Raw genomic sequence first — 51,611 nt, forward strand, 5'->3', positions numbered from 1 at the left:
CGCCGCGCTCGCGCCGTAGCCCGCGCCCGCCACGCCCGTCTGGGGGGCCATGATCGGCGTGCCCTCGTCGGCGTATTCGTTCAGCTTGTTCCGCAGTGTCCGGATCGAGATGCCCAGGATGTTGGCCGCGTGCGTCCGGTTGCCGAAGCAGTGGCTGAGGGTATCCAGGATCAGCGACTTCTCCATCTGGGCCACGGTCTGACCGACATAGGCCCGGCTCACCGCGTCCGCCGTCTGAGCCGCCCGCGCCGCCGGACCCGTGTCCGACAACCCGCCGATGGCGCCGCTGAGCGGCTGACCATCCGGCAGGCGAATGGCCTCGACGTCGATCTCGGGCCCGACCGCCAGCAGGACGGCCCGGTGCATGGCGTTCTCCAGCTCGCGCACATTGCCCGGCCAGCGGTGAGCCGCCAGCGCGCGGCGAGCATCGGCGGAGATCGCCCGAACCGGCACGCCGTTGGCGGCGGCGTATTTCCTGACGAAGTGATCGGCCAGCACCGCGATGTCGCCCGGCCGCTCGCGCAGGCTGGGCAGGCGCAGGTTCACGACGTTCAGCCGATACAGCAGGTCCTCGCGGAACGTCCCCTCGCTGACCGCACGGGCCAGGTCGCGGTTGGAGGTGGCGATGATGCGGATGTTGACCGGCACCGGCTTGGTCCCGCCCACACGGTCGATGATCCGCTCCTGGATGGCGCGCAGCAGCTTGGCCTGCAGCCGGGCGTCCATCTCCGAGATTTCGTCCAGCAGCAGGGTGCCGCCGTCGGCCTCCTCGAACTTGCCGATGCGGCGGGCCACGGCGCCGGTGAAGGCCCCCTTCTCGTGACCGAACAGTTCGGATTCCAGCAGGTTGTCCGGGATGGCGGCGCAGTTGACGCTGATGAACGGCCGCTCCGCGCGCTTGGAGTTGGCGTGGAGGTAGCGGGCCATCACCTCCTTGCCGACGCCGCTCTCGCCGGTGATCAGGATGGAGGCTTCGGACCGTGCGACCTGGTCGGCCAGCTGCGTCACCGCCTTCATCGCCGGATCGGCCGAGATCATCGGCCGCTCGTCGTCGGCCACCGCCGCCAGCACCGCCGCGATCAGATCGGCCTCGGGCGGCAGGGGGATGAACTCCTTGGCCCCGGCCCGGATGGCGGCGGCGGCCTTGTCCGCGTCGTTGTCGACGCCGCAGGCGACCACCGGCACGAAAATCCGCTCCAGCTCGTTGGCCGCGATCAGCCCGGCGATGTCCAGGTTATAATCGACCATAAGAAGGTCGGCCCCCTGCCCGCGACGCAGTTGCTCCGTCGCCTGGTCTGTGCGCTCGACGTGATTGACCTTGGCGCCGTGCGCCATGGCCATCTTCACCGCCGCCGCGAGCTGGCCCGAAAGCCGTCCCACCACCAGAAGCCGCATGGGTCTTCTCCTCTAACCTACTGGAGCACCGGGCCTTAGGCGGCCTGGTCCTCGGTCTTGATGATTTCCGTCATGGTCACGCCCAGGCGGTCCTCGACGACGACGACCTCCCCGCGCGCGACCAGGCGGTTGTTGACGAAGATGTCGATGGCCTCGCCGACCTTTCGGTCCAGTTCCAGCACCGATCCGCGATTGAGCTTCAGCAGCTGGGCCACCGTCATGTGGGCCTTGCCCAGGACGGCGGAGATGTTGACCGGCACGTCGAAAACGGGGGCCAGGTCGAGCGCCGACTTGTCCCCGGCCTCGTCGATCGTGGCCAGGGCGGTGGACTCCGGAAACTCTTCCAGGGCGAGGTCGTCGGCCATCAGAAATCACTCCCAGGGGAAACGGATTCGGCATGACCCGCCTCGGACGCGAGGGCCGAGGTCAGGACGGTGGAGATGCGATCGGCGGCGGCGGCGGGGTCGAAATCCGCGCGCCCGTCGGCCCATTCCAGGGCGAAGGCCGCGACCGCCATGGCGGGATCGTCGCGGAACGACACCAGGCCCGAAAACCCGGCGTCGGTCGCCACGGCCTCGATCGCGGCGCGCGTCGCCTCGTCCAGGCCCGAGGCCCGCACGACCAGGCGCGGCGAGGCGTCGATCTCCTGGCCCAGGGTCTCAAGCGCCGACTGCAGCGGCCCCAGCGGCAGCCGGTCCAGGGCGGCGGCGGCGATCACGCGCGCGGCCGTCAGGGCCAGTTCGGCGGCATGCTCGCGATGCGTCTGGGCGACCTGGTTCAGGGCAGGCACGGCCGTCGTCATGGCCTGGCCGAGAGCGGCGATCGCCATGGCCTGGATGCTGGCGGTCTCGGCCAGGGCCGCCTCGCGCGCCTCCAGCCGGGCCTGGGCCACCAGAGCCTCGACCTCGGCCGGCATATAGGCGCGCTTGGTCGGTCGGAAGCTCGAGGCCCGCACGACCGTGCCCGCGTCGTCGAACTCGGTGTCGAAGGCGAAGGGACGGCTGGCGATGGGGGCGGACTGGGTCATGTCAGTAGATCAGCTCGTCGTCGCCGGACGCGCCGGCCAGCATGATCTCGCCGCGCGCCGCCAGGTCCTTGGCCACGGTGACCATGGCCATCTGGGCGGTGTCGACGTCCTTCAGCCGGACGGGCCCCATCGATTCCATGTCCTCGCGCATGATCTTGGACGCACGCTCGGACATGTTGGTGAAGAACATCTCGCGCAGCGGCTCCGACGCCCCCTTCAGCGCCAGCGCCAGGGAGTCCTTCTCGACCGCCCGCAACAGGGTCTGGACCCCGCCCGGATCCAGCTTGTTCAGGTCCTCGAAGACGAACATCAGTGCCCGGATGCGTTCGGCGCTCTCGCGGTTGCGCTCTTCCAGGGCGCCGATGAACCGCGCCTCGGTCTGGCGGTCGAAGCTGTTGAAGATGTCGGCCATCATCTCGTGGCTGTCGCGCTTGGACGTGCGCGCCAGGTTCGACATGAACTCGGTCCTCAGCGTTTGTTCGATCTTGTCCAGGATCTCTCGCTGCACCGGCTCCATGCGCAGCATCCGCTGGACGCACTCCAGGGCGAAGTCCTCGGGCAGGCTGGTCAGCACCCGCGCCGCGTGGTCCGGCTTCACCTTCGACAGGACCACCGCGACGGTCTGGGGGTATTCGTTCTTCAGATAGTTGGCGAGAACCGCCTCGTTCACATTGCCCAGCTTGTCCCACATGGTGCGACCGGCGGGGCCGCGGATCTCCTCCATCAGGCCTTCGACCCGCTCGGCCGGCATGAAGGACGCCAGGAGGCGCTGCGTCTGCTCGAAGCTGCCCATCACCGAGCCCGAGCCGGACATGCCCGAGACGAACTCGACCATCAGTTCCTCGACCACGGTCGCGCTGACAGTCCCCAAGGCGGCCATGGCCTGGGAGATTTCCTTGACCTCGTCGTCGTCCAGGCTCTGCCACAGGCGCGTGTGGTCCTCGCCCAGCGCCAGCAGGATGACGGCGGCCTTCTCGGGCCCCGACAGCTTCCTGGCGTCGTCGACGGAGGCTTTCTTGCTGACCATCCGGGCCGCCATCAGCCCTCGTGGACCCAACTGCGGATGATCGAGGCCGATTCATCCGGGTGCTTTTCCACGAAGTCCGCGACCTTCTTCACCGACGACGCCTTCACCTGTCCTTCGATGCGGGCGATGTCGAGCCGCTGCTCCATCTCCGACGGGCCACCCAGCTGGCCCATCGGGCCGCCGACCACCGTGGTCTGCAGCGACGTCACAGGCACCTGGCCGCCGCCGGCTCCGGCCAGGGCGGGAACGCCCGCGCCTCCGCCCGCGGCCGACTTCATCAGCGGCCGCAGCACGAAGAAGATCAGCAACAGCCCCGTGATCAACAGCACCGCCAGCTCGACGCCGCGCATGATGTCGTTCTTGGTGAAGTTGAACAGCGGATCGCCCCCGTCGGTCCCGCCCGCCGACACCAGGGCGTCGCGGTTGAACCGGACATTGGTCACCCGCACCTGGTCACCCCGGCTCTCGTCGAAGCCCATGGCGGCCTTCACCAGGTCCTCGATCTGGGTGATCTCCTCGGCCGAGCGCGGCTCATAGGTCGGCTCACCGCCCGGTTCGGCGGCCGGGGTCAGCTTGCCGTCCACGGCGACGGCGACCGACAGCTTCTTGACCTCGCCCGGCTCCTTGACCGTGGTGGTGGTGGTGTTCGAAATCTCGTAGTTGGTGGTCTCGCCGTTGACGGTCTCGGTCGAGCCCAGCGGTGTCTCCGCCGGAGCCTCGCCCCCGGGGATGTTGTTCGCCGCCGTCGCCCCGCCGTCGTTGACCCCCGTGGTGTCCTGCGACTGACTGCCGTTGGTCGAGGTCGAGCGCACCACCTGACCGTCCGGATCGAACCGCTGCTCCTGGGTCGTGGACCGGCTCATCTCGATGTCGGCGGTGACCTGCACCCGCGCCGCGCCAGGCCCCACGACCCCTTCGACCAGGTCCTTGATCCGTGACTGCAACTGCGCCTCGGTGCTGGTCTTGGCGGCCTCCGCGGTGGCGGAGTTGAAGCCCTCCTCGTCGTCGGCGGCGGCCAGGGTCTGGTTGGTCTCGTCGACGACCGTCACCTTGCCCGGCTTCAGGTTCGGCACCGACGAGGCGACGACGTTGCGGATGGCCCGGACCTGGTCGACCGACAGCGCCCGGCCGTTCAGCCCCACCACCACAGCGGCGGTGGGATCGGCCGCGTCCGCCTGGAACAGCTCGCGGCGCGGCAAGGCGATCTGGACGCGGGCGGACGAGATGCCGCGCATGGACATGATGGTGCGGGCCAGCTCTCCCTGGAGGGCGCGCTGCTCGCTGATCTGCTGCTGGAACTCGGTCTGGCCCATGACCGACTGGTTGTCGAAGATCTCGTAGCCGACCGAACCCGAGGTCACGAGACCCCGTCCCGCCAGCATCAACCGCGCCTCGCCGACCTGATCGCGGTTGACCATGATGGTGGAGCCGTCGCCGCGCGTCGAATAGGCGATGCCCGCCTGTTCCAGCGAGGAGGTGATCTCGCCGGCCTCGCGCAGGTCCAGATTGGAATACAGCAGGGCGTCCGGAGCCTGACCCAGCCGCATCATCAAGACGACCAGGGCCGCGGCCACGCCCGCGCCGACGCCCAGCACCATGGCCAGGCGACCGATCCCAAATCTCTGCAACGCCGCCGTAAAGCCGCCCACGCGCCCCACCCGAGTACTGGCGGGGATCCAGACACGCCCGCTAGGCAGAAACTGCCGCCCGCGTGGTTAACGGCGGTTTAAGCGGGGTCGGTCGGGGCGCGATTGTGAGGGGACGACCCGACTCTCAGGTTCCAAGGGCGCGCGCCACGGCCTCAGGCTCGCGTTCTATGACACGAAGCAGAAGTCGACTGCCGGTGTCCGGCTGACGTCGGTTCTGCTCCCATTCCTCGATGGTGGCCTTGGGCAGGCCGTAGCGGGCGGCGAAACCGGCTTGCGACAGCCCTTGCGCCGTCCGGATCGCCTTAACGTCCACCTTCTCCGGGGCATGGACGCGATAGGTCCCGGGGTCGGCCCGGCCCTCCTTGATCTCGACCGCCTCCTCCAAGCCTTCTGCGATCTTGTCAAATGCGCTCTTCATCGTCTTCTTCCTCGCCTCACCTTTTCAAGGCCGTGGTCAGCCGCGCCAGGGCGTTCTTTTCGGCACCCGTCAGACTGGCCTTCTCTCCCTTGCCGAAGACGGTCAGCAGATAGACGCCTTCCGGACAGGTATAGAAGGTGATCACCCGGTAGCCGCCTGATTTTCCGTGGCCGCGACCTGCGATCCGAACCTTCCGGCATCCGCCCGTTCCAACGATCAAATCTCCGGCCTCGGGGTCGGCGGCGATTGTCAGAATGGCCGAGGTCCGCTCGGCGTCCGTCATCCCGGCGTCCCTGGCGGCCCGATCGAAGGCACGGGTCTCGATGACCGTTTCCACAGCCCGGTTATCCGTCAATGACGGACAAACGTCAAGCGACCGTCAGAGATGCCGGATGAGACTCTCTAGGCCGCCGCGAACAGCAGCCGGCCGTGGCCCATGCGCTCGCGTAGCATCGGCAGATCGGTGTGGGCGGTCGAGAAACAGCCATAGGACCGTCCCAGCTTGCCCTCGCGCGCCAGGAACTCGGGGTCGGCATAGTCCGCGCCGTGGATGATGATCGCCCGGTCGCGCGCCAGGTTGTTGGAATACTCCAGCCCGTCGAGCAGGACGTTGGGCCCCTGTTGCGAGCCCCAGCTCGGCCCGGCCGTGGCATAGGCCCCGACCGAGGACATGTGGCTTTCGGGCTCGTTGGAGAAGCGCCGGGCGAAGCCGGAATGCTCGGGATCGGAACCCCGTCCGTGGCTGGTCCGCAGCGCCGTCACCCGTCCACCGATCAGGTCGACTTCGTAGAGGCGCTGCTCGCCGGAGAATTTCTGGAAATCGACCAGATACATCCGGTCGCGCAGCGGCAGGCGCTCGTGATGGATGTCCAGCGCCGCCATGGCACGGCTCATCAGCTCGGGGCGGACCAGGCGTTGCGGATCGAGGGGCGGCGGAACGATCTGGACGGCGGCGGTATAGGTCGGCGGAGGAGGCGGGGTCACCGCGGCCACTGTGATCGGCGGCGGCGGCGGGCTCGCGGTAGCGCAACCGGCCAGCATGGCCGAGCCGCCCAGGATGATGCCTCGTCTCGATAGCCGCATGCGACGCCCTCGTTGCGGTTATGCCGAAGCCGCTAGGTGTTTCACAAACCAGCCCGGCTCTTCAAGCGAAGGCTTGGCGACAGTCCGATGCGGAGTATGGTGCCGCCCCTTATCGGGAGGTTGTTCATGAAGTCCTTTGCCCTCGCCCTCGTCGCGAGTCTCGCCGTCGCCGGCGCTTCGCAGGCGCAACAGAGCCCGCCCTCGCAGGCGATTCCCCAGGCCGGGGAAACCGTGTTCGTCCAGGCGGGGCGGCTGTTGGCGGACCCCGAGACCGGCGTTGTGCTGCGCGATAAAACTCTCGTGATCGTCGGCGGCAGGGTGACGGAAATCCGCGACGGGTTCGTTTCAGGAGATGGGGGCGAAGGCAATGTCGTCGATCTACGCCAGCATTTCGTCCTGCCGGGCCTGATCGACAGCCACGTCCACCTGACCAGCCAGCAAAATCCCAACGCCCGCCTGATGGGCGTGACCGAGAGCGAGGCCGACCGGGCCATCCTGGGGGCCCAGTACGCTCGCCGCACCCTGATGGCCGGCTTCACCACCGTCGCCGACCTGGGCGGATCGAACAACGCCGTCTTCGCTCTGCGCGACGGCATCGCCGCCGGCCAGGTGCCCGGCCCCCGCGTCATCGCCTCGGGCAGCTCGGTCTCGATCCACGGCGGCCACGGCGACGTGAACGGCTACAGCGAAGAGATCATGCATCTGTTCTCGGGCGAGAGCATCTGCTCGGGCCCCGAGGACTGCATGCGCGCGGTCCGTACCCAGGTCCGCGCCGGGGCCGACGTCATCAAGATCACCGCGACCGGCGGGGTGCTGTCCAACACCGCGGCGGGCCTGGCCCAGCAGTTCACCGACGCCGAACTGGCCGCCATCGTCGAGGTCGGCCACCGCATGGGCCGTCGCGTCACCGCCCACGCCCACGGCGTGGACGGCATCAACGCCTTCCTGCGCGCAGGGGGCGACTCGATCGAGCACGGCACCTATCTGGACGACGCCTCGATCCGCCTGTTCCGCGACAACGACGCCTATCTGGTGCCAACGCTTCTGGCCGGCGACTTCGTGGCCCGCATCGCCTCCAGCCCGGGCAACTTCTTCACCCCGGCCCAGACCGCCAAGGCCCTGGAGGTCGGTCCCAAGATGGTGGACATGGCCGCGCGCGCCCACGCCGGCGGCGTCCGCATCGCCTTCGGCACCGATTCCGGCGTCTCGGCCCACGGCGACAACGCCCAGGAGTTCGCGCTCCTGGTCCGCGCCGGCATGACCCCGCTGGAGGCCGTCCAGTCCGCCACCGTCGTCGCCGCCGAACACCTCGGCCTGTCGAACGAGGCGGGCCGGATCGCGCCCGGCATGCCCGCCGACATCATCGCCGTCGACGGCGACCCCCTGGCCGACGTGACGGTGCTGGAAGACATGGACTTCGTCATGCGCGGCGGCGTGGTTCATCGCAACGACTAGACTTTGATCGGGGGCGGGGTCGGGCTAGTCAGCGCGCCATGACCCTGCCCCATCCGCTCCCCGCCCTGTCCGCCGTCGCCGCCGACTATGATGTCCTGCTCTGCGACGTCTGGGGCGTGATCCACAACGGGCGCGAAAGCTGGCCCGAGGCCTGCGACGCCCTGATCCGGTTCCGCGAGCAGGGCGGGCAGGTCGTGCTGATCTCCAACTCGCCGCGCCCGGCCCATGACGTGGTGGATCAACTGGATCGTCTCGGCGTGCCGCGCGCCGCGTGGCAGGCATTCGTCACCTCGGGCGACGCCACCCGGGCGGAGCTGGCCAGGCGCGCGCCGGGCCCGGTCTGGATCATCGGTCCGGAGCGCGACTGGCCCCTCTATGACGGACTGCCTCTGGACCGCGCGGAAGGCGCCGCCGACGCCGCCTTCCTCTCGGTGACGGGCCCCATCGACGACGAGACGGAGACCCCCGAGGACTACCGCGAACGCCTGACCCCCGCCGCCGCCCGGGACCTGGAGATGATCTGCGCCAACCCCGACCGCATCGTCCAGCGCGGCGATCGGATCATCTACTGCGGCGGATCGCTGGCCGATCTCTATGAACAACTCGGCGGTCGGGTGACCATGGCCGGAAAGCCGTTCGGCCCGATCTACGCCCTGGCCCTGACCGAGGCCGAGCGGCTGCTGGGACGCCCGGTCGATCGGTCGCGCGTCCTGTGCATCGGCGACGGGGTGGTGACGGACGTCATGGGGGCCAACGCCCAGGCCCTGGACTGTCTGTTCATCGCCCAGGGCATCCATGGCGACGCCGCGCGCGGCCCCGACGGTGCCCTCGACCCTGAACGCGCCGCCGCCCTGCTCACCGCTGAGACCACCTACGCCCGCTACGTCGCGCTGGAGCTCATGTGGTAGTCCTCGCCAAATCAGAAGCGCCCCGCTAACACCGGCCCATGAACACCGGACCTCACCCCTCGGGCGGCTATATCCTCGAAGAACTGTCGCCCGGCATGATGGCGATCAAGGACGTGATCATCACCGAGGAGCGCATCCAGCAGTTCGCCGAGGCGTCGGACGACTTCAATCCCGTGCACATGGACGAGGCCTTCGCCTCCAGGACCGCCTATCGCGGCCGGATCGCCCACGGCCTGCTCAGCGCGTCATTCGGCTCGGCCGTGGTCGGCACAATCCTCCCCGGCGCGGGGGCCATCTACCTCAGCCAGAGCCTGGCCTTCCACAAGCCGGTCCGCATCGGCGACGTGGTCCAGGCCCGCATCACGGTCGCCGCCGTCGACGCCGAATCCGCCCGCGTCACCCTGCACACCGAAGGCTATGTCGGCGGCGAGCTCATCATGGGCGGCGAGGCCATCGTCCGCGTGCCCCGCCGGCGTCGCCCGGCCAGGGACTGACCGGGGGTCGTGCCGATCCAGATCGTCCACGGCTGGCGCGACCTGCCGCTCGACCGGCGCGGAGCCGCCGCCGCCGTCGGGGCCTTCGACGGCGTTCACCGGGGCCATCAGGCGGTGATCGGCGCGGCGCGCGAGGCGGCCCAGCGCCTGTCCGCCCCCCTCGCCGTCGTCAGCTTCGAGCCCCATCCCCGCCGCTGGTTCCAGCCCGAGGCCGCGCCGTTCCGGCTGATGACCACCGCCCAGATGGCGCGCGCCCTCGAAGACCAGGGCGTCGACCGCCTGCACCTCCTGCCCTTCGACGCCGGGATGGCGGCCATGACCGACGCGGCCTTCGCCCGTGATGTCCTTTCATCCGGCCTCGGACTGCGCCATGCCGCCGTCGGCTTCGACTTCACCTATGGCAAGGGCCGGACCGGCTCGCCCGAGGCCCTGACCCGCATAGGACGCGACCTCGACTTCTCCGTCTCGGTGACCCAGCGTGTCGACGACCGGGGCGGGCTGAAGCTGTCGTCCAGCGCGGTGCGAGAGGCGCTCGCCGCCGGCGACATGACCCGCGCCGCGCGCATCCTGGGCCGCCCCTTCGCCATCGAGGGCGAGGTGGTTCACGGCGACAAGCGCGGCCGCACCATCGGCGTGCCGACCGCCAACGTCCGCATGGGCGACTATATGCGCCCCGCCTACGGCGTCTTCGCCACCCGAACCCGCCTGCCCGACGGCCGCGTCATCGACGGTGTCGCCAACCTGGGCGTCCGCCCCATGTTCGAGACCCCCGAACCCCTGCTGGAGGTCTGGCTGTTCGATTTCTCGGGCGACCTCTATGGCCAGGTCGTCGAAACCCGGCTGATCGAGCGGCTGCGGGGCGAAATGACCTTCGACGGCCTCGACGCCCTCAAGGTCCAGATCGACGCGGACGCCTCGGCGGCGCGCGCGGCGCTGGCCGCCCACGCCTGAGGCGTCAGCCCCGCGCCTCGGCCTCGGCCATCAGGGTGTCTTTCAGCGAGGTCATGCCCATCTCGATGTCGTCGACCTTCCAGTTCGGCCCCTCCCGGACGAGGAACAGGGTCGCCGTCTTCTGCTCGCCCAAGTTTGTGAAGACGACCGAGGCCTGGGCGGTATTGGCGTCGCCCTGGGCTGTGGCCATGGAGTTGACCACGAAGCCCTCCTGATCCTGGCACTGGCAGAAGGGGTCATAGTTCAGGGTCGGGACCTCGCCGTTGGCGGCGCGGAAGTCGTCGCCGATCAGGGCGTTCATCGTGCGCGAGAAGATCGGGTCCTGGCCGGGCGCGGGCGGATCGCCCTGGGGACCTCCGGCGACGTACTGAGCGAAGATGGCGCGGACGAAGGGCTCCGGCCCCTCGGCGGCGGCGGCGTAGATCTGGTCGCGCGTGACCGGGCCGTTGTCGATCGGCGGCACGCCGGCGGACGCCGACGCGACGGCCTCTGCACCCTCGGCGGGCGCGGCCTCTTCAGCGGGCGAACAGGCGGCCATGGTCACGCAGGCGGCCACGGCGGTCAGCGACATCAGCACACGCATGGACAGTTTCCCCCATCGGCGTCCCCCTCGAACGCCAGTCGAAGCGGAGGTTAGCCGAACGCGCCGCTTTTCCCAGCCCCCCGGCCCTGATAGGACCGCCCCTATGCAAGGGCGCTCGGTCATCACGATCCGGATTAGCGGCCCGGCGGCGTAAGGCGGGGCGCTCAGCCCCCACGCCGACCGGGTCCGTTCCCACGCCGACCGTCCAACGATTTTCCGAGACAGACCATGTCCGACGCCCCGTCCGATTCCGCTCCTGCCGGCCGCGATTATCGCGAGACCGTCTTCCTGCCCGAGACGCCGTTTCCGATGCGCGGCGGCCTGCCGCAGAAGGAGCCGCTGATCCTCGAGCAGTGGGGCGACCTGTATGGCCGCCTGCGCGCCGAGCGGCAGAAGCAGGACGCGCCGCTCTATGTGCTGCACGATGGCCCGCCCTACGCCAACGGCGACATCCACATAGGCCATGCCCTGAACAAGACGCTGAAGGACTTCGTGGTCCGGTCGCGGTTCCTGCTGGGCTACGACGTCGACTACGTCCCCGGCTGGGACTGTCACGGCCTGCCGATCGAGTGGAAGATCGAGGAACAGTACCGCGCCAAGGGCCGTCGCAAGGACGAGGTCTCCAAGGCCGAGTTCCGCGCCGCCTGCCGCGACTACGCCGCCGGCTGGATCGACGTCCAGGCGGCCCAGTTCAAGCGCCTGGGCATCACCGGCGACTTCGGCAATCGCTACGCCACCATGGACTTCGGCACCGAGGCGGCGATCGTCCGCGAGTTCCATAAGTTCAAGAACTCCGGCCAGCTGTATCGCGGCTCCAAGCCCGTCATGTGGTCCCCGGTCGAGCGCACGGCGCTCGCCGACGCCGAGATCGAATACCACGACCACGTCAGCCCCACGATCTGGGTCAAGTTCCCGGTCATCGCCGCCACCGACGACCATCCGGATGACCTTCTGGCCTTCCGCCATTCGACGCCCAGCGTGGTGATCTGGACCACCACCCCCTGGACCATCCCGGCCAACCGGGCGATCAGCTTCGGCCCCGAGATCGCCTATGGCCTTTATGAGGTTCAGTCGATCGAACAGGACCTGGAGTTCCAGCCCTGGGCCAGAGCCGGCGACCGCCTGATCCTGGCCGACAAGCTGGCCGAGGACGTGATGAAGGCGGCCAAGGTCGCCACCTTCACCCGCCTCGACGACATTGATCCGGCAGGCCTGGTCTGCGCCCACCCCCTGGCCGAGCTGGACGACGGCTACCGCTTCAACGTGCCGCTTCTGGACGGGGACCACGTCACCGACGACGCGGGCACCGGCTTCGTCCACACCGCCCCCGGTCACGGGGCCGACGACTATGAGGTCTGGCGCGCCCACGGACATCACGAGGTGCCCGACACCGTCGACCAGGACGGGGCCTACTATCCCGGCGTGCCCCTGTTCGCGGGCCTCAAGATCCTGGAGACCGAGGGCAAGAAGACCGGCAAGTTCGGCCCGGCCAACGGCGCGGTCACCGAAAAGCTGATCGAGGCCGGCACCTTGCTGGCGCGCGGCCGGCTGGAGCACTCCTATCCGATGAGCTGGCGCTCGCGGGCCCCGGTGATCTTCAGGAACACCCCCCAGTGGTTCATCCGCATGGATACGGCGCTGGACCACGGTTCGGGCGAGACCCTGCGCGAGATCGCGCTCAAGTCCATCGACCAGACCGCCTTCCACCCGGCGGCGGGCAAGAACCGCATCCGGTCCATGGTCGAGGGTCGCCCCGACTGGCTGGTCAGCCGCCAGCGGGCCTGGGGCACGCCCCTGGCCATGTTCGTCGACAAGCACACCGGCCACCCCCTGCACGACCCCGAGGTCGACGCCCGGATCGTCGCCGCTGTCGAGGCGGGCGGAGCCGACGCCTGGTTCGAGACGCCCGACGCGGAGTTCCTGGGCCTGCACGACCCGGCCAACTACGAAAAGGTCCAGGACATCCTGGACGTCTGGTTCGACTCGGGCTGCACCCACGCCTTCGCGCTGGAGCCCCGGACGCCCGAGCACGGCTACACCGGCGATCGCCCGTCGCACTGGCCGGCGGACCTATATCTGGAAGGCTCGGACCAGCATCGCGGCTGGTTCCAGTCCAACCTGCTGGAGGGCTCCGGCACGCGCGGCCGGGCCCCCTACAAGGCCGTCCTCACCCACGGGTTCACCCAGGACGAGAACGGCGAGAAGATGTCCAAGTCCAGGGGCAACACCGTCGATCCGGCCACGGTCATCAAGGAGAGCGGCGCCGACATCCTGCGCCTCTGGGTCGCCCTGGTGGACTATGCCGAGGACCAGCGGATCGGAAAGCAGATCCTGCAGACCACGGTCGATGCCTATCGCAAGCTTCGGAACACCGTCCGCTACCTGTTGGGCGCCCTCAGCGACTTCGACGAGGCCGAGCGCGTCGACTATGCCGACATGGCACCGCTGGAGCGGTTCATCCTGCACCGGCTATGGGAACTGGATGGCCAGGTCCGCACGGCCTACGACACCTACCGCTTCCAGGATGTCGTCCGCCCGGTGCTGGAGTTCTGCTCGGGCGATCTGTCGGCGCTGTATTTTGATATCCGCAAGGACAGCCTCTACTGCGACCGCCCCGATGCGATCCGCCGCCGCGCCGCCCGCACAGTGATGCACGAGGTCTTCCTGCGCCTCACCGCCTGGCTGGCTCCCCTGACGCCCTTCACGATGGAAGAGGCCTGGACGACGCGGTATCCGGACGGCGGCACGAACTGCGCGCGGGTGATCCCGGAGACGCCGGCGGAGTGGTGTGACGGCCAAGGAGCGACGAAGTGGAGGGCCATCAACGATGCGCTCCGCGTTGTAAACCACGGGCTTGAGATCGAACGCGCCCACAAGAACATCGGGGGGGCACTCGATGCTGCGCCAGTCGTCGTTTTGGACCACCCCTACTATTTCGCGTTCAATGTGCTCGCGGAACAGGCTGGAATGCCGGTCAATGAGTTTGCTGCTGAGGTGTTTCGAACCAGCACTGCCGTTCTTCACGAGGGCCTGAGTCCGAGCATGCAGGATCAGCACGCCTTCGCTGAGTTCAAAGAGGGTGCGAACACCGTGACCCTTGCGAACGTCCCTGGGGTCTGGGCCCGGATAGACAAGGCGTCGTTCGCCAAGTGCGCCCGATCATGGCGTCGCGACGGGACCGTAGGCGACGATAAGGAATACCCCGACCTCAGCGCCCGCGACGCCGACGCCGTGCGGTGGTGGGACACGCACCGCTGATCCAACGCTCCGCGCGGAAGCCGAACCCTCACGCGATCCGGCGGCCGTCCAGCGACGCCAGGGTCAGGGCCGGGCGGTTGGGCACGCCCACCCCGACGGACAGCCGCGCGGTCAGCGGCCCCACGGCCTCGCGCCGCCGCTCCTGGTCCGCCACGGGCTGATACAGCCCCAGCAACCGGTCCGGCCGCCCCTCTGCGTCGCGCAGGGGGGCCACCACGATCTCCAGCACGCCCCTCAGGCGCGCCGCCTCGGCCACCATCACCACCGGCCGGGCCTCGCGCACCGTCTGGACGATGGCGGCGGCGACCAGGGGCCGGCTGTCGGGCGCCCACAGCTCCAGCCACGGCACGCTCCGCATCGATCGCCCGTGCAGGGTCTCGATCCAGGCGCCCGCCAGACGGAACGTCGCGCCCTCGGCCGTGCGGTCCGCGCTGAACAGCTGGGGCACCAGCCGGCCGAAGGTCATCGGCTCCAGCTCGGCGCGCAGGGGAACGCCCCCGGCCCTCGGCAGGGCCGCCCAGCGGTCGATCAGGCTCTGCGTGCCGGAATGAAACATGGGGCGAAACTCCGCCCCGTCCCGCGCAAGGCCCGAGCCGCCGCCCCGACGGACCTCGGCAACGGAAACGCAAGACCTTTCCTGCCAGATGTCAGGCTGTATCGGTCCGCGTGGGCCGCAAGCGACGTTTTCAGGAGCCCAGCCCATGCGGGTGCGGATCAAGATCTGGCTGCCGGCCGCCGTGGGGGCCTTCGCCTTCTTCGGCCTGGCCAACACCGGCGCGGCCCAGTGCAGCTCGGGCTGCCAGCCGCCGCCGCCGCCCTGCTGCGAGCCGCCGCCCCCGCCGCCACCGCCTCCCCCGCCGCCGCCGGACTGTTGCGAGCATCCCGGCCCGCCGGACTATCCGCCCCCGGGCGGCGACATCAACGTGAACGTCAACGTCAATGCGAACGCCAACGCCAACGCCTCGGCGGCCGCGCGCGCCGGCATCAACGCCCGCGTCGGCGGCTATGGCAATCTGCGCGGCGGCGGGGGCGGCTCGGCCTATGTCAGCGTCGAACAGCCCTATCCCACGGTCATCCAGGGCCTGACGGTCGAGGCCGGGGCCGTGGCCCAGGTCATCCGCGTGCCCTATGAGGCGCGTCGTCGCTGGGAAAAGCGCGTGGTCATCCAGGCCTTCTGCATCGACGATCGCGGCAGCCCCCACGCCGCCGCCCAGGTCATCCCCGACCGCGACATCCACGACGGCTATGAGGGCGAGCTCTATCGCTGCATCGCCGGGACCCGGCTTCAGATCACCTGGGCCGAATGGCTGGGCCAGGTCTCGTTCGACCACGGCGAGAGCTTCTATTGCCAGAAGGGCGAGGCCCTGTGGCGCGACCGCGCCGGCGGCCTGACCTGCCGGGTGCAGCGGCCCGAGCGCGACTGCAACGAACGCTCGCTGCTGCGCCGCTACGGGGCCGGCATCAAGGTCGTCACCTGGATCCGCGAGGAGGTCTACACCGAATACCGCGAGGAAACGGTCATGGCCCAGGGCGCCTCGATCACCGGCGCCTCCATCATGCTGGACGGCGGGGTCGGCGGCCGGGTGTTCTGATCGCCGTCCCGACGTGAACGCCGGACAACGCCCCGTTCAGCCTGCAAAAAGCGCGGGTCTTCTAGATTGAGACCGTCGGTCATCGCCGGCGATCCTGAGTAGACTTGGCCCCGGAGCGAAAGCCCCGGGGCCTTTTTCGATCTACTGAACGCTGGGCGCCACCACGGTGGCCCGCCAGGCCTTGGCGGGGTCGAGATAGCGTTGCGCCAGGGCCTGGATGTCGGCCGGAGTGACGGCCTCCAGATCGGCGATATGGCCCGTGATCTCGCCGACGGCCGACGGATCGGTGTCGACCTCTCCCAGCTGGGCGATCCAGTATTCGTTGCCGGCCTGCGAGCGGCGCAGGGCCTCGACCACCGGCCCCCGGGCCCGGGTCAGTTCGTCGTCGCTGACCGGCGTGTCGCGCAGGGACGCGGCGATCGCATCCATCTCGGTGAAGAAGACTGCGCGGTTCTCGGGCGTCACCTGCGCCGTCGTGAACACGGAACCATAGCCTTCATAGTCGTTCGACGCGGACGATCCCACGCTGGGCGAATAGGCGATGGCCAGTTCCTCGCGGATGCGATCCAGCACGCGCAGCTCGATGACGGCGGCCAGCAGGGTGACCTGGCGCGACTCCGTGCGGTCCCCGATGGCGTCCGTGGTGGGCCAGGCCACATAGGCCAGAGCCTGTTCGGCCGGACCGGCGTGGACCAGACGCACGGGCTCGGGCGTGCCGGCCGGGAACCTCAGCACGTCCGCTCCGGCCGCGGGCGTGGGGGCCTCGCCCCGGGCCGGCAGGGCTCCGAAGGTCGAGGCCACCGCCGCGATGGCGGCCTCCACCGTCGTGTCGCCGACCACGGTGACGTCGATCGGCCCCTGGGCCAGGCCCGCGATGACGCCGGCTTTCAGCTGATCGTTGGTCCAGCCCGCGACGTCCTCGGCGCTGGGGAAGGTCTGACGCGGATCGCCGGAGGCCAGCAGGCCCGACGACTGGATGGCGAAGGCACCGGCCGGCGTCGCCGACTGCTGGGCGATGATCTGCGGGAACAGCGCCTTGATCTGCTCGAACGGGGCGGGCCTCAGACCGGGGTCGGTCAGATAGGCCGCCAGGACCTGCATCTGCAGCCCCAGGTCGGCCGGACGGGTGGCCCCGCTCAGCCGATAGCCGTCGCCCTCCAGCGCATAGTTGGCCGAATAGATGCGGCCCGACAGGACCTGGTTCACCTGATCCAGCGTCAGCTGCCCCAGGCCACCCGCCGCGAAGGTGAAGCTCGACAGCGACTGCGGATCGGGCCGGTCCAGAGGCAGGCCCAGCTCGCCCAGACCCGTCGTGACGCTGACCAGGATCTGCTCGTCGCGGAACTCGGTCGGCTTGATGGTCAGGCGGGTGCCGTTGGGGAAGGTCACCACGGTCGCGCCGATCTCGGCGATCTCGCGGACCTCGGTCGGCTGGGCCGCCGCGCCGAAATCGGCATAGGGCCAGGCCAGCGCCGCGGTCTCGGCGCGCGCCGTGACCGGCGTCGCCTGCGAGGCCTCCAGCATGGCGGTGACCGCCGCCTCGCCGCCTTCGATGGCTTCCGGCGTGACGACCAGCGCCAGGGGACCTCCGCCCGAGAAGGTTTCGCGCACCGCCGCGTTCACGGCCTCGGGGCTCAGTCCGTCGACGGTGGCGTTGAACAGCTCGAGGTTCGTCTGTGGAGAGGCAAAGACCCGGTCGTCGTTGGTCGCGTTCAGCAGTCCGTTGACCAGGGCGGGCGTCGTGCGCGTCGCCGCCGCCGCGACGGCGTTCTCCAGGGCGGTGCGGTTGTCGGTGATCTCGCGCTGCAGCTCGGCCGGGGTCACGCCGAACTCGGCCAGACGACGCGTCTCCTGTTCGATGGTCTCCAGCGCGCGCTGCAGTCCGCCGGGATTGAAGGCCGCCGAGACGCTGCCGATGTCGAGACTGTCGGCCACGGTCTGGGCCACCCCTCCGGCCCCGATGAAGGGCGGGTTGTCGGCGCGGGCCAGTTCGCCCAGACGGCGGTTCAGGACCGCCAGACCCAGGCTTCTCAGGGTGCGCGACCGCCGCTCCGCCATCGTGTCGGGATCGAGGTCCGGCGCGCGGGTCCAGTTCAGCTGGACCGAAGACTGGATGCCGGGCTCCACCAGGATACGGGTCTCCGGCTCGCGCGGAGCCACGGTGCCCAGATCGGGCTCGGGTCCGTCGGGCGCGCGGGGCTCCCAGCTTTCGAAGGCCGACCGGATCTTGCCTTCCATGACATCGACGTCGAAGTCGCCGACCGCCAGCATGGTCGCCCGGCTGGGGCGGTAATAGGCGTCGTAGAAGGCCACGAAGCGATCGCGCGGCGCGTTGCGGATGATCTCAAGGTCGCCGATGGGGAAGCGGTCGGCGATGCGCTGACCGGGGGCCAGCAGCGCCAGCTGGGCCTTCAGCGAGCGCAGCTGCGGCGTGTTGCGGGTCCGCTCCTCGCCGACGATGACGCCGCGCTCTTCGTCGATGGCCTCGGGCGCCATCAGAGCCTCGGACACCTGTTCGCGCATGATCCGCAGCGCCGTATCGACCGTCTCGTCGTTCGTGCGCGGCAGTTCCAGTTGATAGAAGGTCTGGTCGAAGCCCGTCGCCGCGTTGGTGTCGGCCCCGAACGCCAGTCCCAGACGCTCCAGGATCCGCAGCAGCTCGTTCTCGGGAATGTTCGTCGTGCCGTTGAACGCCATATGCTCCATGAAGTGGGCGAGCCCCAGCTGGGTCTCGTCCTCCATCAGCGAGCCGGCGTCGATGCGCAGACGCAAGCTGGCCTGTCCCGGCGGGGTGGCGTTCCTCAAGATCGCATAGCGCATGCCGTTGGGCAGGGTGCCGAAGCGGACATTGCTGTCGGCGGGAATGTCGCTGGTCGCCTGGGGCCACGGATCGGACGCCGTTTCCTGCGAAAGGGCGGGCATGGCCCCGGTCAGCAGGGCCAGGCCGGAGGCGGCGGCGAGCAGCAGGCGGCGGGTCTTGATCATGATGGCTCCGGTCATGAGGCGTTGCGTGACGACCGAACGGTCCCCCCGCAGGTCGCGGATTTCTTATCGCGCCGATGGGAGGTGTAAAATGAACTTTACGTTAGGCACCGGGCGTCAGCCCCGCCGCATACCGCTTCCAGTTCTGCACATAATGCTCGGCAGAGGCCTCCAGCGCCGCGATCTGTCCGGGTTCCAGCATCCGCACCACCTTGCCGGGCTGGCCCATGACCAGCGAGCCGTCCGGGATCACCCTGCCTTCCGTGATCAGGGCGTTGGCGCCGATCAGGCAGTTCCTCCCGATCACGGCGCGGCCCAGCACCACCGCCCCGATGCCGATCAGCGTGTTGTCGCCGATGGTGCAGCTGTGCAGCATCGCCATGTGCCCGACCGTCACCTTGTCGCCGATGATCAGGGGCTCGCCCGGGTCCGAGTGCAGCACGCTGCCGTCCTGGATGTTGGTGTTCTCGCCGATCACGATGGGGTCGTTGTCGCCCCGCACCACCGCCCCGAACCAGACGCTGGCCCCGGGCTTCAGCGTCACGTCGCCGACCACCACCGCATTGGGCGCGATCCAGTATTCGCCCTCGGGTGGCAACTGCGGTTTCTTGTCCGCCAGCGAATAGACTGTCATCAAACCCTCATCTCATCTGGACCCGATTGGGCCTTTAAGCCTTCGTAAACCACGTTAGCATCAAGGTGTTGATGCGATTCGAGGGGGTCATTTCCGCCCCGGATCCGAAGCCGGATCAAGCCCGGTCCGGTCAGAGCCCAGGAGAGCGTGCGTGACGCGTTCGGGTATGCGGCGGGTCTTCCCGCTGGATGTGGGATACATCACCGACCCCGGACGGCGTGGCTTCGCCTCCTTCTCCCTCCCCACCCTCGTTCGAGGCGATGCCGTTCCGGTGTCGCCTTTTTCTTTGTCTCGGAGCCTGCCATGACCAAGCGCGCCGCCCTGAAGCGTCAATCCCGTGATGGAGGCGCCTTCGACGGCCCCGACTACGGACAGGATTCCAAGGTCCGTCGGCTCCCCACCACCAACGGCCGGAGCGGCTGGTCGCCCCACCCCTCCAACGACGACCGCGAGCAGGGCTATCTCAAGACGCTCAAGCCCAAGTCCGAGGGCCAGGCGGCGCTGCTGAACGCCGTCGATACCCACAACCTGACGCTGGCGCTGGGCCCGGCAGGCACGGGCAAGACCTATCTGGCCGTCGCCAAGGCGGTCGAGGCCCTGGAGGCCGGCAAGGTCGGCCGCATCGTGCTGAGCCGTCCGGCGGTCGAGGCGGGCGAATCGATCGGCTTTTTGCCCGGCGCCATGGAGGACAAGCTGGCCCCCTATCTGCGCCCCCTCTACGACGCCCTGTCGGACCGGCTGTCGATGAAGCGGGTCGGGGCCCTGATGGCCGAGGGCCTGATCGAGATCGCCCCCATCGGCTACATGCGCGGCCGCACCCTGAACAATGCCTTCGTCGTCGTCGACGAGGCACAGAACTGCACCTACGTCCAGCTCAAGATGCTGCTGACGCGCCTGGGCTGGCATTCGACCATGGTCGTCACCGGCGACCCCCAGCAGTCCGACCTGCTGCCGGGTGTTTCAGGTCTGGCGGACATCGCGGTGCGGCTGGAGCCGGTGCCGGAGATCGCCGTCGTCCGCCTGGCCGAACAGGACATCGTGCGGCACCCGCTGGTGGCGAGCATGATCGGGGTGCTGTGAGGGAAAAGGGGCCGGCGTTTTCGTCCACGCCGGCCTCGTTCTGACGCGACAAAGGTCCGCTTTCGACCGATTTCGGACATTAGCCTTCGTGCCTCATCTGCGCTCGCAACCACCCTAGGCGGCGACTCAATGCTCACCACCATGCGTCTGACGTTCATGTCTGAGGACGTCAAAGAGGCGATGGATCAGACAGTGGACGCGTTCGGGGTTTCGCTTGCTCACCTCGCCGAGCATGAGCCTCGTTTCGAGAAGATCAGCGAACTGGCGTTTTGCTTCGGCGTTGCGCATCCGGTCCTGCAGCCGCCAGGCAAAGGTGGAGCGAGCTATTCGCGTGATAGCGGCATCCTTTTTACCCAAGCCTATCTCGATCATGACGCGTGGATCGGTGACAGATGGGGTGATCGTGTGCGTGCGGTAGCCGAAGCGGCTGAAGTGGCTCTCTCTTCCGTTCACAAGACGCGGTTGACGTCTGAGGAGCGGTCGACACTGTTACGACTGATCGAGAACGTAGCGGAACGGCTGGCCGCGTCTCCACCCGGGCACCGGCTTTCTCTCAAGCCCGTCTACGCGAGTGAAGACAAGTTTGGACAGAAGTTATCCATCGGGTTCCAGCCGCCAGGAGCCTTTGCGTCCGTCGTGGCAAACCAACGGACTGTCGAGCTTCAGCCAGAGGAAATTCACGCCTATCTCAAGCGGCACGATGATGCCGTGCCAGCCACTCAGATGGTTAAGCTCTACAAGCGCCACGATGGATGGTTGCTGTATCGCGAAGCCTGGATCGACGGCGAAAATGTCGTCGAGCACGTCGGGGTCTACGGGGAGCTGGGCTTAACCTCGCAACATGCGGCGTCAGGGGCGGTCCGGCAGCGAGAGGTGATCAACGCCATAGCTGCCGAGGCAAAGGCTGACGGCTTCAACGCTGTTCCGGAAGCTCGGCTCGTTGGGCTTTTGGTCAGCAAAGAAATCCCTGGAGCGGGAACGAAGAACGATCTTCGTCGGCGGCACGCGTTGGAGGACTTTCTCAACGAGGTGACAGGGTGGCGCGGCCTTGGCCATTGCGACGGAGGATCGATCGGTTCCGGGTCGATGGAGGCTTTCTGTCTGGTGGTTGACTACAAGATCGCTGCCGAAGTCATCGAGCGCGAACTGGCATCGTCGCAGTTCAACGATTTCATCGTGAGACGAGTGAGCCGGTAGCAAGGCCGAGCGTCCGATGTCCACCAATAGCAGACTCCGCTTCTAGCGAAGCGATCAGACGTTCAACGAGACGGACTGGCGACCCCGGCAGGACTCCAACCTGCGACCTCGGCTTTAGGAAAGCCTTGCTCTATGCGGCTGAGCTACGGGGCCGTCGAGGGCTCCCCTAGCGGCTCGCGCGGCCTGCGAAAAGCCGCCGCGCGAAATCATCGCTGTCGCCACCTTCGTCGTTGTGGTTAATCCGGCTTAAGATACAATATCTTGGGGTGAACAGATCGCGAATCGGGCCGTGTCGGTGATTCGGTCCTGATTCGTTTCGGCCCTGTTCCGCCGGTCGCCTCGCTCGCGTTAAGCCCTGTCCCCGGAGCCACCGCCATGAGCCTCGAGACACAGTTCAGCCTCGCCAACGCCGTCGCTCTCGTCGGCTGGATCATCCTGGCCTTGGCGCCGCTGCGCCGCCCTCTGGCCATCGCGGCGGCCCGGACCATCGGTGTGGCCCTGGCCGTGGCCTATTCGGCGCTTCTGATCCGCGCGGTCACCGGCGGCGGGTTCGAGGGCGACCTGACCACGCTCGCCGGCCTGACAGAGGGCTTCAGCCGACCGGAGGCCGTGCTGGTCGGCTGGGTCCACTATCTCGCCTTCGACCTGTGGGTCGGGGCCTGGGCGGTCGAGGACGCGGGCCGGCGCGGCCTGCCGCACTGGGCGGTCCTGCCCTGCCTGTTCTTCATCCTGATGGCCGGGCCCTTCGGCCTGCTGCTCTATCTCGCGGCGCGGACGGCCCTGCGTCGTTGACGCCTTAGTTTTCATATGAAACGGTCTCTTCCCAAGGAGAGATCGATGTCGGCCACCCCCACCTGCCTGATCGTCGGTGCCGGAGACGGCGTCGGTTCGGCCATCGCCCGGGCCTTCGCGGCCGAGGGCCTGACGGTGTGCATGACCCGCCGGGCCCGCAACCTGGATCAGCTGGAGGCCGTCGCCGCCGCCATCCGCTCCACCGGTGGCACCGCCCACGCCTTCGGCGTCGACGCCCGGGTCGAGGCCGAGATGGTCGGCCTGGTCGACAGAATCGAGGCCGAGATCGGCCCGCTTCAGGTCGTGGTCTTCAACATCGGGGCCAACGTCCGCTTTTCCGTGATCGACACCACCGCCCAGGTCTATTCCAAGGTCTGGGAGATGGCGGCGCTCGCCGGTTTCTTCACGGGGCGAGAGGCCGCCCGTGTCATGGCTCCGCGCGGACGCGGCACCATCCTGTTCACCGGGGCCACAGCCTCGACGCGCGGCGGCGCGGGCTTCTCGGCCTTCGCCGGGGCCAAGGCGGCGCTTCGACAGTTGGCCCAGAGCCTGGCCCGCGAGATGGGGCCACAGGGCATCCACGTCGCCCACGTCGTGGTGGACGGCATGATCGACGGCACCTTCGCCCGCGCCATCGCCCCCGACATCCAGGCCCTGCTGGACGCCGACGCCATCCTCAAGCCCGACGAGATCGCGAAGAACTACGTCTGGCTCCACAATCAGCAACGCAGCGCCTGGACCTTTGAACTGGACCTGCGCCCCTGGAAGGAAACCTGGTAGTGGCCAAGACGATCGACTTCATCTTCGATTTCGCCAGCCTGAACGCCTATCTGGCCTACCGGACCCTGCCGGCGGTGGCCCAGCGAACGGGCACGACGATCACCCTGATCCCGGTCCTTCTGGGCGGCGTCTTCAAGGCGACCGGCAACCAGGCCCCCTTCACCGCCTTCGGCGGCATCAAGGGCAAGCTGGACTACGAGATGCTGGAGATCCGCCGCTTCATCGCCGCCCACGGCCTGGCCGAGTTCCAGATGAACCCGCATTTCCCGGTCAACAGCCTGACCGCCATGCGCGGCCTTTGCGCCTGCGCGCCGGGCCCCGAGTTCGACGCCTATGTCACCGCCGTCGCCGCGGGCTTCTGGGAGCGCGGCCTGCAGATGGGCGACCCAGCCGTCCTGGCGTCCGTCATCACCGAGGCGGGCCTCGACGCCGAGCGCCTGCTGACCCTGGCCCAGACCGACGCCGTCAAGGCCCGCCTGGCCGACAACACGGCGGCGGCGGTCGCGCGCGGGGCCTTCGGCTCGCCCACCTTCTACGTCGAGGGCGAGATGTTCTTCGGCAAGGAACGCCTCGGTCAGATCGAGGCGATGCTGACGGCCCACTGACCGCGACCCCGGGCGGCGCTTGCGCATCCGCTTCGGACGCGGAACAGTCCCGCTTCGTCTTCGGGGGATGCATGCGGTTCTGGGCGATCATCCTGTGCGCCGGGCTGATGGGGCTCGCGGCCCCCGCCGCCGCGCGCCAGACCGCCGCCGATCCGCGCCCGGTCCAGAGCGTCTGCTCGATGGGGGTCTATCTGGGCGACCTCTACGACATCGACACCCGGGCGGGGCGCTTCGGCGCGGACGTCTGGGCGTGGAGCGTCTGCACCGGCGATCGCAACGCGCTCCAGACCGCCGAATGGCTGAACGCCCATGAGCAGGTCCAGTCCCTGGAATACGCCGACCCGACACCGTTCGGTCTGTGGTCCCAACGCAAGGTCGCCGGCGTCTATCGCCAGTCCCTCGACGTCCGCAACTATCCCTTCGACCGCCACACCCTGCGTATGATCGTGGAAGACACGGCCGACGACGCCACCACCCTGCAGTATGTGGCCGACGACCGCCGCTCGTCGGTCTCGCGCACCCTGGCGGTCGACGGCTGGCGCGTCACCGGTTTCGCCGTCCAGGCGCGTGAGGAGGTCTATACGACCGCCTTCGGCGACCCCAGCCTGCCCGATGATGTCACCACCATCTATCCGCATCTGGAGATCGTGATCGACATCGAACGGGCGGACCTGTGGACCTTCTGGAAGCTGGTCGCGCCACTCTACATCGCTTCCATGCTGACCCTGCTGACCTTCCTGATGCACGACGAGGAGGGGCTCTACCTCAGTCCGCGCCTGGGCCTGCTGGCGGGGGTGCTGTTCGCCATCGTCCTGAACATGCGCTCGGTCGAGGACGTGGTCGGCGAGACGGGCGGGCTGGGACTGATGGACAACATCCACCTGCTGGCCCTGTTCTTCGCCGTTCTGGCCATCGCGGCGGCGGCGGCCTGGACGATCCTGACGCGCAACGGCTGGGGCTCGGCGCGGGTGCGGCGCTGGGACAAGCGGTTCTTCCTGTCCGGCTCGATCGTCTATCTGGTCCTGAACGCCGTCCTGATCGGCGCGGCCGTCCAGGCGGGCTGATCCGCCACGCTTGCCGCCCCCCCGGCGAATCGCCACCTTGGTCGCATCATGAGCGACCGTTCCGCAGGCCAGGCCCCCTCCCGCGTCGTGGCGGTCCTGGGGCCGACCAACACCGGCAAGACCCATCTGGCGGTCGAACGGATGCTGGGTCATGCCTCGGGCATGATCGGCCTGCCGCTGCGCCTGCTGGCGCGCGAGGTCTATGAGCGGATCGTGCGCGCCCGGGGCCAGGCCTCGGTCGCCCTGATCACCGGCGAGGAGAAGATCATCCCGCCCCGGCCGGTCTATTTCGTCTGCACGGTCGAGGCCATGCCGATGGAGCGCGAGGTCGAGTTCCTGGCCGTCGATGAAATCCAGCTGGCCGCCGACCCCGAGCGCGGCCATGTCTTCACCAGCCGCCTGCTGCACGCGCGCGGCCGGTTCGAGACCATGTTCCTGGGGGCCTCCACCCTGGCCCCCCTGATCCGCCGCCTGATCCCCGATGTGGAGATCGTGTCGCGCGAACGCCTGTCCAGCCTGACCTACGCCGGGTCGAAAAAGCTGACCCGCCTGCCCCGCCGCAGCGCCATCGTCGCCTTCTCGACCGAGCAGGTCTACGCCATCGCCGAGCTGATCCGGCGCCAGAGGGGCGGGGCGGCCGTGGTCATGGGCAGCCTCAGTCCCCGGACCCGCAACGCCCAGGTGGCCCTGTTCCAGTCCGGCGAGGTCGACTTCCTGGTCGCCACCGACGCCATCGGCATGGGGCTGAACATGGACGTCGACCATGTCGCCTTCGCCGGCCTGAGGAAGTTCGACGGCCGCCGCACCCGCTGGCTCCACGCCCACGAGATCGCCCAGATCGCCGGCCGCGCCGGCCGCCACATCCGCGACGGCACCTTCGGGGTGACGGGCGAGGCCGAGGAGTTGGACGAGGACCTCGTCGAACAGGTCGTGGACCACCGCTTCGATCCGGTTCAGGCCATCGAGTGGCGCAACGCCCGGCTGGATTTCGACACCCTGCCCGACCTCCTGCGCTCCCTGGTCCAGACGCCCGCCAGTCTTCAAGGAGGAGGGCCCGGCCTGAAGCTGACCGGCCAGGCGCTGGACGAGACCCTGCTGCGCCGCGCCCTGCAGGACGGGGAGGTCAAGCGCATCGGCCGCTCGCGCGGGACCATCATGCGCCTGTGGGAGGCCTGCCAGCTGCCGGACTTCCAGAAGACGACGCTGGACGAGCACGCCCGCCTGTCGCGCGACGTCTTCATGGCCCTGACCGGCAAGCGCGGTCGCCTGACCGACGACTGGTTCGCGCCCCGCTTCGCCGAGGTCGATCGCGACGACGGCCAGATCGACCAGCTGTCGGCGCGGCTCGCGGGGGTGCGCACCCTGTCCTACATCGCCAACCGCCCCGACTGGGTCGCTGACGCCAAGGGCTGGCGCGAGCGGACCCGGGCCCTCGAAGACCGCCTCTCCGACGTGCTGCATGAACGGCTGACGGCCCGCTTCGTGGACCGCAAGACCACCGCCCTGATACGCTCCCTGCACGACCGCGAGGCGAGCCTGGCCGAGGTCGCGGGCGACGGCGTCGTCACCGTGGACGGCGAGGCCGTGGGCCATCTGGAGGGCGTCCGCTTCGCCCCGTCGTCCGGAGGCTCGGCACTGGCCGACCGAACGCTGAAGACCGCGGCGCTCCGCGCCGTCGGGCCAGAGATCGCGCGCCGCCTCGGCCGCCTCGCCGCCGACGCCGACACGGCCTTCACCGTGTCGCCGGACGGCGACGTTCTCTGGCAGGGCGCGCTCGCGGCCCGGATCATCGGCGGCGATCCCTTCAGCCCCCGCATCCGCCTGATCGGCGACCTCGGCCCCCAGGCCGCCCGCGACCGCGCCCAGCGCCGGATCGAGGCCTTCCTGTCCTCCGAGGCCGGCCGGGCGCTGCGCGATTTGCGTCGCCTCAAGACCGCCATCGAGACCGGCACCCTGACCGGCCTGCCGCGCGGCCTCGCCTTCCGCCTGGTCGAGGCCGGCGGCGTCATCGACCGCCGCGAGGTTGAACGCGATCTCGCCGCCCTCAGTCACGCCGAGCGCCGCACGCTCAAGACCTTCGCCGTCCGCGTCGGGGTCCACTCCGTCTGGCTGCCCGGCGTGCTCAAGCCCCGCGGTCGTGCCCTGGCCCAGGCCTTCGTCGCCGATGAGCCCTTCCACCCCCGCGCCGAGGGCCTGACGGTCATCCCCGACCCGCCGCCCAGCCCCCGCGCCCTGTCTGCCCATGGCCTGCGCGCCATCGGCCGCGTCGCCGCGCCCGTCGAAACCCTCGAACGCCTCGCCGAACACAGGCGCACCGCGCGCACGGCCGACCTGCCCGACGCCGCCCTCGCCGACCTCGGCTGGACCACCGCCGAGGCCAGGGCCATCCTCGGCGCGCTTCGGGTGCCCCGCGCCAAACAGCCCGACCGCTCCGACCGTCCGGTCGCGCCTCCGAAGGATTCGCCCTTCGCCGCCCTCGCCGCACTGACCGCGCCGCCCGCTTCGGTCAGGCGGAAGAGGCCGCGCCGGAAGGCCCGCTCCGTTTGAGCGAGGCCTGCCGCATCGACGTCTGGCTGTGGCGCGCCCGTTTCGCCAAGACGCGCGGTCTCGCCGCCGCCCTGGTCGAGCGGGGCGCCGTCCGGCTGACGCACAACGGGGCCCAGGTGCGCCTCGACAAGCCCAGCCGATCGGTCCACGTCGGCGACGGCCTGGTGTTCGCCCTGTCGGGCCGCGTCATAGAGCTGACGGTCGAGGGGCTGGGGGACCGGCGTGGCCCCCCGGCCGAGGCGCGGGCCCTCTATCGCCTGTCCGGCGACGAAGGGCGCGCCTGAAGTCCCTCACACGACGATGTTGAACTCGCCCTCGATGTGCAGTTCGACCTCGTCGGAGATCGCCGGCAAGGCGTAGTCGATGCCGAACTCCGACCGCTTGATCGTCGCCTCGCCGTCGAACCCGGTCTTGTAGGCGCCCATGGCGGTGCCGGCCTGGTTGAACTCGACCTCGATCGTCACCGGGCGCGTGACGCCGCGCAGCGTCAGGTCGCCGACCACAGTGGCCTCGTTGGGATCATCGGCGTCGACCGTCACCGAGCGCGACACGAACGTCGCCGTCGGATGGTTGGCCGTGTCGAAGAAGTCCGCCGTCTGCAGATGCGCCTTCAGCCGGTCGTCGTTTGGCGCGACGTCGGTCAGGGGGATGGTCGCCGTCAGGGTGCTGGCCGACGGATTGGCCGGGTCCAGCGTCAGCTGCGCCTGCACATTCACGAACTGGCCGTAGTAGGTCGAGAAGCCCAGATGATCGACCGACCAGGTGATCTTGCCGTGGCTGGAATCGAGAGCGTAGTCGCCGGCGCGCACCTCTGCCGGGTTCTGCGTCAGGGCGGCCTGGGCCACCACGGCCCCGCCGGTCAGGGTCACGGCGGCGGCGACGACGAGCGCCAGGCGGCTGGGGCGGAACTTGGATACGGTCATGGGTCTCTCCGGTCGGCGGGATGGATCGACCGCGCCAATCCGCAGCCGTGTCGGTAACAGTTGGGACGGGATCGTCGTTCCGCAAGGCGCCGCGACCTCGCATCGGTTGACAGTCCGCCCGCGCCCGGCCATCTCCGGAACCGCTGAGCCTCAAGGACCGACCCGCCCGCCCATGACCTACATCGTCACCGACGCCTGCGTGAAATGTAAGTTCATGGACTGCGTGGAGGTCTGCCCCGTGGACTGCTTCTACGAGGGCGAGAACTTCCTGGCCATCGCGCCCGACGAATGCATCGACTGCGGCGTGTGCGAGCCCGAATGCCCCGTCGACGCCATCAAGCCCGACACCGAGGACGAGCCGGACGGCAAGTGGCTGCAGATCAACGCCCAGTACGCCCGCGTCTGGCCCAACATCACCGTCAAGGGCACGCCCCCCGCCGACCGCGAGCAGTTCGAGCGCGAGAATGGCAAGTTCGAGAAATACTTCTCGCCGGAGCCCGGCAAGGGCTCCTAGGATCCGTCTGGTTCCGGTTCGGGAATCCGACGGACGGCGCCGCATCCGCACGCGACGTTTTGAAATTCCGCATTTTTGTGATAGGTTGCTGACATTGGGTCGGGCGGTCTGCGTTTTCTGCGCGCCGCCCGCGTTTGCGACAGAATCCCGCCCATGAAGGCGGGATCGGCCAGAGGTTGGGTGATCCGTTTCCGCGACTGACGACTGATTTCACGCATCGGCGAACCCCTCGTCGCCGGGCCTGAGAGCAATTGCCGTCGCGCCTTCGCGTCTCTCCGTCCCTGCGTCCGGGAAAGGAATGACATGACGAACAAGACCGGTCTGGAGTTCAAGGTTGGCGACGCCGTCGTCTATCCGGCGCACGGCGTCGGCAAGGTCGCGGCCATCGAGACCCAGGAAGTCGCGGGCATGTCTCTGGAGGTCTACGTCGTGACCTTCGACCACGAGAAGATGACCCTGCGTGTCCCCACCAGGAAGGCCAAGACCGCCGGCCTGCGCACCCTGGCGGCCGAGGACACCGTGTCCAAGGCCCTGACGGTGCTCAAGGGTCGCGCCCGCATCAAGCGCACCATGTGGTCGCGTCGCGCCCAGGAGTACGAGGCCAAGATCAACTCTGGCGACCTGATCTCGATCGCCGAAGTGGTCCGCGACCTGCACCGCGCCGAGACCCAGCCGGAACAGTCCTACTCGGAGCGCCAGCTTTATGAATCGGCGCTGGACCGCATGGCCCGCGAGGTCGCCGCCGCCAACCGCATCGACAAGGACGCGGCCGTCGCCCTGCTCGGCAAGTCCCTCAGCGCCAAGAAGGCCAACCAGCCCGTGGCCGAGGAAACCGAAGAAGCCGAAGCCGCCTGATCCAGGCGGCATCGCCGAAACGAAAGAAGGCCCGGTGGAAACACCGGGCCTTTTCTCTTTGCGTCCCCGCGTGCGATCGTTCGGCGACCCGCGCGGAGACGACATCTTGGACGCTGACCTGAGCCAGGCCCCCGGCCTGAAGCGCGACGACCGGCTGGTGATCCTGGCGTCGTCGGTGGGCACGGTGATCGAGTGGTACGACTTCTATCTGTACGGCTCGCTGGCGGCGATCATCACGGCCCAGTTCTTCTCGGGCGTGAACGAGACCACCGGCTACATCTTCGCCCTGATGGCGTTTGCCGCCGGCTTCGCGGTCCGGCCGTTCGGCGCGGTGTTCTTCGGGCGGCTGGGCGACCTGTGGGGCAGGAAGAACACCTTTCTGGTGACCATGCTGCTGATGGGGCTGTCGACCTTCGTGGTCGGCCTGTTGCCCTCCTATGCCGCCATCGGCGTGGCGGCGCCGGTCATCCTGATCGCCATGCGGTTGGTCCAGGGGCTGGCGCTGGGCGGCGAATACGGGGGCGCGGCCACCTATGTCGCCGAACACGCCCCGCCCGGCAAACGCGGCTTCTACACCAGCTTCATCCAGATCACGGCGACGGCGGGCCTGCTGCTCAGCCTGGTGGTCATCCTGGGCGTGCGTCTGGCGGTGGGCGAGGCGGCCTTCCTGGACTGGGGCTGGCGCATCCCCTTCCTGGTGTCGATCCTGCTGCTCGGCGTGTCCCTGTGGATCCGGCTGAGGCTGGCCGAGAGCCCGGCCTTCGCCCGCATGAAGGCCGAAGGCAAGGGATCGCCCACCCCGCTGAAAGACAGCTTCGGCCGATGGCCGAATCTGAAACTGGTGCTGATCGCCCTGGTCGGGCTGACCGCCGGCCAGGCGGTGGTCTGGTATACGGGCCAGTTCTACGCCCTGTTCTTCCTGGAGAAGGTGCTGCGGGTCGACGCGGCCCTGGCCAACATCCTGATCGCGGTCGCTTTGCTGCTGGCCACCCCCTTCTTCGTCTTCTGGGGCTGGCTGTCGGACAAGGTGGGGCGAAAGCCGATCATCCTGGCCGGGTGCCTGCTGGCCGCCGCCACCTATTTCCCGCTGTTCTCGGCCCTGACCGAGGCGGCCAACCCCCGGCTGGCGGCGGCGACCGCCTCCTCGCCCGTGACCGTGGTCGCCGACCCGGCCGACTGCTCGGTCCAGTTCGATCCGGTGGGCAAGACGGTGTTCGACAGCTCCTGCGACCTGGCCAAGGGCTTCCTGGCCAAGGCGGGCGTCAGCTACGCGAACGAGGCCGCCCCGGCGGGCACGTTGGCCCAGGTGCGGATCGGGGACACGACGGTCGCCGGCGTCGACGGCACCGCTCTCGCCCGCCCGGCCTTCGCCGAGGCCAAGGCCGGTTTCGAGGCCACGCTCGGCACCGCCCTGGCCACGGCGGGATACCCGCCCAAGGCCGAGGCCACCCTGGTCAACCGGCCCATGGTCGTGGCGATCCTGTTCGTGCTCGTCTTCTATGTGACCATGGTCTACGGGCCGATCGCGGCGGCCCTGGTGGAGATGTTCCCGACCAACATCCGCTACACCTCCATGTCCCTGCCCTATCACATCGGCAACGGCTGGTTCGGCGGCTTTCTGCCCACCACGGCCTTCGCCATCGTGGCGGCGACCGGCAACATCTATGCCGGGCTCTGGTATCCGGTGGTGGTGGCCCTGGCGACGGTGGTGCTGGGCTATCTGCTCGTCACCGAGCGGAAGGACGTGGACCTGTCGGCCTGATCACCGCTCGACCAGCCGCGTGTACAGATGCCAGGTGGCGTATCCCAGCACCGGCAGGACCACCGCCAGGCCGATGAACAGCGGCAGGGAGCCGAGCACCAGCAGGACCGCGACCCTTAGCCCCCACGACGCCACCGTCGGGATGTTGGCCGAAACCGCCCGCACCGAGGTGCCGACCGCGGTGCCCGCGTCCACCGGCTTGTCGACCACCATCGGGAAGGACACCAGCGTCAGGAACACGGTCAGCACGGCGAACACCGCCCCGACCGCGTTTCCGATCACCACCATGGCCAGGCCTTCGGGCGTGGAGAACAACTGCTGAAACCCGCCCGCGACCGTCATGGGCGCGACCCTGCCCAGCGTCAGCTCGTAGACGATCCAGGCCGCCGCGATCCACACGGTGAAGAACACCAGCGACATCAGGGTCAACATCACGAGGGGCGTGCGGCTGCGCCCGTTCAGCGGGTCGAAGAAATGCGTCCAGCTGGAGCTGATCCCCAGGTCCCGACGCCGCGCGATCTCATAGAAGCCGGCCGCCACGGCGGGTCCCATGACCGTCAGTCCGGCCACCAGCGGAAAGAACACCGGCAGCAGCCGGTCGTTCAGCGCGATCGCCGCCGCCAGCAGGCCCAGCACCGGATACAGCACCGCCAGCACCAGGATGTCGCCGCGCTTGGCGTTGAAGTCCTTCCACCCTTCCGACAGGGCCCAGTCGAGGTCCGCGCCGGAGATGCGGCGGACGGCGGGCGCGGAGGGGCGCGGGTCGACGGGAATGCTGGACATGAAGGGCTCCGGGAGGACGGTGGACAGCGGGTCGGGACTCTGAGGCTGGATACGGTGGTCGGATGGGTTCGTTACCGAGCCTAGGCGCGGCCGGGTTCGGCCGCCACCCGGCGGGTGTCACGGCTTGGTGATCGCGAAAACGGCCCCCGCTTGAAAAGCGGGGGCCGTCCTTCAGGTCCGGATGTCGCCCTCGCCTATTGGGCGGGCGGGGTAGAGACCGTGCCTTCCGGGAGAGGCGGGACCTCCGTCATGGTGCAGCCGCCGCCGATGCGCTGGGCGACCTCGCACGGATAGACCTGCTGCACGGCGAACTGGGTGTCGAAGCGCACGATGATGCCGTTGCCCGCCGCGCACTTGGCCTCGAAGAAGCTGCCGTTTGCGTTCGCCCCCATGTAGCGGCCCTGGGTCGGGTCACAGGCGGCGGCCTCCGCGTTCGAGGCGAAGCGCGCCTTCAGCGTGGCGTTCTGCTCCGCCGCGGTCGAGTACCGGCAGGTGCCGTTCTGGGTGATTACCTGGGCGCAGGCGGTGACCTTCCAGCCGGTCGGCAGGCGCTCGATCCAGGCCCCGTCCACGCCGCTGCAGCCGACCTCATAGATCAGATTCTCCTCGCGCGACTTGCCGATCGAGGCGCCCTGATCGACCGGGCAGGTCACCCCGGCCTCGGCGGCGTAGGCGCTGACGACCCGCAGCACGTCGGTGTTCTGGGGGATCAGGCATTGGGTGCCGACGTCGGCGGCCGGGTCGCGAGCGCGCTCGATGTCGGCCTGGCCGGCCAGCAGCACGCAGTCCACGGCGCGCGGCGGGGTCGATCCGATCAGGATATAACCCGGGCCCGTGGCGCAGGCGGCCTCATAGGTCAGCTCCTGCTCGGCGGTCTGGCCCAGCAGATTGGCCTGGGTCACCTGACAGGTCGTGCCCGCGGCCGTGGCCATGGTCTGGGCGGCGGCGGCGATTTCCTCCGGCGTCGGCGGGGCGGGCTGGCTGTTGCGGTTGCGTCGGTTGTTGCCGGACTGCTCGGTCTGTTCGCCCTCCTGCCCCTCCTGGGCCTCGGCGTCCTGTTCGGCGGCGTTGCGGGCCAGCGCGCGCTGCGTCCGGGTCTGGCCCGCCTCGGCCTCCCCGCTCGCGGCGAAGACGGCACCGCCGGACATCAGGTTCAGGCACAGGGCCGCCATGGACACGGCGGCGAGAGGGGACTTGGACACGAGGGAGGCTCCTGGACGCTGATCGAGGGTATGGGCGTTTCGCACCAGCCTTGGCGACCGCTCGGGACCAGGTCAAGACCATGACGCGGCGGAAACTGGACGGCCCGCGCGTCTGTCGCTAGGGTCAGCCCGTTGCGATTGGAGACGGACTTGGCCGACGGCCCCCTCATCACCGACGGTTCCACCGAGATCGCCGAACCGTCGCGCGGCCTGACCTATCCCCTGGGCGCGCCCCCCGCCCCGGGCGAGGCGGTGCAAGCGGCGCCCGGCGTGCTGTGGATGCGGCTGCCCCTGCCGATGGCGCTGAACCACGTCAATGTCTACGCCATCGCCGACGGCGACGGCTGGGTCGTGATCGACACCGGCCTTCGCACGCCCGACTCGGTCACCGCATGGGAGGCGGCCTTGGCGGGCCCTCTGGGCGGACGTCCCGTCACCCGGGTGATCTGCACCCACATGCACCCCGACCACATCGGCCTGGCGGGCTGGCTGTGCGAGCGATTCGAGGCGCCCCTGCTGATGTCGCGGCTGGAATACGTCACCGGCCGGATGCTGGTCGCCGACACCGGACCCGCCCCCGAGAGCGGCGCGACCTTCTTCCGCGCGGCGGGATGGGAGGCCGAGCGCATCGATCGCTGGCGCGCCTCCTACGGTATGTTCTCCAAGGGGGTCGCCCCCCTGCCGCCCAGCTATCTGCGGGTCAGCGCCGGCGACACCCTGTCGATCGGCGGCGAGGACTGGAGCGTCGTCGTCGGCGACGGCCACAGCCCAGAGCACATCTGCCTGTGGCGGCGATCGGACGGCGTCCTGCTGTCGGGGGATCAGATCCTGCCGCGCATCTCGTCCAACATCTCGGTCTGGCCGACCGAGCCGATGGCCGATCCCCTGGGCGACTGGCTGACGTCGCTGGACCGGCTGGAGGCCACCCTGCCCGCCGACACCTTCTGCCTGCCCGGACACGGCGAGCCCTTCACCGGCGTCCTGCCCCGCATCGAGGCCCTGCGGCGGGGCCACGCCACCTCGCTGAAACGACTGGAGCGCACGCTCCACACGCCCCGCCGCGCCGTCGATGTGTTCGGCTCCCTGTTCGCCCGGCCGGTCGGCGACGGCCTCTACGGCATGGCCACCGGCGAGGCGATCGCCCACCTGAACCACCTGGAGGCCCGGGGCCGGGCCCGCCGCGCGCGCGACGCCCACGGCGTCGACTGGTGGACCGCGACATCATCCGAGGAGAGCCCCGCTTGACCGACCCCGTCCTGACCCAGTTCGCCGACGGCGTCCTGACCGTCACCCTGAACCGGCCCGAGAAGAAGAACGCCATCACCCAGGCCATGTACGCCGTCCTGGCCGAGGCGACCGAGCGGGCGCGGACCGACGACGCCGTCCGGGCCCTGCTGTTCCGCGCGGAGGGCGACAGCTTCTCGGCCGGCAACGACATCGCCGACTTCATCGCCATCGGCTCCTCGGGCGGGAGCCAGGTGGTCGACGCGCCGGTGTTCCGCTTCCTCAAGGCCCTGGCCGATCTGGACAAGCCGGCGGTCGCCGCCGTGCGCGGCCGGGCGGTGGGGATCGGCCTGACGCTGCTGCTGCATTGCGACCTGGTGGTGGTGGCCGAGGACGCCCTGCTGTCGGCCCCCTTCATCAACCTGGCCCTGGCCCCCGAGGCGGCTTCGTCGATGCTGCTGCCGATGGTCGTCGGCCATCAGCGCGCGTTCGAGATTTTCGCTCTGGGCGAGCCGATCGACGGCCGCACCGCCCTCGCCTGGGGCCTGGCCAACCGCGCCGTCCCGGCCGCCGAGGTCGACGCGACGGCCGTCGCCCTCGCGGTCAAGGTCGCCGCCCGCGCGCCGAACTCGATCCGCAAGACCAAGCGGCTGATGCGCGACGCCGAGAGCCTGTGGGCCCTGATGCAGCGCGAGGGCGAGGCCTTCGGCTCCCAGATGTCCAGCCCCGAGGCCATGGAGGCCTTCATGGCCTTCACCCAGAAGCGCGCCCCGGTTTTCGGCTGAGTGGACTTTGGCGGAGCGGAAGAAAGGGGTTGATCACAGCGAGCACAGCGAAGGCACGACGGACACGGCGGGACCGAGTTCGCAGTTCCGACATCGATCGGTCCCGTAGAGACCGGAGATCCGTAGAAGGCTGGCGGCGAAGCCGCCCTTCATCGCGTGGCAATCTCGGAAATGGCCGGTCGACGTCTTCCCCGTTCGCTCGGTCCCGCCGTGTCCGTCGTGCCTTCGCTGTGCTCGCTGTGATGAACCTCTTGCGCCCGCAGGACGGCTCCCTCTAGGCGGCGAACACCTTGCCCATCAGCCGCTCCAGCGCCTCGGCGTCCACTGCGTCGAACGCCGACTTTCGTGTCGCGTCGACGTCGAACACGGCGATCAGGGCGCCCGAGCCGTCGAACACCGGCACCACGATCTCGCTCTCGGAGCGGCCGTCACAGGCGATGTGGCCGGGAAAGGCGTGGACGTCCTCCACGATCTGCGTCCGCCCCGTCTCGGCCGCCGTCCCACAGACGCCCCTCCCGAACGCGATCCTCAGACAGCCCAGCGTCCCCTGATAGGGCCCGACCACCAGCTCGCGCTCGCGGGTCGGGTCGACGACATAGAAGCCGGTCCAGAAATAGTCCTCGAAGGCATCGGCCAGCATCGAGGCGACGGTGGCCATCCGGGCCGTCCGGTCCGGCTCTCCGTCCAGAACGGCCAGGATCTCGGCCTCGACCTCGGCATAGCGTTCGGCCTTGTCGGCGGGGCGGTCGGCGCGGGCGAGATAGGACATTGAACGGCTTTTCGAGAGGCTGTGCAGGACGCGCCACATAGGGTCGCTCCGCTCCAAACGCCACACCGCCACTCGCCCCATGGGCGTAAACCCCTGATTTCTGTGGACGAAGCTTGGCCAGGCCCGATTGCGGCCAACATGCGGCAACGCTTTGTCGTCAAACGGCGTTAACCATGATCGGAAGTTCACTGGACCCGAACCCCGGTTTGGGAAATGGTTAACGCCGGGGCGCGGAAACAGAGTGGGGATGGGTATGCGAGACCGCGAGGCCACGACAGACGACCGTCCGCGCCGTTCGCGCGGGGCCCTCGCCGTGGTGGGCACGATCGCCGTCCTGGCCATGCTCGCCGGTTCGGTCGCCAGCTGCAGCGACCCCAACCTGGCCTTCTGGCGGCGCGGAGACGCGTCCGCCGCCAACGCCTGCCCGCGCCCGCAATCGGTGACCGGCTCGGAGTTCAACGCCCAGGAAGCCGGCCTGCGCCAGCTGCGACGCGCGGCCTTCCGCGGGGACTTCTTCGCCCAGCTTGAACTCGGCACCCGCTACGCGGCGGTCAGGGCCACCGACAAGAACATCGAGGACCCGATCGAGAGCGCGGTCTGGACCGGCCTCGCCCTGGCCAACGACGAGGGCTTCGCGCCGATCAACCGCGTCGACCGGGGCGGCTTCGGCGGCTGGCGTCCGGTCTCGCGCTATGACGACTGCCGCGCCTGGGAACGCCATATCGCCTATCAGCGTCTGGACGGTCAGCTGTCGCGCATGACGATGGAGGAGCAGGGCGAGGTCCGGAACCGGATGATCTACGTCCTGTCGACCCAGGACGCCGACGGCTTCCGCACCCTGGCCCGGCTGCACGACGCCCTCTACGGCCCCTTCGGCGAGCCGTCTGACAATCGAGAGGCGCGCGAGGCCGTGGGCCGCGGCCCGAACGGCCAGGTCGACCGCCGTCGCGCCGGTTTCTATTCCGCCGTCAGCCTGTTCCCACGGAACGACGTCGACGCCTATCTCTACAACTATCTGGCGGTCCAGACGGGCGACGTCGGGGCCTATGTCCTGCTCAAGGACTTCGAGCGTTCGACGCCGGCCCGCTCGCGCTACGGCGCCTTCGTCGAGGCCAAGGCGCGCCAGTGGGTGCCGCCCTATGAATTCTACCCCAACGAGGCCCCGGCCTCGGGCGTGCCCTTCTCGGACGAGAGCCGCCCGCGCGGCGACGCCTATGAATACGCGCTCGGCCGCATGACCGAACTGCCCTTCGTCCACGTCGGCCGGGCGCTGCGCTACCTCGGCGTGACCGAGACGGTGGCCGAGCGCGCGAATGACCTGTCGGCCCGCCAGATCCAGACGCTGGAGGCCATGCTGGGGCACGACATGGAGTCGCACCTCTCCTATGTGGAGATGGTCCGCGCCGTCCAGCTGGCGGCGGTCAACGGCTCCTCGGAGGCCCAGCTGGTCCTGGCGGTCATGTATTCCGAGGGCATCGGCGTGCCGCCCGACTATGCCCGCGCCTTCCACTGGTATTCCCAGGCCGACCGGCAGGGATCGCCCGAAGCCAAGTTCGCCATGTCCACCTATTTCGCCCTCGGCGTCGCCGGGGTGGCCGATCAGGACAAGGCCGAGGCGGTGGCGCTGCGCATCGATTCGGCGCTGGCGGGCTTCGGCCCCTCCGCGTCTCGCCTGCAGGCGGTCCTCGCCCAGGTTTCCCGTTCCCAGCGTCGCTGAAGGAGGAGATGATCCGATGAAGACGTTCGCCGTCGCCGCCTCCGCCCTGATCGCCCTCGCCGGTCTCGCGGTCGCGACCCCCGACGCCCAGGCCCAGACCGCCGCCCGGGTCGAGAGCCAGACCCGTCCCAACTTCGGCCTGCTGCTGGACCCGCCCGCGCGCCAGAGCCGGCCGCGCCAGAACCGGCGCTGGTCCTATGGCAATCATCGTCCCGACTGGCGTCCCGGCTACGCCCCGCCCCCGGTCCACTATCCGGCGGGCCAGGAGGAGATCGTCCTGGTCGACTGCGGCGGCAACCCGGGCACCGGCGCGGTCGAGGCGGCGGTCCAGCGGGTCCGCCCCGGAGGCACCCTGGTGATCCGGGCGCGGGCCGGGGCCTGCGTCGGCTGGCTCAACATCGACAAGCCCATGACCATCATCGGCGAGGGCGGCTTCGACCCGCGTCGCTGGAACCAGAACCCCGCGCCCACCCTCCAGGCCCCCGACGGCCTGCCCTGCATCACGGTGGCGCAAGGCGTGCGGCTGGAGCTGCGCGACGTCGTCCTGGCCTCGCCCAACGGCGGAGACGCCGCCTGCGTCGTCGGCTACGGCGCGGACATCGTCATGAACCGCGTCGGCTTCCGCCACGTCGGCGACGAGGCGGCGATCTACGCCGACGGCGGCACGGTCGATCTGCGCGACACCGTCATCGACGCCCAGACCGTCGCGCCCGCCATCGTCGCCGACGGCGCGACCCTGACGGCGTGGGAGACGGTCGTGACCGGGGCCCAGTCCGGCATCGACATCACCCCCGGATCGGGCGAGCCCTCGCGGCTGGATTCCGTCACCCTGTCCGGCGTCGAGACCCCCAACAATTTCGGTCCCCGCGCCATCGGCCTGCTGGTCCGCTCGCGCCGAGACTATGGCCGGGTCGAGGTCACCAACAGCCGCATCTGCGGCTACAGTGAGGGCGTCGCCGTCGAAGGCGCCTCGGTCTCCATCGAGGGGTCGCGGATCTGCCGCTCGGACAAGGGGCTGGTGCTCTACAACGGCGAGCTGACCCTGCTGGACAGCCGCGTTCGGGCCCGGACCATCGGCCTGGCGGCCGTGTCCGGCCTGGCGGTGGTCAGGAACAACAGCTTCGTCGGCGTGCTGGACGTCTTCTATCGCGAGTACCGCGCCAACATCGACGCGTCGGGCAACCGCGTCTGGTCCGACGGCCCCCTGTGCCGCCCGACCTATCGCCCCCGCTACCGCGACCGCTACGAGCCTCAGTGGACCCAACGTCCGGACCAGGGATGGGTCTGTGAATACTCCCCCTATCCCCGCGACTGGTGGGACGAGATGGATGGCGCCTACGGCGACCCCTACGACGACTTTTCGTACCAGCCGGACAACTACGGTCGCTTCCAGCAGGGCTATGGCTGGTACGACAGCTCGGGCCGCTACATCGAGTCCGACCGGCACCAGGGCGAGGCCCGCTGGCGTAACCGCTAGGCCACAGTCCGGCGTTTCGCGGGCGGTGTCCGGGCACCGATGCGTCCAAATCCGGGCTCGCGCGTAGTTGCGCTGTCAGGCCCGGAAAGCGGCCGCCTCAGGAACGATAGACCATGACCAAGACCTTCGCCGCCGTCAGCGCGGCCGCCCTCGCCCTCGTCGCCATGCCCGCCGCCGCCCAGGACTGGCAGGGCGGCTATGTCGGCATCGCCGGCGGATATGCCATGGTCGACGACGAAGAGTCGGAGACCACCCCCTTCGACACCGACCTGAACGGCACCTTCGGCGACACGGTCCGCACCACGACGGGCGCCGACGCCTTCAGCCCCGGCTTCTGCGGCGGCGCGCCCAACAGCAACAATGCCGCCGCCGGGTGTCAGGACGACGACGACGGCCAGGGCGAGATCTCCTTCCGCGCCGGCTATGACTGGCAGTCGGGTCCGATCGTGTTCGGCGTGGTCGGCGAGTTCACCATGAGCGACGCCTCGGACACGGTGACGGCCTTCAGCATCACGCCGGCCCAGTATTCGTTCGAGCGGTCGCTGGACTACATGACCGCCGTGCGCGGCCGGGTCGGCTACGACATGGGCCGCTTCCTGCCCTACGTCACCGCCGGCGGCGTCTATGCCCGCCTCGAGAACCAGTACAACACCTCAAACGGCGTCAACACCTTCACGCCCACCAGCAACGGCGTCGAGAACACCGGCTTCCAGCTCGGCGGCGGCGTCGAGGCCCAGGTGACCCAGGTCCTGCGGCTGGGCGTCGAATACCTCTACACCAGCATCGAGGACGATTCGGACTTCACCGTCCGCGTCGCCGGCGGACCGGCGACCAGCCCCTTCCTGACCGGCAATGCGAGCGGCACCGACCAGCGTCGCTCGGGTTCGGATTTCGACACCCACGCCTTCCGCGTGACGGCCTCCTTCGCCTTCTGATCCCCCTCTTCTCCAGAGAGAGCCTCGGCCCGGCCTGTTCGCAGGTCGGGCCTTTTCTTTACGGAGGTGGTAGGCCCGGCAGGACTCGAACCTGCAACCAGACCGTTATGAGCGGTCGGCTCTAACCATTGAGCTACGGGCCCCCGGGGGATGGCTTCGCCTAGCAGCACCTTACCGCGATGTCACCGCGATGAACGAAGCCTGCAAGCGGAGCCGTGCGGCGGTTCAGGCGTTCCCGTGCAAGGATCCGTCACGGCCGCGCGGGAGACAGCGGCCGTCGCACGCGCTCGTCTCCGAAAAAAGGCTGTGTCCATGACCCGAACCCTTCCTGCCCTGATGCTGGGGGCCGCCCTGGTCGCACTGTCCGCGCCGGCCGCCCTCGCCCAGTCGGCGCCGACCCCGCCGATGCAGGTGCATGCCATGGCCGCCCAGCCGGCCCTGAACCTCTCGGCCCACGGTGAGGTCAAGGTGGCGCCCGACATGGCCACGATCACCTTCGGCGTCACCACCGAGGCCCCGACCGCGCGGGCCGCCATGGCCGACAACGCCAACCGCATGGCCGAGGTCTTCGCCGCCCTGGGACGGGCCGGCATCGACGAGCGCGACATCCAGACCTCGGGCCTGAACCTGTCGGCTCAGTACGACTATGTGAACAACCAGCCGCCCCGGCTGAGGGGCTATCAGGCGTCGAACCGCGTCACCGTCAACATCATGGACCTGACCGAGGTGGGCGATGTGGCCGATGCGGTCGTGGCCGCCGGGGTCAACCAGATCGACGGCATCGGCTTCGGCCTCCAGGACCCCAAGGCCGCCGAGGACCAGGCCCGGGTGCTGGCCGTCCGCGCGCTCCAGGACAAGGCCCGCCTCTATGCCCAGGCCCTGGGCGTCGAACTGGGCAGCATCCGCTCGCTGAACGAGGGCGGCGGCTACCAGCCCGCGCCGCCCATGCCGATGCTGCAATACGCCCGCACGGAGATGGCCGACGGCGCGGCGACCCAGGTCGCGGGCGGCCAGCTGACCGTCCGCATCGACATCACCGGGACGTATGATCTGCGGTGAGGCCTACCCGTCTCCTCCCCATCGCTGCGCGACAGGGAGGAGACTTCGCATCAACCACCCACACTGTTGCAGTTTCCCGCGCCCCTCCTATATCCTGCCCTACAGCAACATCGCGGCGGGACGGCCCGCCGACGGAGAGACGACATGATCGAGGTCAGACCCTTCGACAGCCTGGGCGGCGCGGACCACGGCTGGCTCAAGGCCAAGCACCATTTCTCGTTCGCCAGCTACCATGACCCCGCCCGCATGAGCTGGGGCAATCTGCGCGTCTGGAACGACGACGAGATCGCGGCCAACTCTGGCTTTCCGCCCCACCCCCACTCGGACATGGAGATCATCACCTATGTCCGCGACGGGGCCATCACCCATGAGGACAGCCTGGGCAACAAGGGCCGCACCGAGGCCGGCGATGTTCAGGTGATGAGCGCCGGCACCGGCATCCGCCACGCCGAATACAATGTCGAGCCCGAGACGACCCGCATCTTCCAGATCTGGATCGAGCCCACCCGTCGTGGCGAAAAGCCCGCCTGGGGGGCCAAGCCTTTTCCCAAGGGCGACCGCGCCGGTCAGTTCGTGGTCCTGGCCTCCGGCTTCGAGGATGACGCCGATGCCCTGCCGATCCGCACCGACGCCCGCGTTGTGGGCGCGACGCTGAAGGCGGGCGAAAGCGCTACCTACCCTCTGGGTGCCGCCCGTCGTGGCTATCTGGTTCCCGCCAGGGGCGTGGTCGAGGTCAACGGCGTGACGCTGAACGCCCGCGATGGCGCGGCCATCACGGGCGAGGACACCCTGACGGTCACCGCCGTCAACGACGCCGAGATCGTCCTGGTCGACGCGGCCTGACGGCCGCTAGGCCGGGCGGTCCATCACCAGGCAGGTGGAGGTGGCGGTGGCATACAGCTTGCCGTCCAGCCCCTCGAGGCGGGCTTCCGAGAAGCCCGCCTTTCGGCCCACCTGAATGACGGTACCGATGCAGCGCACGGGAACGCCCTCGGTCAGGGCCCGGTGGAAAACCGTCTTGATCTCGAGCGTCGTATAGATCTGCCCGGCCTTCAGCATGGAATGCACGGCGCACGCGCAGGCCGAGTCCAGCACTGTCGCCATCCAGCCGCCGTGGACCGTGCCGATGGGGTTGTAGACGGCCCGGGTCGGCGTGCCCTCGAACACCGCCCGCCCCTCCTCGACCTCGACCATCCGATAGTCGAGCGTGCGCGCGATCGGGGCCATCAGCTCCTCGCCCAGGAAGGCGAGGCGAAGCTGCTCGACCCCGCTCAGGTCCGGGCGATCCAGGATGTTGGGCATGACGAAGGGCTCCAGGAAGGTGCGTCCACATTAAGGACGGACACATGGCGCGCAACCCTCACCCTACGCTCCGCTTTCCTCGGACTTGATCCGAGGATCGGACGTTCAGCAGCGGTCATGCTGAATGAAGGCACACTCGTCCGTGCCTCTGCCCAGTCGCTCGCCGTGTCCGACGTCCGATCCTCGGGTCAAGCCCGAGGATGACGGAGCGTGGGAGAACGTGGCGTCGCGCCCTACAGTCCCGGCAGCTTGAAGCCGCCGTCGCGACGCGGCTGGATCAGGATCGACTGCTGCGTCCCGGTCAGGGCCTGCAGGCGCGCGGCCTCGGTGGCGGCGTCGATGGTGACGGCGCCCTGGGCGGTCTGGGTCTGGGTCGGCCCTTGCGTCGAGGGATCGTCGCGGCGCCAGAACAGCACGCGATCGGCGAAGCTCTCTTCCTTGTGGGCCAGGTCGCCGAACTCGTCGTCGATGACATAGCGGGCCAGGGGGTCGGCCCGATCGGCGCCGGCGGCGGTGACCAGGGCGGTCTCGCCCGCCGTGCGGGTGACGGCCTGGCGCTGGCCCAGCAGGATCTGGCGAGCGGCGCTTTCCGGGGCCAGTTCCTGCGGCCGGGGCTGGCCGGGTGCCGGCGGGCGCAGGCCGTATTCCGGCGGCACGGTCAGGGGCGCGGTGGACACGGTGACGAACTCGTCCGGCACCACCTTGGTCAGGCCGATGGATTGACGCAGGCCCCCGCACGCCGTCAGGGCGACGGCGGACAGGGCGACGAGGGAAACGGTCAGCAGACGCATGGTCGGTTTCGGCTCCGGCACGGATGTTCGCGCGTTGTCGGCTTCTGGCAAGATCCAGGAAAGAGCGGGTGATTACGCCTTTTCGTGGGCCTCGCCAACGGCGGGTTTCTTCTCCGCCATCACGCTATCGAGAATCAGCAGGGCGACGCCCACGGTGATGGCGCTGTCGGCCACGTTGAACACCCAGGGAAACAGGCCCGTCTGGGAGAAGTCGACGAAGTCCACCACATAGCCGAATCGTATGCGGTCGATGACATTGCCGATCGCCCCGCCGATGACCAGGCCGATGGCCGCCACCAGCATGCGCCGCTCGGCCTTCAGCGCCCACCACGCCAGGGTGCCCGCGACCAGGATCGAGAACCCGCTCAGCGCCCAGCGCGCCTCACCCCCGCCGAACAGGCCGAAGCTGACGCCGGTGTTGCGAACCATGGTGAAGGAAAGGATGCCCGGAATGACCTCGGCGAACCGATAGCCGCCCGGGATCAGGGCCGGGTCTGACACGTCCGCCGACCCGAGGATCCAGGCCTTGGTGATCTGATCCAGGATCACGACGACGAGGGCGAACCCATAGGCCGCCCAGGCGATGCGAGGGATTTTCATGCGCTGCGGGTTAGCAGGAGGAGGGGTCACGCGCCAAGCGGTCCTTCTCCCCTTGCGGGAGAAGGTGGCCCGGAGGGCCGGATGAGGGGTGAAACTCGGTCTTCAGCTCCGAGCGGCGGCGTGGTCCAGCACGGCGTTGAACAGGATCGACGGGTTGGTCAGCACCGCCTGATTCCGGAAGCGCAGAACCGTCCAGCCGTTCTTCGTCAGCCAGGCGTCGCGCGTGGCGTCCGCTTCCAGCCGAAGGTCGTGAACCCCGCCGTCAAGCTCAACGATCAGCCTGATCGACGGGCAGGCGAAGTCGGCGATACAGGGTCCGAGCGGCATCTGTCGCCGGAACTTCAGCCCCTCCAGCCGACGATCTCGCAGCATCTTCCAGAAGATCGCCTCCGGACGCGTCGGGTCGGAGCGTCCTCTTCGAGCCGCTGCGCGCATTCTGTCCGTCGGCTTCAGCATGGCCGGAGCTTAACCGTCGAACGGCGGTGTTTCACCCCTCATCCGGCCCTCCGGGCCACCTTCTCCCGCAAGGGGAGAAGGGAACGGTTAGAGAGAAGGGAACGGTTAAATCGGCATCCGCATGATTTCCTGATAGGCCGAGATCACCTGGTCGCGCACCGCGATCACCGTCTCCAGCGAGGCCTCGGCCGCCGACACGGCGGTGACCACGTCGATCATCGAGCCCTGGCCCTGGACCGTCTGGGTCATCTGGGTCTCGGCGGCGCGCGTCGCCTGGGTCATATCGCCCATGACGTTCTGCAGCAGTTGCGAGAACTCCGGCCCACCGGCGTCGGCCACGGCGGCACCGGCACTGGCCCCGCCAACGCCCTGCGTCGCCGCATAGGCCCGGGCCGCCATCAAGGGATTCATCGGCTACGTCCTATCGCTTCAGGATATCGAGGGTGCGGCTCTCCATCGACCGCGCCGTCTCGATGACGTTCAGATTGGCCTCATAGGCGCGCTGCGCCTCGCGCATGTCCATCGCCTCGATCAGGGTGTCGACATTGGGCCGCAGGACGTATCCGTCCGCGTCCGCCGCCGGATGTGAGGGGTCATAGTCCCTGCGGAACTCGCGCTGGTCGGGCCGCACCTCGGCCAGCGAGACGCCCATGGCCCCGTCCAGCCTGCGCGCCTCGAACACCGGCACCTGCCGACGATAGGGTTCGCCGCCCGCCGTGCGCGCCGTCGATTCGGCATTGGCGATGTTCTCGGCGATGATCCGCATGCGCGATTGCTGGGCCGTGAGGGCCGAGGCCGCCACCTGCATGGCGCTGTTCCGCGGCGCGCCACCTCTGCCGTTGATCGGATCAGGCATCTATCGGCTCCTCATCGGCCCGGCGGCTTGGCCGCCAGGCGCAGCATGGACATCGACTTCTGGTACAGGCCGATGGCGGCGTCATAGGCCATGCGACTCTCGGCCATCTTCAGCATCTGCTCCTCGACCACCACGGCGTTGCCATCCAGCGTGGTTTCCGAATCAGGCGACGCCTCGGATGTGAACCGCGCCACCGGGGCTCCGTTGGGTCCGCCGACCGGCATGTGGCCCGGCCGCGTCTGGGCCATCCTCAGCCCCCCGCCGGCCCGCATCGCCGCGGCGAAGTCGGCGGGCATGGCCAGGTCGCGCCCGACGTAGCCGGGCGTGTCGGAGTTGGCCACGTTCTGCGCGATCATGCGCTGGCGCTCGTCCAGCCAGGACAGACGGCCCTTGATCTGGCCCAGCAGCGGCAGGTCGGCGATGCCCATCGGGATCGTCCCAGGTTGCGGATAGGCAGAAAATGCCCTGCGCGTGGTTAACGAGGCCTTATCTAAACGCGGCGTTAACCCTGATCCTTAAGGCTCCGGTCAGTTTCCGCAGGCCCTTTCGCGCATGAACTTCCTCGATCTCGCCCGGGCGATCTTCGGCCTGGCCTTCACCCTGGGACTGATCGGCTTGGCCGCCTGGGCCGCCCGCCGCTACGCCCCCCAGCTCATGGCCCGCCTCAACGCCGAGCGCGGCGAGCGCCGCATGAAGGTGGTCGAGACCCTCGTCCTCGACCCCGCCCGCCGCCTGGTCCTGGTCCAGATCGACGACGAGGAGCGCGTCATCCTGCTGGGCGAGGGCAAGGAACTGATCGAGCCCAAGGGGATCTCCAAATGAGACCCCTCTCCCCTTGTGGGAGAGGGCTTGAGCGCCCGAGAGCGTCAGCGATCGGACTTGCGCGAAAGGGTGAGGGGTATACTTCCGCGCACTCCGCACCGCCCCCCTCACCCGCCCGCGCCAGAACGACGGCCAAGCGGCCGTCGTGCGCGGCCTCCCTCTCCCACGAGGGGAGAGGGGTCCTGTGTGTCCCCACCCGCGCCGAACTCTCCCGTGCGCTGAAGCTTTCCGCCCTCGTCACCCTGCTCTGCCTCGCCTGGCCGCTTGCCGCCCTGGCCCAGGACGCGGCCGCCGCCGGCGCGACCGGATCGGCAATCAACATCGATCTCGGCACCGGGGCCGGCCTGACCGAGCGGGTGGTCCAGCTGGTCGGTCTGATGACCGTCCTGTCGCTGGCTCCGTCCATCGTCATCATGACCACCAGCTTCGTGCGGATCATCGTGGTGCTGTCCCTCCTGCGCACCGCGCTGGGCATGCAGCAGTCTCCGCCGAACGCCGTTCTGGTGTCTCTGGCCCTGTTCCTCAGCGCCATCGTCATGGCCCCGACCTGGCAGGACGCCTATGATTCGGGCATCCGTCCCCTGATGGATCAGCAGATGGAATTGCCCCAGGCGTTCGATCTGGCGTCGGAACCTGTGAAAGATTTCATGCTGGCCCAGGTGGACCAGGGCGACCTCAACCTGTTCACCCGCCTCAGCCGCCTGGAGACCTCCACCACGGCCGACGAACTGCCGCTCCGGGTCATCGTTCCCAGCTTCATGATCTCGGAGCTTAAGCGCGCCTTCGAAATCGGATTTCTCCTTTTCGTTCCGTTCCTTGTGATCGATCTGGTGGTCGCCAGCGTGCTCATGTCGATGGGCATGATGATGCTGCCTCCGGTGGTGATCTCCCTGCCGTTCAAGCTGATCTTCTTCGTGCTCGTGGACGGCTGGCGACTGGTCGCCGGCAGCCTGGTCGAGAGCTTCCGACAGGCTTCCGGAACCGGCTAGAACCCCGCCCTCAAAGGGTTTCAGCGGCATTCCCGCTTGCATTGTCCGACGAAAGGCGCGTTGATCCCCCCGTCATCGCTCCCGGGAATCGGGGCGAGCTTTTCGGGAAACGACCCTTATGACCACCCAAGCTGAACTCATCGCCGCCGTCGCCAAGGATGCCGGTGTCTCGCAGGCCGACGCCGGCCGCGTGCTGGAAGCCATCGTCAAGAACATCCATTCGTCGCTGATCGGCGGCGGCGACGTGCGCATCTCGAACCTGGGCGTGTTCGACACCGCCGCCCGCGCCGCCCGCGAAGGTCGCAACCCCGCCACCGGCGCGACCATCAAGATCGCCGCCTCCAAGGCCGTGCGCTTCCGCGTCTCCAAGCCGCTGAAAGACGCCGTCAACAAGTAAGAGACAAATCCTCCCCCTCTGGGGGAGGTGGCGCGGCGCGCTTGCGCCGTGACGGAGGGGGCAAGCCGCGCCTTCGGTGTTTGGGGTCGAACCCCCTCCACCGCTTCGCGGTCCCCCTCCCCCTACGGGGGAGGATTGCCCCCCGTCCGCTCTCTCAATTGCGTCTTCATCTGCGCGACCCAGCCGGCGAAGGTATCCGCCGAGGCGGTCAGCCCGCCGAAGTCCCGGGCGCTCGCGACGCCCCCCATTCCGTCCAGTCCGTCCAGCGCGATCCGCATCGCCGCCCCAGAGCGCGCATTGGCCAGGAATGGCCGATAGTTCGCCGACAGCCGCCCCAGCGCGCCCGCGTCCCTCGCCAGCGAGTATCCGACGCCCGCCCGGATCACCCGGCTCTCCTCGTCCGGCGTCAGGGCGGTGGCCGTGTCGGCGTGCCTCTGGCCCAGCCGCCCTTCGTACAGCGCCGCCGCATCGCCCCACTTCTCCTGCTTCCAGAAGATGTCGGCGCGCACCGCCTGGGCCTCCGGACTACGGTCGTCGGCCAGGGTCTCCAGCGCGTGGTCGTGGCGCCCCAGTTCCATCAGCGCCCTCGCCTCCAGCGCCCGCCGCTCGGCGTTCAGCGCGCTGGGCAGCAGGGTGGTGCGCGAGCTCCAGATCGCCTGCAGCGCCGGCTCGGGCTGACGGTCCATCAGCAGCACGGTCGCCAGGGTCGTCGCCACCTGGGCCTTGGCCACCCCCTCCAGCCGATTGTCGACCTGGTATTTCAGCAGCTCCGCCGCCTGGTCCAGCAGGTCGACGTCCACCAGCCGGCGCGCCAGTCGCCGCACCATCTCGTCGCCGTCCGCCCCCACCGGCGTCAGGTCGCGGAAGTCGTAGAACAGCGCCAGCGCCTGCACCGGCTGCAGTCCGTCCGCCGCCCCGTCCAGGAACAGCGCCTTGAACGCCTCGGTCAGATCGGCCTGCAGCTCGACCGCGCCCGGCAGGTTCGCCAGCCGGTTGCCCGCCCGCTTCAGCGTGTCCATCGCCTCGCGGTATCGCCCCTGCGACAGATACAGGTCCCCCAGCGTCCGGATCACCGACAGCTCGGTCGCGTCGCCGCGCCAGCGCCACTTCAACTGCTCCAGCTGGCCCGCGGCCACGTCCGCCGTCATCGTCCCCTTGGCCATCTCGATCTTGATGACGCCCAGCTTGGCGGGCGTCGCGATCCCGTCCAGCGGGGCCCGGGCGATCGCCTTGTAGACCGCCAGCGCCCGCTCGCTCTGGCCGTCGATCTCGAACAGCCGCGCCTGCACCAGCCGCGCCGTCAGCTGGTCCGCCGCCGGGGCCTCCTGCGAAAAGCTGTAGGCCAGCAGCGCCCGCGCCGCCGTCAGGTCGCCAGTCTCCAGCGCCGCCATCGCATGGGCCGCCCCGAACCGCGCCCGCCACTCGGCCGGAAACTTGTCGATCGCCTCGGCCCCGCCGGCGAAGGCCAGCCGCGCCCCGGCCCAGTCGCCCTGCTCGGCCGCCAGATACCCTTGCCAGACCTTGGTCGCCGGATCTCCCGCCAGCGCCCCGGAGGCAAAATCCAGCGTCGCCTCCTCGACCCGCCCGATCGAGGCCCGCGCCGCGCCGCGCAGCCCCCTCAGCTCCGGCTCGCCCTGCAGGGAGGGAATTTGCGTGAACATGGCGTTGACGACGCCGACCGCCTCGTACCCCAACCCCGACCCGACCAGGAACCGCACATAGGCCAGCCGCGCCGCGATCGGCGCGCGCGGATTGTCCGAGGCCGCGATACTCTCCTCGGCCGCCGCGTCCTGCAGCCTGCGGTGCCGCGCGGTGAAGCCCTCGTCGCCCACCCCGGCCCATTCGGCCAGGATCAGGGCCGGATGCTCGGCCTTCCTCGGCGTCTCGGCCTCGACCGGCGCCGCCGCCTCCAGCGCCATCGACGGCGGCGACAGCGTCAGGCCACCCGGCCGCCCCAGGGTCACCAGATCGCCCTCGGCCCGGATCGACAGGTCGTCCGTCGGCGTCTCGACCGCCAGGCCGTGCGCCGTGGGCAACAGCGTCAGGTCCACGGTCCTGCGCCGGTCGCCGAACCCCTTGCCGGGGGCCAGGGCCGTCACCGCCGCGAAACGGTCGCCGACCATCGGATCGGTCAGCCACACGGTCTTGGTCGCCCCGGCCATCTGCGCCACCAGGGTCGTCGCGCCCGCGTCCTCGCGGTCCACCGTCACGCCCGACGCCGAGCCCGGCGGCCCGCCCAGGGTCACGCTCCACGTCGCGCCCTGCCCGCTCGCCGTGACCGCCAGCCCTTCGGGCGCGGCGATCCTGAGGGCGGTATAGTCCGGCCCCGTCGCCCATCGCGCGTCGGTGGCGGGGCCCAGGTCCCGCGCCCGGCTCATGTCCATGCGCGCGGCCGTGTCGAACACGATCCACACCGCCTCGCCCCGGCGGAACACCGCCGCCCCCACCGGCGCGCCCCAGGTGAAGTCCAGGGTGACGCGGTCCTGCGCCGTCGTCGCCACCACCGGCACCGCCCCGCCGGCCGGCACGGCGCTCGCGGTCGTCTGCGGGGTCGCCGCTCCGGCCGGATAGAGGTTCAGCCACACCGCCCCGTCGGCCATGCCGGACCGGGCGTCCGCGCCCTCGGCCAGGGTCACGACCAGTTCGGTGGCGTCCATCGCCGCGCGGGTCTCGACCTTCTCCACCCCCGGCGGCGGGTCGACCTTCAGGCGGCTGACGTCCGGCGCGGCGGTGGAGCCGATGCGCACGATGACCGCCTGGCCTTCGCGGCGGATGCGAGATCGCGACCCCACCACGCCGGCGAACTCGATGCGGGTGAAGCCGTCGTTGGCTCCGACGCGGATGGTGACGGGGTCCAGCGCGGCGCCGACTTCCTGCGCCAGCACCGGTCCGACGGCCGCCAGCACGGGGGCGAGCGCGATCGTCCCCGCGACGCCCAGCGCCGTCGAGGTCCGTCCCATCGCGGTCCTGGAGCGCGCGCCGGCCATATCGATCCCTGTTTGCCGGATCGCCCTTTCGACGCGGTTAACGGGATGTGACCGAACGCCCCTTGAAGCGTTGTGCCGTAAGGCCGAGACCCGTGCCGTCAGGAGCCCGCATGACCTCGCCGCACACCCCCGAATGGCCCCGCCTGTCGACCCTGTCGACCGGCCTTCGTTGCCGCTGTCCCCGCTGCGGCCAGGGCCCATTGCTCAAGGGCTTCCTGACCATCCGCGACCGCTGCCCGGTGTGCGACCTGGACTATGGCTTCGCAGAGCCCGCCGACGGCCCCGCCTTCTTCGCCATGAGCGCGATCGGCGTCCTGGGCATGCTGGCCTTCATGGCCTTCGAGTTCACGGTCCAGCCCCCCATCTGGGTCCACTTCGCCGTGACCTTCCCCCTGATCGCGGCCGCCTGCGTCCTGGTGCTCCGCCCCTTCAAGGGCTGGCTGGTCTCCGAACAATGGATCCACAGGGCCGCGCCGCCCGAATGGGAAAGCGTCGGCAAGCACGGGGATTAGGGACGGGACCGGTCGGCCGGAAGGGTTTCATCACAGCGAGCACAGCGGGTTGACAACGGACACGACGACACCGAACGGACGGACAGGTCGCCGACCGCTCACCCCCGATAGCCCAGCAAGGAAGCGCGGCTCCGCCGCCAAACCTTCTGGCCCCCGCTCCCACCGGGACCGATCGGCGCTGCGGACGCGCGCGCGGTCCCGTCGTGTCCGTTGTGAACCCGCTGTGCTCTCCGTGATGAAACCCTTTCGGGCCTCAAACCCCGCCCGTCCCGTCGAACGAAAATCTCAATCATCCGAACTCGCCCGGATTCCGCCAACGATTCCAACGCCCGCCCCGCTCGAAGCCCCGCGAACGCGCCCGCATTGACGCGCG

The 51,611-nt window shown here is 69.2% G+C and carries 52 protein-coding genes and 2 tRNA genes; 28 read left to right on the forward strand and 26 right to left on the reverse strand.

What is annotated here, in order from left to right; genetic code table 11:
- The 8 genes from flbD to ABN401_RS15195 form a co-directional block, all read right to left on the reverse strand.
- On the reverse strand, positions 1-1,395 hold a 1,395-nt coding region (flbD, locus tag ABN401_RS15160; RefSeq protein WP_349685706.1), incomplete at its 3' end, for a sigma-54-dependent transcriptional regulator FlbD.
- A gap of 35 nt (positions 1,396-1,430) precedes the next feature.
- A complete protein-coding gene (gene fliN, locus ABN401_RS15165) occupies positions 1,431-1,763 on the reverse strand; it encodes a flagellar motor switch protein FliN (protein WP_349685755.1) in 333 nt (110 codons plus the stop codon).
- On the reverse strand, positions 1,760-2,422 hold the full coding sequence (locus ABN401_RS15170) for a FliH/SctL family protein (RefSeq protein WP_349685707.1): 663 nt from the start codon (positions 2,420-2,422) through the stop codon (positions 1,760-1,762). The genes fliN and ABN401_RS15170 overlap by 4 nt, the downstream gene beginning before the upstream one ends.
- A 1-nt stretch (position 2,423) precedes the next feature.
- Positions 2,424-3,449 carry a flagellar motor switch protein FliG gene (gene fliG / locus ABN401_RS15175; RefSeq protein WP_349685708.1) on the reverse strand — a complete coding sequence of 342 codons (1,026 nt, stop codon included), beginning with the start codon at positions 3,447-3,449 and terminating at the stop codon, positions 2,424-2,426.
- Positions 3,450-3,460: 11 nt separating this feature from the next.
- Positions 3,461-5,098 carry a flagellar basal-body MS-ring/collar protein FliF gene (fliF, locus tag ABN401_RS15180; protein WP_349685709.1) on the reverse strand — a complete coding sequence of 546 codons (1,638 nt, stop codon included), beginning with the start codon at positions 5,096-5,098 and terminating at the stop codon, positions 3,461-3,463.
- Positions 5,099-5,222: 124 nt separating this feature from the next.
- A complete protein-coding gene (locus ABN401_RS15185; RefSeq protein ID WP_349685710.1) occupies positions 5,223-5,516 on the reverse strand; it encodes a helix-turn-helix domain-containing protein in 294 nt (97 codons plus the stop codon).
- 16 nt (positions 5,517-5,532) lie between these two features.
- Positions 5,533-5,853 (reverse strand): type II toxin-antitoxin system RelE/ParE family toxin, encoded by a 321-nt coding sequence (locus tag ABN401_RS15190; protein WP_349685711.1) that lies wholly within the window; start codon positions 5,851-5,853, stop codon positions 5,533-5,535.
- Positions 5,854-5,918: 65 nt separating this feature from the next.
- On the reverse strand, positions 5,919-6,599 hold the full coding sequence (locus tag ABN401_RS15195) for a murein L,D-transpeptidase catalytic domain-containing protein (RefSeq protein WP_349685712.1): 681 nt from the start codon (positions 6,597-6,599) through the stop codon (positions 5,919-5,921).
- Between the two features lie 126 nt (positions 6,600-6,725).
- Between ABN401_RS15195 and ABN401_RS15200 the strand changes: the two genes are divergently transcribed.
- Genes ABN401_RS15200 through ABN401_RS15215 form a run of 4 tightly spaced genes read left to right on the forward strand, consistent with a single transcriptional unit; the run spans position 6,726 to position 10,407 of the window.
- Positions 6,726-8,054, forward strand: coding sequence for a metal-dependent hydrolase family protein (locus tag ABN401_RS15200; protein ID WP_349685713.1), 1,329 nt, complete (start codon positions 6,726-6,728; stop codon positions 8,052-8,054).
- Positions 8,055-8,092: 38 nt separating this feature from the next.
- Positions 8,093-8,962 carry a TIGR01459 family HAD-type hydrolase gene (locus ABN401_RS15205; RefSeq protein WP_349685714.1) on the forward strand — a complete coding sequence of 290 codons (870 nt, stop codon included), beginning with the start codon at positions 8,093-8,095 and terminating at the stop codon, positions 8,960-8,962.
- Positions 8,963-9,000: 38 nt separating this feature from the next.
- On the forward strand, positions 9,001-9,456 hold the full coding sequence (locus ABN401_RS15210; RefSeq protein ID WP_349685715.1) for a MaoC family dehydratase: 456 nt from the start codon (positions 9,001-9,003) through the stop codon (positions 9,454-9,456).
- Between the two features lie 9 nt (positions 9,457-9,465).
- Positions 9,466-10,407: a bifunctional riboflavin kinase/FAD synthetase gene (locus tag ABN401_RS15215; RefSeq protein ID WP_349685716.1), complete on the forward strand. Its 942-nt coding sequence runs from the start codon at positions 9,466-9,468 to the stop codon at positions 10,405-10,407.
- A gap of 4 nt (positions 10,408-10,411) precedes the next feature.
- Here the strand turns inward: ABN401_RS15215 and ABN401_RS15220 are convergent, their stop codons facing one another.
- Positions 10,412-10,990 carry a DUF3828 domain-containing protein gene (locus ABN401_RS15220; protein WP_349685717.1) on the reverse strand — a complete coding sequence of 193 codons (579 nt, stop codon included), beginning with the start codon at positions 10,988-10,990 and terminating at the stop codon, positions 10,412-10,414.
- 228 nt (positions 10,991-11,218) lie between these two features.
- Between ABN401_RS15220 and ileS the strand changes: the two genes are divergently transcribed.
- A complete protein-coding gene (ileS, locus tag ABN401_RS15225; protein WP_349685718.1) occupies positions 11,219-14,248 on the forward strand; it encodes an isoleucine--tRNA ligase in 3,030 nt (1,009 codons plus the stop codon).
- Between the two features lie 28 nt (positions 14,249-14,276).
- On the opposite strand, the gene ABN401_RS15230 is transcribed toward ileS, so the two are convergent.
- Positions 14,277-14,804: a PAS domain-containing protein gene (locus tag ABN401_RS15230; protein ID WP_349685719.1), complete on the reverse strand. Its 528-nt coding sequence runs from the start codon at positions 14,802-14,804 to the stop codon at positions 14,277-14,279.
- A gap of 145 nt (positions 14,805-14,949) precedes the next feature.
- Here ABN401_RS15230 and ABN401_RS15235 point away from each other — a divergent pair, with 145 nt between their 5' ends.
- Entirely contained in the window at positions 14,950-15,840 is an 891-nt protein-coding gene (locus ABN401_RS15235; RefSeq protein WP_349685720.1) for a hypothetical protein, read from the forward strand.
- A 141-nt stretch (positions 15,841-15,981) separates the two neighbouring features.
- Here the strand turns inward: ABN401_RS15235 and ABN401_RS15240 are convergent, their stop codons facing one another.
- A complete protein-coding gene (locus tag ABN401_RS15240) occupies positions 15,982-18,825 on the reverse strand; it encodes a M16 family metallopeptidase (RefSeq protein WP_349685721.1) in 2,844 nt (947 codons plus the stop codon).
- Between the two features lie 100 nt (positions 18,826-18,925).
- Positions 18,926-19,456, reverse strand: a complete 531-nt coding sequence (locus ABN401_RS15245; protein WP_349685722.1) for a gamma carbonic anhydrase family protein — start codon at positions 19,454-19,456, stop codon at positions 18,926-18,928.
- Between the two features lie 303 nt (positions 19,457-19,759).
- Between ABN401_RS15245 and ABN401_RS15250 the strand changes: the two genes are divergently transcribed.
- Both ABN401_RS15250 and ABN401_RS15255 read left to right on the forward strand, forming a co-directional pair.
- Positions 19,760-20,536, forward strand: a complete 777-nt coding sequence (locus tag ABN401_RS15250) for a PhoH family protein (protein ID WP_349685723.1) — start codon at positions 19,760-19,762, stop codon at positions 20,534-20,536.
- Positions 20,537-20,665: 129 nt separating this feature from the next.
- Positions 20,666-21,733 carry a hypothetical protein gene (locus ABN401_RS15255; protein WP_349685724.1) on the forward strand — a complete coding sequence of 356 codons (1,068 nt, stop codon included), beginning with the start codon at positions 20,666-20,668 and terminating at the stop codon, positions 21,731-21,733.
- Between the two features lie 76 nt (positions 21,734-21,809).
- On the opposite strand, the gene ABN401_RS15260 is transcribed toward ABN401_RS15255, so the two are convergent.
- Positions 21,810-21,886 (reverse strand) — tRNA-Arg (locus ABN401_RS15260).
- 222 nt (positions 21,887-22,108) lie between these two features.
- On the opposite strand from ABN401_RS15260, the gene ABN401_RS15265 reads away from it, so the two are divergent.
- From ABN401_RS15265 to ABN401_RS15290, 6 genes are all read left to right on the forward strand, one after another.
- Positions 22,109-22,525: an ABA4-like family protein gene (locus ABN401_RS15265; RefSeq protein WP_349685725.1), complete on the forward strand. Its 417-nt coding sequence runs from the start codon at positions 22,109-22,111 to the stop codon at positions 22,523-22,525.
- A gap of 45 nt (positions 22,526-22,570) precedes the next feature.
- Entirely contained in the window at positions 22,571-23,305 is a 735-nt protein-coding gene (locus ABN401_RS15270; protein WP_349685726.1) for an SDR family NAD(P)-dependent oxidoreductase, read from the forward strand.
- A complete protein-coding gene (locus ABN401_RS15275; protein ID WP_349685727.1) occupies positions 23,305-23,910 on the forward strand; it encodes a 2-hydroxychromene-2-carboxylate isomerase in 606 nt (201 codons plus the stop codon). The genes ABN401_RS15270 and ABN401_RS15275 overlap by 1 nt, the downstream gene beginning before the upstream one ends.
- 71 nt (positions 23,911-23,981) lie before the next feature.
- Positions 23,982-24,974, forward strand: coding sequence for a ligand-gated ion channel (locus ABN401_RS15280; RefSeq protein ID WP_349685728.1), 993 nt, complete (start codon positions 23,982-23,984; stop codon positions 24,972-24,974).
- A gap of 48 nt (positions 24,975-25,022) precedes the next feature.
- Positions 25,023-27,521: a helicase-related protein gene (locus tag ABN401_RS15285; protein WP_349685729.1), complete on the forward strand. Its 2,499-nt coding sequence runs from the start codon at positions 25,023-25,025 to the stop codon at positions 27,519-27,521.
- Positions 27,518-27,805 (forward strand): RNA-binding S4 domain-containing protein, encoded by a 288-nt coding sequence (locus ABN401_RS15290; RefSeq protein WP_349685730.1) that lies wholly within the window; start codon positions 27,518-27,520, stop codon positions 27,803-27,805. The genes ABN401_RS15285 and ABN401_RS15290 overlap by 4 nt, the downstream gene beginning before the upstream one ends.
- Positions 27,806-27,811: 6 nt before the next feature.
- On the opposite strand, the gene ABN401_RS15295 is transcribed toward ABN401_RS15290, so the two are convergent.
- Complete coding sequence (locus ABN401_RS15295) at positions 27,812-28,444, reverse strand: YceI family protein (protein ID WP_349685731.1); 633 nt, start codon at positions 28,442-28,444, stop codon at positions 27,812-27,814.
- Positions 28,445-28,616: 172 nt separating this feature from the next.
- Here ABN401_RS15295 and fdxA point away from each other — a divergent pair, with 172 nt between their 5' ends.
- The 3 genes from fdxA (at position 28,617) to ABN401_RS15310 (ending at position 31,575) form a co-directional block, all read left to right on the forward strand.
- Complete coding sequence (fdxA, locus tag ABN401_RS15300) at positions 28,617-28,958, forward strand: ferredoxin FdxA (RefSeq protein ID WP_349685732.1); 342 nt, start codon at positions 28,617-28,619, stop codon at positions 28,956-28,958.
- 303 nt (positions 28,959-29,261) lie between these two features.
- A complete protein-coding gene (locus ABN401_RS15305) occupies positions 29,262-29,813 on the forward strand; it encodes a CarD family transcriptional regulator (protein WP_349685733.1) in 552 nt (183 codons plus the stop codon).
- Between the two features lie 106 nt (positions 29,814-29,919).
- On the forward strand, positions 29,920-31,575 hold the full coding sequence (locus ABN401_RS15310) for an MFS transporter (RefSeq protein ID WP_349685734.1): 1,656 nt from the start codon (positions 29,920-29,922) through the stop codon (positions 31,573-31,575).
- On the opposite strand, the gene ABN401_RS15315 is transcribed toward ABN401_RS15310, so the two are convergent.
- Together ABN401_RS15315 and ABN401_RS15320 are read right to left on the reverse strand one after the other, a co-directional pair.
- Entirely contained in the window at positions 31,576-32,358 is a 783-nt protein-coding gene (locus tag ABN401_RS15315) for a DUF2189 domain-containing protein (protein WP_349685735.1), read from the reverse strand.
- A 194-nt stretch (positions 32,359-32,552) separates the two neighbouring features.
- On the reverse strand, positions 32,553-33,560 hold the full coding sequence (locus tag ABN401_RS15320; RefSeq protein ID WP_349685736.1) for a hypothetical protein: 1,008 nt from the start codon (positions 33,558-33,560) through the stop codon (positions 32,553-32,555).
- A gap of 150 nt (positions 33,561-33,710) precedes the next feature.
- Between ABN401_RS15320 and ABN401_RS15325 the strand changes: the two genes are divergently transcribed.
- Together ABN401_RS15325 and ABN401_RS15330 are read left to right on the forward strand one after the other, a co-directional pair.
- Positions 33,711-34,805 carry an MBL fold metallo-hydrolase gene (locus tag ABN401_RS15325; protein ID WP_349685737.1) on the forward strand — a complete coding sequence of 365 codons (1,095 nt, stop codon included), beginning with the start codon at positions 33,711-33,713 and terminating at the stop codon, positions 34,803-34,805.
- A complete protein-coding gene (locus ABN401_RS15330; protein WP_349685738.1) occupies positions 34,802-35,569 on the forward strand; it encodes an enoyl-CoA hydratase in 768 nt (255 codons plus the stop codon). Before ABN401_RS15325 ends, ABN401_RS15330 begins: the two co-directional genes overlap by 4 nt.
- 274 nt (positions 35,570-35,843) lie before the next feature.
- On the opposite strand, the gene ABN401_RS15335 is transcribed toward ABN401_RS15330, so the two are convergent.
- Positions 35,844-36,338 (reverse strand): GAF domain-containing protein, encoded by a 495-nt coding sequence (locus ABN401_RS15335; RefSeq protein ID WP_349685739.1) that lies wholly within the window; start codon positions 36,336-36,338, stop codon positions 35,844-35,846.
- 253 nt (positions 36,339-36,591) lie between these two features.
- Here ABN401_RS15335 and ABN401_RS15340 point away from each other — a divergent pair, with 253 nt between their 5' ends.
- The 3 genes from ABN401_RS15340 (at position 36,592) to ABN401_RS15350 (ending at position 40,467) form a co-directional block, all read left to right on the forward strand.
- Entirely contained in the window at positions 36,592-38,055 is a 1,464-nt protein-coding gene (locus ABN401_RS15340; RefSeq protein ID WP_349685740.1) for a tetratricopeptide repeat protein, read from the forward strand.
- 16 nt (positions 38,056-38,071) lie between these two features.
- Positions 38,072-39,532: a right-handed parallel beta-helix repeat-containing protein gene (locus tag ABN401_RS15345; protein WP_349685741.1), complete on the forward strand. Its 1,461-nt coding sequence runs from the start codon at positions 38,072-38,074 to the stop codon at positions 39,530-39,532.
- A 113-nt stretch (positions 39,533-39,645) separates the two neighbouring features.
- On the forward strand, positions 39,646-40,467 hold the full coding sequence (locus tag ABN401_RS15350) for an outer membrane protein (protein WP_349685742.1): 822 nt from the start codon (positions 39,646-39,648) through the stop codon (positions 40,465-40,467).
- 67 nt (positions 40,468-40,534) lie between these two features.
- Here the strand turns inward: ABN401_RS15350 and ABN401_RS15355 are convergent.
- Positions 40,535-40,610: transfer RNA gene (locus ABN401_RS15355), tRNA-Ile, on the reverse strand.
- A gap of 169 nt (positions 40,611-40,779) precedes the next feature.
- Between ABN401_RS15355 and ABN401_RS15360 the strand changes: the two genes are divergently transcribed.
- The gene (locus tag ABN401_RS15360) at positions 40,780-41,526 is read left to right on the forward strand and encodes an SIMPL domain-containing protein (RefSeq protein WP_349685743.1); all 747 of its coding nucleotides are present in this window, start codon (positions 40,780-40,782) and stop codon (positions 41,524-41,526) included.
- Positions 41,527-41,670: 144 nt separating this feature from the next.
- Positions 41,671-42,369, forward strand: coding sequence for a pirin family protein (locus ABN401_RS15365; RefSeq protein WP_349685744.1), 699 nt, complete (start codon positions 41,671-41,673; stop codon positions 42,367-42,369).
- A 6-nt stretch (positions 42,370-42,375) separates the two neighbouring features.
- Here the strand turns inward: ABN401_RS15365 and ABN401_RS15370 are convergent, their stop codons facing one another.
- The 7 genes from ABN401_RS15370 to ABN401_RS15400 form a co-directional block, all read right to left on the reverse strand.
- Positions 42,376-42,828 (reverse strand): PaaI family thioesterase, encoded by a 453-nt coding sequence (locus ABN401_RS15370; protein WP_349685745.1) that lies wholly within the window; start codon positions 42,826-42,828, stop codon positions 42,376-42,378.
- Between the two features lie 233 nt (positions 42,829-43,061).
- The gene (locus ABN401_RS15375; protein WP_349685746.1) at positions 43,062-43,619 is read right to left on the reverse strand and encodes a DUF3035 domain-containing protein; all 558 of its coding nucleotides are present in this window, start codon (positions 43,617-43,619) and stop codon (positions 43,062-43,064) included.
- Positions 43,620-43,691: 72 nt separating this feature from the next.
- Positions 43,692-44,219 carry a signal peptidase II gene (lspA, locus tag ABN401_RS15380; protein WP_349685747.1) on the reverse strand — a complete coding sequence of 176 codons (528 nt, stop codon included), beginning with the start codon at positions 44,217-44,219 and terminating at the stop codon, positions 43,692-43,694.
- A gap of 102 nt (positions 44,220-44,321) precedes the next feature.
- Positions 44,322-44,675: an endonuclease domain-containing protein gene (locus tag ABN401_RS15385; RefSeq protein ID WP_432763571.1), complete on the reverse strand. Its 354-nt coding sequence runs from the start codon at positions 44,673-44,675 to the stop codon at positions 44,322-44,324.
- Positions 44,676-44,780: 105 nt separating this feature from the next.
- The gene (gene fliE / locus ABN401_RS15390) at positions 44,781-45,086 is read right to left on the reverse strand and encodes a flagellar hook-basal body complex protein FliE (protein ID WP_349685749.1); all 306 of its coding nucleotides are present in this window, start codon (positions 45,084-45,086) and stop codon (positions 44,781-44,783) included.
- A 10-nt stretch (positions 45,087-45,096) separates the two neighbouring features.
- Positions 45,097-45,531 carry a flagellar basal body rod protein FlgC gene (gene flgC / locus ABN401_RS15395; RefSeq protein ID WP_349685750.1) on the reverse strand — a complete coding sequence of 145 codons (435 nt, stop codon included), beginning with the start codon at positions 45,529-45,531 and terminating at the stop codon, positions 45,097-45,099.
- Positions 45,532-45,542: 11 nt separating this feature from the next.
- Positions 45,543-45,959, reverse strand: coding sequence for a flagellar basal body protein (locus tag ABN401_RS15400; RefSeq protein ID WP_349685751.1), 417 nt, complete (start codon positions 45,957-45,959; stop codon positions 45,543-45,545).
- A gap of 124 nt (positions 45,960-46,083) precedes the next feature.
- Here ABN401_RS15400 and ABN401_RS15405 point away from each other — a divergent pair, with 124 nt between their 5' ends.
- The 3 genes from ABN401_RS15405 to ABN401_RS15415 all read left to right on the forward strand — a co-directional run bounded on the left by ABN401_RS15405 (position 46,084) and on the right by ABN401_RS15415 (position 47,739).
- Complete coding sequence (locus ABN401_RS15405; protein WP_349685752.1) at positions 46,084-46,353, forward strand: FliO/MopB family protein; 270 nt, start codon at positions 46,084-46,086, stop codon at positions 46,351-46,353.
- Positions 46,354-46,535: 182 nt separating this feature from the next.
- Positions 46,536-47,342: a flagellar type III secretion system pore protein FliP gene (fliP, locus tag ABN401_RS15410; RefSeq protein WP_432763572.1), complete on the forward strand. Its 807-nt coding sequence runs from the start codon at positions 46,536-46,538 to the stop codon at positions 47,340-47,342.
- Between the two features lie 118 nt (positions 47,343-47,460).
- Positions 47,461-47,739, forward strand: a complete 279-nt coding sequence (locus ABN401_RS15415) for an HU family DNA-binding protein (RefSeq protein WP_209322515.1) — start codon at positions 47,461-47,463, stop codon at positions 47,737-47,739.
- A 122-nt stretch (positions 47,740-47,861) separates the two neighbouring features.
- Here the strand turns inward: ABN401_RS15415 and ABN401_RS15420 are convergent, their stop codons facing one another.
- Positions 47,862-50,726: a hypothetical protein gene (locus ABN401_RS15420; RefSeq protein WP_349685753.1), complete on the reverse strand. Its 2,865-nt coding sequence runs from the start codon at positions 50,724-50,726 to the stop codon at positions 47,862-47,864.
- A 110-nt stretch (positions 50,727-50,836) separates the two neighbouring features.
- Between ABN401_RS15420 and ABN401_RS15425 the strand changes: the two genes are divergently transcribed.
- On the forward strand, positions 50,837-51,238 hold the full coding sequence (locus ABN401_RS15425; protein ID WP_349685754.1) for a DUF983 domain-containing protein: 402 nt from the start codon (positions 50,837-50,839) through the stop codon (positions 51,236-51,238).
- Positions 51,239-51,611: the final 373 nt, after the last annotated feature.

The sequence above is a fragment of the Brevundimonas aurifodinae genome (assembly GCF_040195595.1).
In the GTDB taxonomy this organism is placed as follows: Bacteria; Pseudomonadota; Alphaproteobacteria; order Caulobacterales; family Caulobacteraceae; genus Brevundimonas; species Brevundimonas aurifodinae.

Bases quoted from the DNA above. Each gene is read 5' to 3' on its own strand.
- ABN401_RS15170 (WP_349685707.1), bottom strand. From the start codon at position 2,422: ATGACCCAGTCCGCCCCCATCGCCAGCCGTCCCTTCGCCTTCGACACC.
- fliG (WP_349685708.1), bottom strand. From the start codon at position 3,449: ATGGTCAGCAAGAAAGCCTCCGTCGACGACGCCAGGAAGCTGTCGGGG.
- ABN401_RS15185 (WP_349685710.1), bottom strand. From the start codon at position 5,516: ATGAAGAGCGCATTTGACAAGATCGCAGAAGGCTTGGAGGAGGCGGTC.
- ABN401_RS15195 (WP_349685712.1), bottom strand. From the start codon at position 6,599: ATGCGGCTATCGAGACGAGGCATCATCCTGGGCGGCTCGGCCATGCTG.
- ABN401_RS15200 (WP_349685713.1), top strand. From the start codon at position 6,726: ATGAAGTCCTTTGCCCTCGCCCTCGTCGCGAGTCTCGCCGTCGCCGGC.
- ABN401_RS15205 (WP_349685714.1), top strand. From the start codon at position 8,093: ATGACCCTGCCCCATCCGCTCCCCGCCCTGTCCGCCGTCGCCGCCGAC.
- ABN401_RS15210 (WP_349685715.1), top strand. From the start codon at position 9,001: ATGAACACCGGACCTCACCCCTCGGGCGGCTATATCCTCGAAGAACTG.
- ABN401_RS15220 (WP_349685717.1), bottom strand. From the start codon at position 10,990: ATGCGTGTGCTGATGTCGCTGACCGCCGTGGCCGCCTGCGTGACCATG.
- ileS (WP_349685718.1), top strand. From the start codon at position 11,219: ATGTCCGACGCCCCGTCCGATTCCGCTCCTGCCGGCCGCGATTATCGC.
- ABN401_RS15230 (WP_349685719.1), bottom strand. From the start codon at position 14,804: ATGTTTCATTCCGGCACGCAGAGCCTGATCGACCGCTGGGCGGCCCTG.
- ABN401_RS15235 (WP_349685720.1), top strand. From the start codon at position 14,950: ATGCGGGTGCGGATCAAGATCTGGCTGCCGGCCGCCGTGGGGGCCTTC.
- ABN401_RS15240 (WP_349685721.1), bottom strand. From the start codon at position 18,825: ATGATCAAGACCCGCCGCCTGCTGCTCGCCGCCGCCTCCGGCCTGGCC.
- ABN401_RS15245 (WP_349685722.1), bottom strand. From the start codon at position 19,456: ATGACAGTCTATTCGCTGGCGGACAAGAAACCGCAGTTGCCACCCGAG.
- ABN401_RS15250 (WP_349685723.1), top strand. From the start codon at position 19,760: ATGACCAAGCGCGCCGCCCTGAAGCGTCAATCCCGTGATGGAGGCGCC.
- ABN401_RS15255 (WP_349685724.1), top strand. From the start codon at position 20,666: ATGCTCACCACCATGCGTCTGACGTTCATGTCTGAGGACGTCAAAGAG.
- ABN401_RS15265 (WP_349685725.1), top strand. From the start codon at position 22,109: ATGAGCCTCGAGACACAGTTCAGCCTCGCCAACGCCGTCGCTCTCGTC.
- ABN401_RS15270 (WP_349685726.1), top strand. From the start codon at position 22,571: ATGTCGGCCACCCCCACCTGCCTGATCGTCGGTGCCGGAGACGGCGTC.
- ABN401_RS15280 (WP_349685728.1), top strand. From the start codon at position 23,982: ATGCGGTTCTGGGCGATCATCCTGTGCGCCGGGCTGATGGGGCTCGCG.
- ABN401_RS15285 (WP_349685729.1), top strand. From the start codon at position 25,023: ATGAGCGACCGTTCCGCAGGCCAGGCCCCCTCCCGCGTCGTGGCGGTC.
- ABN401_RS15295 (WP_349685731.1), bottom strand. From the start codon at position 28,444: ATGACCGTATCCAAGTTCCGCCCCAGCCGCCTGGCGCTCGTCGTCGCC.
- fdxA (WP_349685732.1), top strand. From the start codon at position 28,617: ATGACCTACATCGTCACCGACGCCTGCGTGAAATGTAAGTTCATGGAC.
- ABN401_RS15305 (WP_349685733.1), top strand. From the start codon at position 29,262: ATGACGAACAAGACCGGTCTGGAGTTCAAGGTTGGCGACGCCGTCGTC.
- ABN401_RS15315 (WP_349685735.1), bottom strand. From the start codon at position 32,358: ATGTCCAGCATTCCCGTCGACCCGCGCCCCTCCGCGCCCGCCGTCCGC.
- ABN401_RS15335 (WP_349685739.1), bottom strand. From the start codon at position 36,338: ATGTCCTATCTCGCCCGCGCCGACCGCCCCGCCGACAAGGCCGAACGC.
- ABN401_RS15340 (WP_349685740.1), top strand. From the start codon at position 36,592: ATGCGAGACCGCGAGGCCACGACAGACGACCGTCCGCGCCGTTCGCGC.
- ABN401_RS15345 (WP_349685741.1), top strand. From the start codon at position 38,072: ATGAAGACGTTCGCCGTCGCCGCCTCCGCCCTGATCGCCCTCGCCGGT.
- ABN401_RS15350 (WP_349685742.1), top strand. From the start codon at position 39,646: ATGACCAAGACCTTCGCCGCCGTCAGCGCGGCCGCCCTCGCCCTCGTC.
- ABN401_RS15360 (WP_349685743.1), top strand. From the start codon at position 40,780: ATGACCCGAACCCTTCCTGCCCTGATGCTGGGGGCCGCCCTGGTCGCA.
- ABN401_RS15365 (WP_349685744.1), top strand. From the start codon at position 41,671: ATGATCGAGGTCAGACCCTTCGACAGCCTGGGCGGCGCGGACCACGGC.
- ABN401_RS15370 (WP_349685745.1), bottom strand. From the start codon at position 42,828: ATGCCCAACATCCTGGATCGCCCGGACCTGAGCGGGGTCGAGCAGCTT.
- ABN401_RS15375 (WP_349685746.1), bottom strand. From the start codon at position 43,619: ATGCGTCTGCTGACCGTTTCCCTCGTCGCCCTGTCCGCCGTCGCCCTG.
- lspA (WP_349685747.1), bottom strand. From the start codon at position 44,219: ATGAAAATCCCTCGCATCGCCTGGGCGGCCTATGGGTTCGCCCTCGTC.
- ABN401_RS15385 (WP_432763571.1), bottom strand. From the start codon at position 44,675: ATGCTGAAGCCGACGGACAGAATGCGCGCAGCGGCTCGAAGAGGACGC.
- fliE (WP_349685749.1), bottom strand. From the start codon at position 45,086: ATGAATCCCTTGATGGCGGCCCGGGCCTATGCGGCGACGCAGGGCGTT.
- flgC (WP_349685750.1), bottom strand. From the start codon at position 45,531: ATGCCTGATCCGATCAACGGCAGAGGTGGCGCGCCGCGGAACAGCGCC.
- ABN401_RS15400 (WP_349685751.1), bottom strand. From the start codon at position 45,959: ATGGGCATCGCCGACCTGCCGCTGCTGGGCCAGATCAAGGGCCGTCTG.
- ABN401_RS15405 (WP_349685752.1), top strand. From the start codon at position 46,084: ATGAACTTCCTCGATCTCGCCCGGGCGATCTTCGGCCTGGCCTTCACC.
- ABN401_RS15415 (WP_209322515.1), top strand. From the start codon at position 47,461: ATGACCACCCAAGCTGAACTCATCGCCGCCGTCGCCAAGGATGCCGGT.
- ABN401_RS15420 (WP_349685753.1), bottom strand. From the start codon at position 50,726: ATGGCCGGCGCGCGCTCCAGGACCGCGATGGGACGGACCTCGACGGCG.
- ABN401_RS15425 (WP_349685754.1), top strand. From the start codon at position 50,837: ATGACCTCGCCGCACACCCCCGAATGGCCCCGCCTGTCGACCCTGTCG.